General features: G+C 59.3%; 49 protein-coding genes (1 of these 49 only partly in view). 25 read left to right on the plus strand and 24 right to left on the minus strand.

Annotated features, from left to right (window positions below; genetic code table 11):
• Positions 1-24 precede the first annotated feature (24 nt).
• Both AB4Y71_RS14860 and AB4Y71_RS14865 read left to right on the plus strand, forming a co-directional pair.
• A complete protein-coding gene (locus AB4Y71_RS14860; protein WP_441721478.1) occupies positions 25-1,482 on the plus strand; it encodes an aldehyde dehydrogenase family protein in 1,458 nt (485 codons plus the stop codon).
• A 37-nt stretch (positions 1,483-1,519) separates the two neighbouring features.
• Positions 1,520-2,377 carry a 3-hydroxyacyl-CoA dehydrogenase family protein gene (locus AB4Y71_RS14865; protein WP_441721481.1) on the plus strand — a complete coding sequence of 286 codons (858 nt, stop codon included), beginning with the start codon at positions 1,520-1,522 and terminating at the stop codon, positions 2,375-2,377.
• An 88-nt stretch (positions 2,378-2,465) separates the two neighbouring features.
• Here the strand turns inward: AB4Y71_RS14865 and AB4Y71_RS14870 are convergent, their stop codons facing one another.
• Positions 2,466-2,900, minus strand: coding sequence for a pyridoxamine 5'-phosphate oxidase family protein (locus AB4Y71_RS14870; protein ID WP_102598469.1), 435 nt, complete (start codon positions 2,898-2,900; stop codon positions 2,466-2,468).
• 97 nt (positions 2,901-2,997) lie between these two features.
• On the opposite strand from AB4Y71_RS14870, the gene AB4Y71_RS14875 reads away from it, so the two are divergent.
• From AB4Y71_RS14875 to AB4Y71_RS14885, 3 genes are all read left to right on the plus strand, one after another.
• Positions 2,998-4,083: an App1 family protein gene (locus AB4Y71_RS14875; protein ID WP_013347972.1), complete on the plus strand. Its 1,086-nt coding sequence runs from the start codon at positions 2,998-3,000 to the stop codon at positions 4,081-4,083.
• Between the two features lie 2 nt (positions 4,084-4,085).
• Positions 4,086-4,553: an acyl-CoA thioesterase gene (locus AB4Y71_RS14880; RefSeq protein WP_441721484.1), complete on the plus strand. Its 468-nt coding sequence runs from the start codon at positions 4,086-4,088 to the stop codon at positions 4,551-4,553.
• A 63-nt stretch (positions 4,554-4,616) separates the two neighbouring features.
• On the plus strand, positions 4,617-5,471 hold the full coding sequence (locus tag AB4Y71_RS14885; RefSeq protein ID WP_441721485.1) for a siderophore-interacting protein: 855 nt from the start codon (positions 4,617-4,619) through the stop codon (positions 5,469-5,471).
• Positions 5,472-5,801: 330 nt separating this feature from the next.
• On the opposite strand, the gene AB4Y71_RS14890 is transcribed toward AB4Y71_RS14885, so the two are convergent.
• Together AB4Y71_RS14890 and AB4Y71_RS14895 are read right to left on the minus strand one after the other, a co-directional pair.
• Positions 5,802-6,644 carry a DNA-3-methyladenine glycosylase family protein gene (locus AB4Y71_RS14890; protein ID WP_441721488.1) on the minus strand — a complete coding sequence of 281 codons (843 nt, stop codon included), beginning with the start codon at positions 6,642-6,644 and terminating at the stop codon, positions 5,802-5,804.
• Between the two features lies 1 nt (position 6,645).
• Positions 6,646-7,239, minus strand: coding sequence for a DNA-3-methyladenine glycosylase I (locus AB4Y71_RS14895; RefSeq protein WP_417366671.1), 594 nt, complete (start codon positions 7,237-7,239; stop codon positions 6,646-6,648).
• A gap of 81 nt (positions 7,240-7,320) precedes the next feature.
• On the opposite strand from AB4Y71_RS14895, the gene AB4Y71_RS14900 reads away from it, so the two are divergent.
• The 5 genes from AB4Y71_RS14900 to AB4Y71_RS14920 all read left to right on the plus strand — a co-directional run bounded on the left by AB4Y71_RS14900 (position 7,321) and on the right by AB4Y71_RS14920 (position 12,429).
• Positions 7,321-7,692, plus strand: coding sequence for an ArsR/SmtB family transcription factor (locus AB4Y71_RS14900; RefSeq protein WP_441721491.1), 372 nt, complete (start codon positions 7,321-7,323; stop codon positions 7,690-7,692).
• Between the two features lie 2 nt (positions 7,693-7,694).
• Positions 7,695-8,621: a cation diffusion facilitator family transporter gene (locus tag AB4Y71_RS14905; protein ID WP_441721493.1), complete on the plus strand. Its 927-nt coding sequence runs from the start codon at positions 7,695-7,697 to the stop codon at positions 8,619-8,621.
• Positions 8,622-8,741: 120 nt separating this feature from the next.
• Positions 8,742-9,491, plus strand: coding sequence for an ABC transporter ATP-binding protein (locus AB4Y71_RS14910; RefSeq protein WP_441721496.1), 750 nt, complete (start codon positions 8,742-8,744; stop codon positions 9,489-9,491).
• Positions 9,492-9,494: 3 nt separating this feature from the next.
• Positions 9,495-11,990, plus strand: a complete 2,496-nt coding sequence (locus AB4Y71_RS14915) for an ABC transporter permease (protein WP_441721499.1) — start codon at positions 9,495-9,497, stop codon at positions 11,988-11,990.
• Between the two features lie 94 nt (positions 11,991-12,084).
• On the plus strand, positions 12,085-12,429 hold the full coding sequence (locus AB4Y71_RS14920; RefSeq protein WP_441721501.1) for a DUF6176 family protein: 345 nt from the start codon (positions 12,085-12,087) through the stop codon (positions 12,427-12,429).
• Between the two features lie 75 nt (positions 12,430-12,504).
• Here AB4Y71_RS14920 and AB4Y71_RS14925 read toward each other — a convergent pair whose 3' ends face one another.
• The 3 genes from AB4Y71_RS14925 to AB4Y71_RS14935 are packed head-to-tail and all read right to left on the minus strand — an operon-like array spanning position 12,505 to position 17,978.
• Positions 12,505-15,831: an ATP-binding protein gene (locus tag AB4Y71_RS14925; RefSeq protein WP_134780683.1), complete on the minus strand. Its 3,327-nt coding sequence runs from the start codon at positions 15,829-15,831 to the stop codon at positions 12,505-12,507.
• A 3-nt stretch (positions 15,832-15,834) separates the two neighbouring features.
• Positions 15,835-16,521, minus strand: coding sequence for a DUF4194 domain-containing protein (locus AB4Y71_RS14930; protein ID WP_441721504.1), 687 nt, complete (start codon positions 16,519-16,521; stop codon positions 15,835-15,837).
• Positions 16,518-17,978: a DUF3375 domain-containing protein gene (locus AB4Y71_RS14935; protein WP_441721506.1), complete on the minus strand. Its 1,461-nt coding sequence runs from the start codon at positions 17,976-17,978 to the stop codon at positions 16,518-16,520. Before AB4Y71_RS14935 ends, AB4Y71_RS14930 begins: the two co-directional genes overlap by 4 nt.
• Before the next feature lie 226 nt (positions 17,979-18,204).
• On the opposite strand from AB4Y71_RS14935, the gene AB4Y71_RS14940 reads away from it, so the two are divergent.
• Positions 18,205-19,461: a polysaccharide deacetylase gene (locus AB4Y71_RS14940; RefSeq protein ID WP_441721509.1), complete on the plus strand. Its 1,257-nt coding sequence runs from the start codon at positions 18,205-18,207 to the stop codon at positions 19,459-19,461.
• Positions 19,462-19,482: 21 nt separating this feature from the next.
• Here the strand turns inward: AB4Y71_RS14940 and AB4Y71_RS14945 are convergent, their stop codons facing one another.
• Both AB4Y71_RS14945 and AB4Y71_RS14950 read right to left on the minus strand, forming a co-directional pair.
• On the minus strand, positions 19,483-22,938 hold the full coding sequence (locus AB4Y71_RS14945; RefSeq protein WP_441721511.1) for a TM0106 family RecB-like putative nuclease: 3,456 nt from the start codon (positions 22,936-22,938) through the stop codon (positions 19,483-19,485).
• 77 nt (positions 22,939-23,015) lie between these two features.
• Positions 23,016-23,336 carry a hypothetical protein gene (locus tag AB4Y71_RS14950; protein WP_417366654.1) on the minus strand — a complete coding sequence of 107 codons (321 nt, stop codon included), beginning with the start codon at positions 23,334-23,336 and terminating at the stop codon, positions 23,016-23,018.
• Between the two features lie 158 nt (positions 23,337-23,494).
• Between AB4Y71_RS14950 and AB4Y71_RS14955 the strand changes: the two genes are divergently transcribed.
• The gene (locus AB4Y71_RS14955; protein ID WP_134780687.1) at positions 23,495-24,214 is read left to right on the plus strand and encodes a M50 family metallopeptidase; all 720 of its coding nucleotides are present in this window, start codon (positions 23,495-23,497) and stop codon (positions 24,212-24,214) included.
• Here the strand turns inward: AB4Y71_RS14955 and AB4Y71_RS14960 are convergent.
• The gene (locus tag AB4Y71_RS14960) at positions 24,197-25,486 is read right to left on the minus strand and encodes a YihY/virulence factor BrkB family protein (protein WP_441721514.1); all 1,290 of its coding nucleotides are present in this window, start codon (positions 25,484-25,486) and stop codon (positions 24,197-24,199) included. The genes AB4Y71_RS14955 and AB4Y71_RS14960 overlap by 18 nt on opposite strands.
• A gap of 512 nt (positions 25,487-25,998) precedes the next feature.
• Here AB4Y71_RS14960 and AB4Y71_RS14965 point away from each other — a divergent pair.
• Entirely contained in the window at positions 25,999-26,715 is a 717-nt protein-coding gene (locus AB4Y71_RS14965) for a transglycosylase family protein (protein ID WP_441721516.1), read from the plus strand.
• Between the two features lie 112 nt (positions 26,716-26,827).
• Complete coding sequence (locus tag AB4Y71_RS14970) at positions 26,828-28,198, plus strand: CoA transferase (protein ID WP_441721518.1); 1,371 nt, start codon at positions 26,828-26,830, stop codon at positions 28,196-28,198.
• Here AB4Y71_RS14970 and AB4Y71_RS14975 read toward each other — a convergent pair.
• Positions 28,195-29,034 (minus strand): PaaX family transcriptional regulator, encoded by an 840-nt coding sequence (locus AB4Y71_RS14975; RefSeq protein WP_441721521.1) that lies wholly within the window; start codon positions 29,032-29,034, stop codon positions 28,195-28,197. The genes AB4Y71_RS14970 and AB4Y71_RS14975 overlap by 4 nt on opposite strands.
• Complete coding sequence (gene kynA / locus AB4Y71_RS14980; RefSeq protein ID WP_013347993.1) at positions 29,024-29,890, minus strand: tryptophan 2,3-dioxygenase; 867 nt, start codon at positions 29,888-29,890, stop codon at positions 29,024-29,026. The genes AB4Y71_RS14975 and kynA overlap by 11 nt, the downstream gene beginning before the upstream one ends.
• 151 nt (positions 29,891-30,041) lie before the next feature.
• On the opposite strand from kynA, the gene AB4Y71_RS14985 reads away from it, so the two are divergent.
• From AB4Y71_RS14985 to AB4Y71_RS15000, 4 genes are all read left to right on the plus strand, one after another.
• Positions 30,042-30,725, plus strand: a complete 684-nt coding sequence (locus AB4Y71_RS14985) for a CE1759 family FMN reductase (protein ID WP_441721524.1) — start codon at positions 30,042-30,044, stop codon at positions 30,723-30,725.
• A gap of 240 nt (positions 30,726-30,965) precedes the next feature.
• Positions 30,966-31,751, plus strand: coding sequence for a 2-oxo-hept-4-ene-1,7-dioate hydratase (gene hpaH / locus AB4Y71_RS14990; protein ID WP_013347995.1), 786 nt, complete (start codon positions 30,966-30,968; stop codon positions 31,749-31,751).
• On the plus strand, positions 31,736-32,545 hold the full coding sequence (locus AB4Y71_RS14995) for an aldolase/citrate lyase family protein (protein ID WP_441721527.1): 810 nt from the start codon (positions 31,736-31,738) through the stop codon (positions 32,543-32,545). Before hpaH ends, AB4Y71_RS14995 begins: the two co-directional genes overlap by 16 nt.
• A gap of 105 nt (positions 32,546-32,650) precedes the next feature.
• A complete protein-coding gene (locus AB4Y71_RS15000) occupies positions 32,651-33,940 on the plus strand; it encodes a cell division protein PerM (RefSeq protein WP_441721530.1) in 1,290 nt (429 codons plus the stop codon).
• An 18-nt stretch (positions 33,941-33,958) separates the two neighbouring features.
• On the opposite strand, the gene AB4Y71_RS15005 is transcribed toward AB4Y71_RS15000, so the two are convergent.
• Positions 33,959-34,597, minus strand: coding sequence for a hypothetical protein (locus tag AB4Y71_RS15005; RefSeq protein ID WP_441721533.1), 639 nt, complete (start codon positions 34,595-34,597; stop codon positions 33,959-33,961).
• Between the two features lie 104 nt (positions 34,598-34,701).
• Complete coding sequence (locus tag AB4Y71_RS15010) at positions 34,702-35,232, minus strand: DinB family protein (RefSeq protein ID WP_441721535.1); 531 nt, start codon at positions 35,230-35,232, stop codon at positions 34,702-34,704.
• A gap of 150 nt (positions 35,233-35,382) precedes the next feature.
• On the opposite strand from AB4Y71_RS15010, the gene purN reads away from it, so the two are divergent.
• Together purN and AB4Y71_RS15020 are read left to right on the plus strand one after the other, a co-directional pair.
• Positions 35,383-35,952, plus strand: coding sequence for a phosphoribosylglycinamide formyltransferase (gene purN / locus AB4Y71_RS15015; RefSeq protein ID WP_134780697.1), 570 nt, complete (start codon positions 35,383-35,385; stop codon positions 35,950-35,952).
• A gap of 32 nt (positions 35,953-35,984) precedes the next feature.
• Positions 35,985-37,499: an SDR family NAD(P)-dependent oxidoreductase gene (locus AB4Y71_RS15020; protein WP_013348001.1), complete on the plus strand. Its 1,515-nt coding sequence runs from the start codon at positions 35,985-35,987 to the stop codon at positions 37,497-37,499.
• Positions 37,500-37,666: 167 nt separating this feature from the next.
• Here AB4Y71_RS15020 and AB4Y71_RS15025 read toward each other — a convergent pair whose 3' ends face one another.
• Together AB4Y71_RS15025 and AB4Y71_RS15030 are read right to left on the minus strand one after the other, a co-directional pair.
• The gene (locus tag AB4Y71_RS15025; protein ID WP_441721538.1) at positions 37,667-40,687 is read right to left on the minus strand and encodes an alpha-mannosidase; all 3,021 of its coding nucleotides are present in this window, start codon (positions 40,685-40,687) and stop codon (positions 37,667-37,669) included.
• A gap of 108 nt (positions 40,688-40,795) precedes the next feature.
• Entirely contained in the window at positions 40,796-41,464 is a 669-nt protein-coding gene (locus AB4Y71_RS15030; RefSeq protein ID WP_441693600.1) for a histidine phosphatase family protein, read from the minus strand.
• Positions 41,465-41,673: 209 nt separating this feature from the next.
• Here AB4Y71_RS15030 and AB4Y71_RS15035 point away from each other — a divergent pair, with 209 nt between their 5' ends.
• Positions 41,674-42,243 carry a TetR/AcrR family transcriptional regulator gene (locus tag AB4Y71_RS15035; RefSeq protein WP_013348004.1) on the plus strand — a complete coding sequence of 190 codons (570 nt, stop codon included), beginning with the start codon at positions 41,674-41,676 and terminating at the stop codon, positions 42,241-42,243.
• Positions 42,244-42,247: 4 nt separating this feature from the next.
• Here AB4Y71_RS15035 and AB4Y71_RS15040 read toward each other — a convergent pair whose 3' ends face one another.
• The gene (locus AB4Y71_RS15040; RefSeq protein WP_441721541.1) at positions 42,248-43,585 is read right to left on the minus strand and encodes an MFS transporter; all 1,338 of its coding nucleotides are present in this window, start codon (positions 43,583-43,585) and stop codon (positions 42,248-42,250) included.
• Between the two features lie 187 nt (positions 43,586-43,772).
• Here AB4Y71_RS15040 and AB4Y71_RS15045 point away from each other — a divergent pair, with 187 nt between their 5' ends.
• From AB4Y71_RS15045 to AB4Y71_RS15060, 4 genes are all read left to right on the plus strand, one after another.
• Positions 43,773-44,510, plus strand: coding sequence for a hypothetical protein (locus AB4Y71_RS15045; RefSeq protein WP_441721544.1), 738 nt, complete (start codon positions 43,773-43,775; stop codon positions 44,508-44,510).
• 97 nt (positions 44,511-44,607) lie between these two features.
• Positions 44,608-46,278, plus strand: a complete 1,671-nt coding sequence (purH, locus tag AB4Y71_RS15050) for a bifunctional phosphoribosylaminoimidazolecarboxamide formyltransferase/IMP cyclohydrolase (protein WP_441721547.1) — start codon at positions 44,608-44,610, stop codon at positions 46,276-46,278.
• 348 nt (positions 46,279-46,626) lie between these two features.
• Complete coding sequence (locus AB4Y71_RS15055; RefSeq protein WP_441687422.1) at positions 46,627-47,844, plus strand: NRAMP family divalent metal transporter; 1,218 nt, start codon at positions 46,627-46,629, stop codon at positions 47,842-47,844.
• 13 nt (positions 47,845-47,857) lie between these two features.
• A complete protein-coding gene (locus AB4Y71_RS15060; protein ID WP_441721550.1) occupies positions 47,858-48,667 on the plus strand; it encodes a putative hydro-lyase in 810 nt (269 codons plus the stop codon).
• Between the two features lie 67 nt (positions 48,668-48,734).
• On the opposite strand, the gene AB4Y71_RS15065 is transcribed toward AB4Y71_RS15060, so the two are convergent.
• From AB4Y71_RS15065 to AB4Y71_RS15100, 8 genes are all read right to left on the minus strand, one after another.
• On the minus strand, positions 48,735-49,727 hold the full coding sequence (locus tag AB4Y71_RS15065) for an adenosine deaminase (protein WP_441721553.1): 993 nt from the start codon (positions 49,725-49,727) through the stop codon (positions 48,735-48,737).
• 378 nt (positions 49,728-50,105) lie between these two features.
• Positions 50,106-50,783 (minus strand): GntR family transcriptional regulator, encoded by a 678-nt coding sequence (locus tag AB4Y71_RS15070; protein ID WP_013348016.1) that lies wholly within the window; start codon positions 50,781-50,783, stop codon positions 50,106-50,108.
• Between the two features lie 52 nt (positions 50,784-50,835).
• Entirely contained in the window at positions 50,836-52,575 is a 1,740-nt protein-coding gene (locus AB4Y71_RS15075; RefSeq protein WP_441721556.1) for an acetyl/propionyl/methylcrotonyl-CoA carboxylase subunit alpha, read from the minus strand.
• An 8-nt stretch (positions 52,576-52,583) separates the two neighbouring features.
• Positions 52,584-54,188, minus strand: a complete 1,605-nt coding sequence (locus AB4Y71_RS15080; RefSeq protein ID WP_441721559.1) for a carboxyltransferase domain-containing protein — start codon at positions 54,186-54,188, stop codon at positions 52,584-52,586.
• Positions 54,185-54,943, minus strand: a complete 759-nt coding sequence (locus AB4Y71_RS15085; RefSeq protein WP_431494132.1) for a LamB/YcsF family protein — start codon at positions 54,941-54,943, stop codon at positions 54,185-54,187. The genes AB4Y71_RS15080 and AB4Y71_RS15085 overlap by 4 nt, the downstream gene beginning before the upstream one ends.
• Before the next feature lie 207 nt (positions 54,944-55,150).
• The gene (locus tag AB4Y71_RS15090) at positions 55,151-55,297 is read right to left on the minus strand and encodes a hypothetical protein (RefSeq protein ID WP_013348020.1); all 147 of its coding nucleotides are present in this window, start codon (positions 55,295-55,297) and stop codon (positions 55,151-55,153) included.
• Between the two features lie 161 nt (positions 55,298-55,458).
• Positions 55,459-57,141, minus strand: a complete 1,683-nt coding sequence (locus AB4Y71_RS15095) for a formate--tetrahydrofolate ligase (RefSeq protein ID WP_441721563.1) — start codon at positions 57,139-57,141, stop codon at positions 55,459-55,461.
• A gap of 335 nt (positions 57,142-57,476) precedes the next feature.
• On the minus strand, positions 57,477-57,671 hold the 3' portion of the coding sequence (locus AB4Y71_RS15100) for an MDR family MFS transporter (RefSeq protein WP_441721565.1). Its footprint extends 1,266 nt past the window's final position; the window shows 195 of its 1,461 coding nt (coding positions 1,267-1,461); the start codon falls outside the window, past its right edge; its stop codon occupies positions 57,477-57,479.

Genomic DNA, 57,671 nt, shown 5'->3' on the forward strand with positions numbered 1-57,671 from the left:
AGCCAAGGAAGACGAGAAAAACCAATGGATTACAGCCGAACTATTGTTGCCCTGCAGCAATATCTCAATGGCAATTGGGTTCCCGGGCAGGGATCGGGCATTTCAACCCAAGCCGCCGCCGATGGCACCACTGTGCTAGCCGAGGGACTGGCAGCCAGCATCGAGCAGGTGGCTGCCGCCTTCGACGCGGCGCACCAAGCGAAAAAGTCCTGGGCATCGACCCCCATGGCTACCCGCGGAGCAATCTTGGCCAAAGCTGCCGGCTACCTCAAGGAACACAGCGAGAGCATCGGCGCAGAGCTGGCAGCAGAAGAAGGCAAGACCCGTGCAGAAGGGATAGGCGAAGTTCTGCGCGCCGCGCAGATCCTGACCTACTATTCCGGTGAAGCAGAGCGCGCGGCGGGCACCGTCTTCCAATCCCCACGCGCTGGGGAACAAATCTTGGTAACCCACAAGCCACTAGGCGTAGTCGGGGTGATCACCCCGTTTAATTTCCCCATCGGAATTCCCGCATGGAAGATTGCCCCGGCCTTGGTCTTCGGCAATACCGTGGTGTTCAAGCCAGCCAGTTTGGTGCCGTTGCTGGCGCTGCGCTTCGTGCAGGCCCTGGAATATGCCGGTCTGCCTGCCGGGGTGCTGAACCTGATTATCGGTCCAGGCGCACTGGGCGATGCGATTATTGCAAACGAACACTTGAACGGACTGACATTCACCGGTTCCACCGGGGTAGGGCGCAAGCTCTGCGCCGCAGGGGCCGCGCGGGGCATCCCGGTGCAGGCAGAAATGGGCGGCAAGAATGCCTCGGTGGTGCTCGCTGATGCCGACCTTGATCTGGCAAGCGAGCAGGTGCTCTTCGGGGCGTTCCGTTCCACCGGCCAGAAGTGCACGGCCACGAGCCGGCTGATCCTCGACGAAACGATTGCCGACGAATTCTTGGACAAGCTCACCGTCCGCTTAGACCAGTGGGTGACCGGCGATCCGCTGGATCCATCGGTGCATATGGGGCCGCTGGTTGATGCCAAGTCGGCAAAATCTGCAGCACTGGGGGTTGCCCAGGCACTGGAACAGGGCGCAACGCTTCACTATCGTGGGCAAGCCCCAGAAACTCCTAGCTTCTTGGCGCCAACTATTTTGGAACTTCCTGCAGGGGAGGATGGACGAGCCAACTGCGCTTGGCGTGATGAATTCTTCGCACCGATCTTGTCCGTGCAAAGGGTCAAGGGTCCGCAGGAAGCCTTCGAGGCTGCTGAAGATTCGGAATTCGGATTGAGCCTTGCGCTGTTCACCTCGAATCTTGCGTTGGCTCTGGAAGCGCAGCAAACTCTCGACGTGGGCATTTTGCATGTAAATTCGGAATCGGCCGGTGCCGACCCGCATGTGCCTTTTGGCGGTGCGAAGGCTTCTGGATACGGACCGAAGGAGCAAGGGGCAGCAGCTCGCGAATTCTACACGCACACCACGACGACCTACCTGCGCGGCTGAGCTACGGCAGGCAGGACGGCAAAGAAGGAAATGACCAATGACGATTGAAAATATTTTGGTGATCGGCGCTGGAACCATGGGCCGGCAGATCGCGATGAGTTGTGCGCTGGGTGGCTACACCACCGTGCTGCAGGATATTTCTGCCGAGGCGTTGAGTGCAGCACGCACCGAGCTGGAAGGGTGGGCTGCTAGTCGGCTCGCCAAGGGAAAGCTCGAGGAAGCCACGGTAGCGCAGGCGTTGGCACGCTTGAGCCAAAGCACCGATTTGGCGCAAAACGCTTCAAATGCGGATCTGGTGATCGAAGCCGCCGTGGAGCGTCTGGACATCAAGGAACAGATCTTTGCTCAACTCGGCCAGCACGCTCCCGCTCACGCGATCCTGGCCACGAACTCCTCGACTCTTCCATCCTCCAAGGTGGCAGAAGCCAGCGGCCGTCCACAGCAGGTGTGCAATATGCATTTCTTCAATCCGGCGTTGGTGATGAAATGCGTTGAAGTGGTCCGCAATGAGCAGACCAGCGACGCAACAATCGCGGCGGTAGCCGCAGTTGCCGACCAGCTGGGGAAGAACCCGGTATTGGTGAACAAGGAGATCCCGGGCTTCATCGCCAATCGCATGATGGGGGCTATCAATGCCGAGGCGCTGAACCTGGCCCACGCGGGAATTGCCAGTATTGAAGACATCGACACCACTGCCAAGACTGCCTTGGGCCATCCGATGGGTCCGTTTGAGCTGATGGACATGGTGGGCTTGGATGTTATTGATTTCATTGCCCAGGCGACGTATGCCGAGACCGGAGACGAGGCAGGCCAACCGCACCCGATGATCACCGACAAGGTGGCTGCAGGAAAGCTGGGACGCAAAAGCGGTGAAGGGTTCTACCCGTACTCATAAGCATTCGACAGCATACGGCAAAGGCCGCTTAGCTACCCCAAAATCTGGGGATAGGTAAGCGGCCTTTGCAATGCCTAACAACTTTGAACTACTCAGCGACCTCTGGCTGTTCGCCAAGTTCAAAGTGGCGTCCAGAAATGGAATCCACATTGACTCGAATCCAGAAATCCTTCTGAGTCGGGATCCAAGGCGTGACGCCGCTTTCGCGGGCCTCTTGGATATCGGCTTCGTGCTCCAGCACTTCAGCGCTGCCGTGTACGACGACCGACCAGGCTTCATCGGAGAGGATGCCATCTACTTCGAAAGCGATCTTTTCATTGATCGACATGGCAGCAAGTTTATTTCCCGGGGAGGTGCGCAAGAAGAGCTTGCCGTTGTGCACCGCGTAGTTCACCGGAACGATATCGATTAACCCTGCCGCCACAGTTGCTACGCGTCCGTGCGCGGAATGCGAGAGCAACTGCCACGATTGGTCCTCGTCCAAGACAAGAACCGGACTGTTGAGTTCGTGTTCGAATTTCATAACACTAGTTTTCTACTCTTTGTAGAAAAAGGCAAGGGGCAAAAGACACAAGTTGTCGTTTTCCCAAGTCCACCGCTTGACGTGAAAGACTGGGAGCATGAGTCATATTTCGACTGATGGCGATGTCAGGCATGTAGCTTCGCGGATAGAAGACGGAGTGCATCGATGGCGTGCACGGCGTGCCCTGGCTAGCGGCCACGAAACAGTGATCCTGCCCTACGTGGGGTATGGCTCAACGGGGCCCAATGGCAGTTGGATCCGCGTCCTTGCCCGCGTGGTCCTGGCCAGGCCGGGGGCATTTGAAGCTGGGCAGCATCAAGCCCAAGTGATTGCCGATGGAATCCGCGGCTTTCGCAACTTCATCTCTCCGATCCTGCCCGGAGGAAAAGTCCGTATCGACGTTGGCAATCAGCATTTCGAAGTCGAAGCTGACCGCGGCGGTGTCATCGATGTGAAACTGATGGTGGACCTTCCCGCCGGTTGGAATGAGATCAGGCTGCAAGCTCACGATGGTGATGATGCTCAGGCGAAGATCCTCGTGATCGATCAAGCTCAGAAGTTTGGCGTGATCAGCGACGTGGATGACACGGTTGTGGTCACTGCATTGCCCCGTCCTCTGCTGGCGGCGTGGAACTCCTTTGTGCTCTCCGAACATGCGCGCGTTGCGACTCCGGGGATGGCGGTGATGCTGCAGAAGGTGCTGCTTGAGCACCCGGGATCCCCGACTATTTATCTTTCTACGGGCGCATGGAATGTTGCACAGACCTTGCAGCGCTTCATTTCGCGCAATTTGTTCCCCAGAGGGCCGTTGCTGCTTACTGACTGGGGTCCGACGGACCGTTCTTGGTTCCGCAGCGGAATGCAGCACAAGGTTGATCAGCTGCGACGATTAGCCGAGGAATTCCCGGATATGTCGTGGGTTCTCATCGGTGATGACGGCCAGCACGACCCAGCGATCTATGCGGAATTCGCGCGCCGCTATCCGGAATTGGTGCGGGCCATCGTTATTCGCCAGCTGACGCCTTCCGAAGCGGTGCTCGCTGGTGGCCGTTCGCATGAACTGCGCCGAACCACCCCCGAGGTGCCATGGGTCTACGAGCCAGATGGTGCTCGTATCCTGAAGCAGCTGGCCAAGCTGGGGATTGTCAGCACCGAAAGCGTGAATTTGTTGAAGGACGATTAGCTATGGCTGAAGCTACCCTGCGGGTGCAGATCCCGATGCGCTGGGGTGATATGGACGCTTATGGCCATGTCAATAACGTCAATCTGATTAGGCTGATGGAAGAAGCCCGCATCGCTGGCTTCGGCGTTCCCGGTGGAACCGGCGCACCTGGGGTGACGCCTCAGGCAGCGATCTTCTCCGCGGTGCCGCAAGGAACCCAGATCCTGGTTGTCGAGCATCGCGTGCGCTATTCCCGTCCACTTGAATACCGCAACATTCCGGTGAACGTTGATCTCTGGGTTGCCAACATCAAGCCTGCCAGTTTTGATATCTGCTACGAATTCCGCGACCCGGTAGCTGACTATCTGTGTGTTAAGGCTTCCACGACCTTGGCCTACTTCGATCCGGCAACTTCTCGGGTGCAGCGTTTAAGCCCCGAGCAGCGGACCGGGCTCAGTGCATATGAAGGGGCCGGCACCTTCTCGAAGTAACCTCTTTTCCACCTGTCAATTAGGATTGATCTATCTACCCTTATTAGGACAGGAAGTGGTTTTGTGTCTAAGCCAACTGGTGGTGGCCCGCAAGCTGTAAGTCGTCCGGCGCGCCCTCAGGTCGTATTACAGGTCCTCAAGCGCGAGGAAATCGCTCCTCATCTGGTGCGACTGACTCTTGGTGGTCCGGGGATGAGCGACTTCGTTGATAAGCCGGTGACTGACCGCTACGTGAAATTCCTGTTCGCCAAGCCCGAGCTGGAACTCGAACTGCCCTATGACATGGAGGCATTGCGCGCGCAATTGGCACCAGAAGACATGCCGGTTCGCCGCACCTACACCGTGCGCCGCAGCGACCTGCAGGCAGGCACCATCGAAGTTGATTTTGTTGTGCACGGTGATGAAGGCCTAGCCGGTCCGTGGGCACGCGACGCGCAGATTGGATCCTCTATCTGCTTCTCTGGTCCCGGTGGAATGTTTGTCCCCAAGGACGAGTTCGATTTCCATTTCTTTGCGGGAGATGAAACCGCTATTCCGGCCATCGCTGCCTCTTTGGAAGCCATGTCTGCGCAGATGACCGGGCTGGTGATCATCGAAGTTGCTGATCAGGACGATGAGATGCAATTGCAAGCACCTGCCGGCGTGGAAGTCCGCTGGATTCACCGCAATGCTGCATTCACCCCTGAAACGACCATCTTGGAATCGTCTGTCCGGCAGATTCCTTGGCCGGGCGGACGGGTGCAGGTCTTCGCTCACGGTGAGCGCGAGGTCATGAAGAAATTGCGTGCCTATTTCTATGACGAGCGTGGCGTTGACCGTCGCGATATGTCGTTGTCTGCCTACTGGGCCTTTGGCCGTGCCGAAGATGCTTTCCAAGCTGAAAAACGTACCGAGGTAGGCAAAATTTTCGCTGACTAGCCTACTGGCGCCGCCTGTTCGACATGATTAGTCACACCTAATCTAAATGTCGAAAAATTACGCAATTAGCCCTTGACGTTATTAGTGGTTCTTGGGTTATGCTTATTCCAGAGCTTCTCCCGTGTGTGGTCGGGAGAAGCGTCAAGCTTGACCGATAATAATCGGCTAGTTCACCGCCTATCGAGGGTGCTCTCCTCGAAGCGGTGTATGGCGTAGCCGGCTTGAATTAGGGGAATGGGAATCTGCTGACCTGCTCAGTCGGCCGATTTATCAGAAAAGGGAACTTGCCAGGATTGCACACCTTGGTAGGTTCCCTTTTCGTTCGTTGAGCTAGCTGGCGTCAAAGGACCAAAGCAGCAATGTAGCTAAGGAACCCGTGCCAACTGGAGGCGGAGAAACGGCCTGGCCGCTATCTTGAAGCTTTCTAAGAGCACGGCGGACGACAAGATCTGATTCGAGGAAGATCTCCGAATCCCTCAGCCCCCGCAATGCGACATAGTTCCGCGTCCACGGGCCTACTCCACGTAGCCCTTGGAGCTCATCCAAGAATTCGGGGCCATTCGAAAGCAGGAGCTGGCCATGGGCTTGGAACCAGGCGGCTACCGTATGAAGCGTCGTTGCCCGCGCAAGAGGGCAACGGATGATCTCTCGCAATTCCTCGGGCGTGCAGGCGGCAGTAGCGCTGGCAGTGGGGAAGGCTCGAAGGCCTGAACTATGCAGCTGGCCCAATGCGCCGACATAGCGGCCGCCCAGGGTACGCGCCGCCGCCAAGGAAATCTGTTGTCCGATGACCGTGGTGGCTAGAGCCTCGAAGTGATCCGGGTAGCTAATCAAGCGCAAGGAAGGGAAAGCGGCAGCTAGCGATCGGTAGCAAGAAATAGCGTTCAGCGCCTTGTAGGAATCGCTGGTGTCTTGCTGCAAGCCGAACCAATAATTAATGACCTCAGAGATGTGCGGACTAAATTCCGTTGGCGCGTCGTGGGAGAGTCGAATACCTGAGGGGGTCAGCTCCAAGGTAACTTCGACGAGCCCGCCCTTCACCTGCAGTACGCGTTGGAGTCGGGCGGCAGGCTCGTCCAAGCGCTCCTGGACAGGAAGCGAATGCAGCTTCAAGACCGCCAGTGCATGGCTTACATCCAATGTCCCCGTCGCGGGCAGGTGCATATCCATCATTTCAGGCCCAAATGCCTGAAGAGCCGCGGCGGTGGGAGCCAACCAGATGGGTGTCCACCATGCCGATTGCTTCCATTAATGCGTACATGGTCGTTGGGCCGACAAATTTGAATCCGCGCTTTTTCAGTTCCTTGGCCAGCGCCTTGGATTCTGGGCTTTGTGTCGGCACTTCAGAAAAAGAATGCGGAGCTGGTGTCTGCTCTGGTTTGAATGACCATACGAAGTCCGGCAGCCCGCCCTCTTCCCGCAACATCAAGGTTGCTTCAGCATTGGCGATTGTGGCACGGATTTTGAGCCTGTTGCGCACAATCCCGGCATCGTTCATCAATCGCTCAAAATCATCTTCGGTGAACAATGCGACCTGCTCCGGAGCGAATCCAGCGAAGGCTTGGCGGAATGATTCTCGTTTGGAAAGGATGATGGCCCAGGACAGGCCAGACTGGAAGCATTCAAGGCTGAGGCGTTCGAACAAGCCCGCTTCGGACGTGATTGGCATGCCCCATTCTTGGTCGTAGTACGTACGGAGCATGTCATTTGATGCTGCCCAGCGTGGTCGTGCCAATCCGTCTTCGCCAACGATGAGATCTTCAGTCATATTTTCATCTTGCCATTCATCAGCAATCGCGTCAGATCATGAAGCGTTTCATTTAATGGCAATCTCACCTATGATCGTTATATGGCGATAATAGAGTCAAATGTCGATGTATTGGAAGTGCGTAGCAGTAAGCTGCAACTTGCCGCGCTCTTCCACGCCCTGGCAGACCCCACGCGGCTGCTGATCTTGGAGCATCTGCATACCGGGGAGCACAAGGTCAAAGAACTGACCGAGCACTTGGGCCTTGCCCAAAGCACCGTCAGCGCCCACCTTGCCTGCCTGAAAGACACCGGCTTGGTGAACGTCAGAAGCCAGGGGCGTTCCAGCATTTACTCGCTGGGCCAAGGCGAAGCGCTCGACGCCTTGACCGACTCTGCCATGGCACTCATTGCCAAAGACCTGGCACCTCATCATTGGCACGAAGCCCACAGCGCCGATGAAGCAGCAGGCTGAGCATGGGACATAATCATTCCCACGGGCACTCCCACGATCATTCCGCAGCGAATCGAACACGCCTGGCTTGGGCCTTTGCCATCACCGCACTGATTCTGATCGCAGAAGTCATTGGCGCAATCATCACCAATTCGCTGGCTTTGCTGGTGGACGCGGCACATATGCTCACCGATACCCTCGGGCTTTTGCTTGCGCTGACCGCCGCCAACCTGATCATGCGCAAGCCAACGACCAATCGCACCTGGGGATTCCGCCGTGCAGAAGTCCTTTCTGCCACCTTCCAGTCAGCATTGCTGCTGGCAGTGGGCGTCTACGCGGCAATTGATGCAGTGCGCAGGCTCTTCACCCCAGCAGAAGTCCAACCCGCCGGATTGCTGCTCTTTGGCATCATCGGGCTGCTGGGCAACGTTATTTCCATGTGGATCATTTCCGCAGGAAGAGACAGCAACCTGAACATGCGTGCGGCCTTCCTTGAAGTCGTCAATGACGCCTTGGGATCGGTGGCCGTGATCATCGCTGCGGTAGTTATTTCTTTCATCGGCTGGATGCGCGCAGATTCCATCGCGGCTCTGGTGATCAGTGCCCTGATTGTTCCACGCGCAGTGAAGCTGCTGGGCGAAACAACGCATATCCTGCTCGAATCCACGCCAAGGGGATTGGATCTGCTTGCAGTTCGCGAGCACTTGGAAGCCTTGCCGGGAGTGATCGCGGTACATGACTTGCATGCCAGCCAGATCGCCTCCAACCTGCCGGTGCTCACGGCCCATGTGGTGGTTGAAGACTCCATGTTCTCCGCCGGGGTAGCAGGTGGACTTCTACGGGATTTGCAGCAGTGCGTGGCAAGCCATTTCACGGTGAGCATTGAGCACTCGACCTTCCAGATTGAGCCGGCATCTCACCGCAGTACCGAGCATGAACACGGCTGCTAAGCGCGTCTCTGAAGGTGGAGCTCAACTTCCGGCTAGCTCATACCTTGGTATGACGTACCCCGGCTAAGTACGTCCTGCTGGTGGATGCACGGTTGGCTAGGGATTTCATAGTCTTTTACTATGACTTCTGAAACTCTGTCGAAAACTGAATATGCGGTCGCAGCACGCGGCCTGACCAAGATCTACGGACATGGCACCACCCGAGTTGAGGCCCTTCGAGACGTCAACGTCTCCTTTGAACGATCACGCTTTACCGCCATCATGGGCCCGTCGGGGTCTGGCAAATCCACGCTGATGCACTGCTTAGCGGGTCTAGACAGCGCAGACTCCGGCGAAATTATCATCGGCGGCAAGAACCTGCTGGATTTGAGCGATGACCAGCTGACCGAAATGCGTCGCGAACAGATTGGCTTTGTCTTCCAATCCTTCAACCTCGTACCAACCATCAGCGCCAAGGACAACATCTTGCTGCCGATGTCGCTTGCCGGCAAGAAGCACGACCGCAACTGGTTCAACACCGTCATTGACGCGTTGGGGTTGGGCGATAGGCTGAACCACAAGCCGCATGAGCTCTCCGGCGGCCAGCAGCAACGCGTTGCCGTGGCCCGAGCCCTGCTGACACGACCAGAAGTTGTCTTCGGTGATGAGCCAACCGGCAACCTCGACTCGCGCACCGGTGCAGAAGTGCTCTCCTTGATGCGTACTTCCACCCGTGAGATGGGACAGACCATCATCATGGTGACCCACGATCCGGTGGCCGCGTCTTATGCAGACACTGTGCTGTTGATGAAAGACGGCATTATTGTCGGATCCATCCAGGAGCCAACCGTGGCTACCGTGACCGAGGCGCTCGCCTCCCTGGCGGAGTAATCAATGCTGCATGTAGCCCTTTCGAACATCAAGACCTATGCGCGGCGCTATATTGCCGTCATCCTGGCCGTAGCCATTGGCACCGCATTCCTAGCCGCTACCCTGTCGGTGAATTCCTCTACCCAAGCAACCTTGAAGAATTCGCTGGGCGACGCCTATAAGAATGCGGATCTGGTGGCCTATCCCGATTGGGACTTGGCTTCCGACGGGCAAGATCTCACCGCCTTGAGCCTGAAAGATGTCAAAGAAGTCCAGAACCTGTCCGCGGTAACCACAGCCTACGGGCTGGGGTATGTCGATGGACTGCTGCGCACCGCAGATGACAGCTATGGCGTTTCAATGCAGCCGGTGGACCCTGATCAAGGGCTGGGCGGCATGGAATTGCTCGAAGGCCGTGCACCACAGGGATCAAACGAGATCATCATCGATGCTGCCCACGCCAAGGACATGGGAACGTCCATCGGTGATGTTGTGGCCCTGGAAAATGGCGCCGCCTCAGCAGAGAACTACACCATCGTCGGCATCCAGCGTTCAACCACCAACCCGCGGACTTCAGCCTATGCTTTGGCCGGCATGAGCGAACAAGCGTGGAAGCACTTTGCCGGAGAACAACCGCTAATCTCGGAAATCGTCGTCAACACCGATGGCGCTGAAGCGGCTTTGCAAGAACAACTGGAAAAGCTGTTTGCCGACAAGGAAATGACTGACATTGCAGTGATGAGCGCCGATGAAAAGGTGCTGAACGAGGTTGCCCAGCTCACCGGCGGTACCGATCAGCTCAGCGTGATCCTGCTGGTCTTCGCGCTGATTGCGCTGGTAGTCACCGGGCTGGTCGTAGTCAACACCTTCGCCGTGGTGATTGCCCAGCGCACACGCGAGCTGGCACTGCTGCGCATCTTGGGTGCCAAACGCAAGCAGATCCGAAGCTCCGTACTCATCGAAGCCCTGGTCATCGGCATTCTCGCATCCATTCTCGGCGTGTTGCTGGCCGTCGTCCTGATGTTTGGACTGATCCAGCTGCTGCACGTGCTGGTGCCAGAAATGTCCTATGCGACATTGGCCCTGACTCCGCAGGGACTGGCCATTCCAATTCTCGTCGGTGTGCTGATGACCGTCATCGCAGCGAGCCTTCCGGCCCGACGGGCCATGAAGCTTGCGCCGCTGGCCGCCTTGCGTCCCTTCGATGCTGCCAGCGTGAAGAACCGTGCAGGCAAGGCCCGAATCATTTTCGGCATACTGTTCCTGCTGGCTGGTGCAAGCTTGCTGGCATATGGCGCATTCAACGGGGATCTGATCATTGCTTTCCTGGGCGGTCTGGTTTCCTTCCCAGGGATCTTGATGCTGGCCTCCCTCTTCGTCCCGAGCAGCGTGTCCGGGATTGGCAAGGCAGTGGCGGGCAAGTCAACTGCCGGAAAGCTTGCGGCCCTGAATGCGGTGCGCAACCCGGGGCGAACCACCGCGACAGCAACTGCACTGCTTATTGGCGTCACTTTGGTGTCCATGATCATGGTCGGCGGCCAGACCGCCAAAGCCAGCTTGAATAACGCAGTGGCCGCAGAATTTCCGGTGGACATGATGGTCTCCTTCTATGACCGGAAGGTTTCGGATTCCGAGATCAAGAGCATGCTCGAAAAGATCGGTGAAGTCGAAGGGATCACCGCTGGCTCCAGCTTCACCTCCGCATACGCAGACGTGGATACGGGAACCGGAGAAATGTACAACTCAGAGATCATGTCCGTTGATCCTGAAGGTTTCGCCGAAGTAGCGCTGGACCCGGACATCGTGCCGGCTGACGGAGAAATCGTTTATGTGCTAAGCAATCCGGAAAATCCGACGGTGAAAATTGGTGATCAAACGCTGAAGGTGAAGAAGACCGAGGCGATGCTCTCAGGCAATATCGTCACCGAGCAGACATTCGACAAGCTGGAAGTTGAAGAAGCTAACCAGTACACGGGGATTTTGCTCAAGGTGGATTCCGACGTCCGCGCCTCGGCAGTCAACGACTTGGTCACGAAGATTTCTGCGATCACCGGCGTTGAGTCCTCGATGATCAACGGTGGCCTGGTCATGAAATCGATGTTCTCCCAGATCATCGACGTGCTGCTGATGATTGTCTCGGCTCTGCTGGCGGTAGCTGTACTCATTGCCCTGATCGGTGTGGCCAACACCTTGAGCCTGTCGATCCTGGAACGCACTCGGGAGAACTCCCTGCTGCGTGCCTTGGGGCTCAAGAAGAAGCAACTGCGCGGCATGCTGGCAACAGAAGCCGTACTGATAGGTGGGGTTGCGGCCTTGCTCGGCCTGGCCCTTGGTGTTGTCTACGGATTGCTGGGCGCCCGCTCGGCGCTTGCATCCATGGGAGAGATGACTTACGAGATCCCATGGTTGCAGCTCGCGCTGGTCCTGCTGATCAGCATCGTGGCCGCACTACTGGCTTCGGTAACTCCCGGCCGGCGTGCAGCGAAGCTGTCACCGGTTGAGGGATTGGCTGTTGAATAGCCCGTAGCCGGCGCATGGGAATGGTTCTGAAGCCTAGGGTTTCAGGACCATTCCCATTTTCGATGGTTATAGCAATACGCAATAGGCTATTGATATGAAAATTGAACTCACTCGATTCAGGGTACTGCCTGGCAAAATCTCGGTGGTCAACGAATGGCTGGATTTCTTGAACAGCAACATGCCTGCGGTACTTGAAACCTTGGAAGGCGAAAAGATGTATGTCGAGACGATCTTCAGTGAAACTTTGGATGGTGTCGATTACCTGTATTGGTACAGCATCCAAGGTGAAGGCGGCATCGCCGTACAGGGCTCTGCACATGAAATCGACAAGGTGCATTTGCAGTACTGGAAGCAGTGCATTGATCCGGATTTCGCACCGCAAGAACGCGCCCCACGAGTCGTGATGATCCCAGAGCGCGTTCAGCACAGCATGGCGTAGTAGCGAACAGTCAAAAGCAAGAGGTCCAGAACTCGCCGAAGCGAGTTCTGGACCTCTTGCATCTGTTCTGGGGAACTAGCTGCGCAGGGTAATCGTCGTAGCCATCGCGGGGGAGCGACCAGTGGTCACGAAGCCCGAAATGTTTGAACCGGGGTGCTTGATGATGTCCGTGATGGATCCCAGATGGCGGCTCAGATCGATCTTGTCTTCTGGGGCAGCGAGCACCAGATGGAAACCGAACTCCTGCAACGCACGTATGCCTGCTGCGGCATATTCTGAGTTGGCCTGGATGAACGCTTCATCAATCATCACGGTGCCGTAGGAAGTGAACCCGGCCGAAGCAAAGCCCAGCTGGTAAGCCAAAGCAGCACCCATGATGAAGGACGTGAAGCGCTGGCCTTCACCGCCGGAGAGCGTTCCTGGCTCCAAACCAGTCTCGACCTCGCCATTGGATTTGTGCTCATTGCAGCTAATCATTACATGCTGGCGGACATCGAGTACGGTCGATCGCCAAGAGGCCATCGCCGGGTCGCTAAGCGCGGTGACCAGAGATTCCAAAGCTTGGTACGAACTGGCCAACGTGGACTCGTCCTTGGTGGTGTAAGCCTCCTGCAGGGCATCCTTCAATTCCTTGCGGAAGGTACCTGCCTCAACAGGAATTGAATGAGTCGCTTCCAAGCGGAGAACTGATCCATGCTCAAAAGTCACCTCGGACAGAATCTGGTTCAACGGCTTGATGCGTTCGGAAATCATCCGGCGCTCTTCATCCAGCAACTGCAAGAGATCGCTGAAGCGTTCATAAGACCGGTTCGCGAAGTATTCACGGAACTGCGCCTCATGATGCGGAAGGCCGTCAGCCACAATCTGGTCATGCAGCTGTGCATAGTGCCCAGCAGCTTCAGCGGTGGTGCCGTGCGTCTGGGCATGAGAGGTGCCGAATTCACGGGCAAAGCGACGGAAAGTGTCGCTCAGCGTGCCGCCAATTTCCTGACGCTGCGACTGCAGCGAGTTGACTTGGCTTCCCAACTGGAGCTTGACCTCAGCGAAGGCTTCGCTGATCTCTTCACTTGCAGGGCAGTTTCCGGACACAACTTGCTGCAGAACCGGTCCAAGAAGCTGATGCTGGCGCAACGCATTTGGAATGTTCTCTTCCCAGCCGGACGCCAAATCATCGCTGTTGGACAGGACTTGCTGGGCACGCTGGACCTGTAGCTCCAGATCCGAAATGCGTGAACGAACCAAAGCAAGCTCGCCTACCAGCGTTTCAGCCTCAGCCTTGGCCGCTTCAATCTGCTGGCGCACCCTGGACGAATCTCCGGAGAGCGCCAACGCATCGCCGAGCTTCTGTTCGCTGCGACGCAAAGCTTCCAACGCTTTGGAAGCATCGAGCTGGGCAAAAGTCCGCTCATCAGAAATGAGCGCCTGCAAGAGCTGGGCTTTGGCAACGATCTTATTCTTCGCAGCACTGCGCTCATCGGCGGCTTGCTGGGCCTGCACGATCTTTTCGTCCAACCGGGTGGCCTTGGACTGCAGCTCGGCAATCTTGGACTCATTGGTGAAGCCCAAAAGGTACTCTGAGGCAGGCAGCGTGCGGGTATCGCGCTCAAAGCTTCCAGCACCGGTCTTGATGGTACCGGCCGGGGTGATGGCTTTGGGATGCACATGCATGGCCGCATCGTTTTCCACACAGGCCAGCGGGTAATCTGCGGTGATCTTCGCTTTCAACCAGCTACCGGCTTCGCCGGGTGCAAAATCAAGTTTGGTCACCAGATCTGCTGGGCCTGCTTCGGCATCGCGTGGTTTCTGGGAAATGTCGCTCCACCGTACCCGGCCCAAGCCATCGAGCTGATCAATGGCATGGGTGACTTGAGCGAGGAATTCTCCGGGAACCAGCAAAGTGCGGGCCAAGGAGTGCAAAGCTTTTTCGGCGGCCAGACGCCACATGCCAGCTTCGGCAGATACATCCATGAGCTCACCAGCGAATGGAAGTTGGTCTTCTTTCAACGCGCAGGCAGATGCGATGGCGCGGCGGGCAGCGATTGACCGATCATCGATATTGCTTGCACGTCGCTGGTATGAGCGGATCTGCTCAGCCAAGGTTTCTGCACGCTTGCGCAAATTGACCAGCGAAGCCATTGCCTCATACTCAACGGTCTGTGCGTCATGAGTGATTGAACTGAGCTGTTGCAGGGTGCGGGCCGCGTTGGCCCGCAGTTCATCGAGTCCGGTGGCCGAGAAGTCAAAGGCCAATCCAGCATCCGTCGCCTGCTGCTGCAGGGTGCGGATGATATTTTCCTTTTCGCTCAAGGACTTGCGCGCCACATCGGCTTCGCGTTCCAGCAGCATCAACGATGCAGAACCGGCGGAGTCATGAGCCGCTTCCAGGGACTGGAGCTGATCATCGAGCTCGTCTTTGCGCTGGCGCAGTGAGGCCTCGTCAGCTTTGAACTTGGCGAGGTCAGATTCGTGGGAGTCCAGATCATTACGCAGAACGAGCTGGCGCACCTGAGCTTCAAGGGTGTGGACTTCGCTTTCCAGCAACTGCTGCACCGAGTTGATCTGTTCAGCTAGCGAACGGTAGGCCTGATCCTGCTGCGGCACTTGAGCCAATACGTCTCGTTGCGCGCGGGCGGTATCCAACTGCCGGTAGATGCCACGCAGGTGGGCGAAGTCTTCCACAGCCGCAGCAGCGGCTTTCAATGTCGCTGGTTCTTCCAAAACTTCGTAGCGGAAGAATTGGTTGACTCCCTTGGCCAGGCCCTTGCCATTTTGCAGGGTGCGCAGCAGCGCGAAAGCCTTGTCGCTTTCCACCCCTAGCCGGCGGCGCAAGCGTTCGATAAACGCCTTATGGGTATCGAATGCTTCACTGGGGGCCAGCGCTTTGGACAACGAAGTCACGGTGAAACGACGTGGTCCGTGGTTTTCAAGCTCCGAAATATCGATCTTTCCCTCGCACAGCAGATAGTGCTTGGAAACCTGTCCTTCCAGACCAGCATCGGGCAGATCGAAGACCGCACCTGCGGTCACAGTATTGCCCATGCCGTCGTCGTAGCTGAGCACGATTGCGCTCCAGGTCGCGCCCGGACGCTGGTATACGGTTCCGGTGCTGGTCTTGAACTTGCGCCCGCGCATATAGGAGAACGTCGTGCGGCGGTCCTCACGCGTTGCCGCATCATTGGCTGACTCATTCAGGCGCGGGGTCGCGAAGAAGAGGTGGCCCATGGCATCAAAAAGAGTGGATTTGCCAACGCCGGGATGACCTGTGACCAAAGTGCCAGCACGGTCTACGGCCAGATCATGCAATCCGTGAAAGGTACCCCAATTTACAATCTGCACTCGGCTCAAGCGATGCTGGCCTGGGTTCAGGGCTCCACCCAGTGGGAGAGTCATTTCAATGCTCATCGGTTACTCCTGCACCAACTCGGGGGTCTGCTCTGCCAGGCCTTCAGCGTCATCACCTGACAGATTGAAGGCCGGGTCATTAGCATCGATTGCCGCAATATAGCGCGGAATGTCTTGGATATTGGTGATCGGCAATGCCATCGCCAGGGCTGGGGAAATACGGAACTCATTTTCCAGCTCGGTCCCAGTGAGCAAACGCAAGGCTTGCAGACGGGTAATCGCAGCATCGCAGGACTCGGCGAAACGCTTGTCATCGCGGTCGGTAGCTTGGCGGTGTTCTGCCAAGACCTCGTGCATACCTGCACGCGAGATCACGGCGTCACTTCCACTGCCCGAATGCTGTTCGAGCAGCAGACGCAGCCGCAAAGCCAGCAGTGTTTCATCACGCTTCAGCGGGCGCCGCGGAGCGATAGGAGAGGTATGGACCTGTTCGATCTGCACCGGGGTGAGCATGGCGATTTTGCGGTCCATATCAAGGCTCAATGCCAAGAAAATTTCAGCGAAGTAATCGCTGATGCTCTGTTGCTGATCCAGCAATAGCTGCCATGCAGCGGCATCTACAGAACCATCAAGGTAGGGGCCGCGCAGCAACTTGACCAGCAGCTGGCGAAGCGGCAACGTGAATGTTCCGGTGTCGCCGTCAAACAGTGGTTCGGTGATCGGTGCGGCATATGAATCGCTCTTGGTCATAGCGGCTCCTTCGTAAAGCTTAATGCGGGCAGTATGGCGGTTCGCATGGAACCATCGAGTTGTTGGAAATCGATGTTCAGCAGTTCGCTTTCGTTCAACGATTCGCCGTTGGTGCGCCCGATTTCCACCAGAGCGCGAATGGTATTCAAATGCCGGTGCTCGGCATCCAGAGTTTCAAAGACGACATCCAACCTAATCGCACCGGAGCCGGAGCTATTCAGGTTCCGAGTGATGGATTCACGCAGCAACGGCAGATCTGCCTGGGGAGTGGACGGATTACGTACGATATCCGCTTCGCTGAATTCCGGGGCTTGCGCCAGGGGTGGGGGAGCCACGTGCTCTGAGGGGTCGTAAATGCCCAGACCGGCAAGGGTGACAAACTGCGGGGCGAAAAGCTCCATAGGGGTTAATCCGCTTCGTGGCTTGAGGCTAGCGGACTTGCTGATCGCCAGTTCAGCTTCACGTACTGCTTGCCGCAGCAGCTCTGCTTGCTTGTAATCCTCGGACTGTACGAATGCGTGTAATGATTCGGAGAGCTTGCCATACGAAGCATGGACTTCAGCTGCCTGGCGCCGCAGTTCACGCAACAGATTCGTGAGGATTTGGCGTTCTGGAGTCTCCAGATCATCTACGAAGTCGCGTTCGAGAACTTCGGCCAATGCGGCACGGAAACGCTGCTGCGCGTCGGGAGAATTCAGGAATTCAGTAAATCCGCTGAAGGTTTCACCTTCGGCGGTGGAACGCAATTGACGATCTGCTTCAAGAACTTGGCCCACAGCTACGCCTTTGGCGGTGGAAGCGTCCAGAATGCCTTCTCGCAAAGAGTGGAGCATATCTTGGACGCCATCGCGCATGCGGCGGAAATCCGCCGGCAAGCTGGACGCCAGATCCAGTACGGAGCGGGTCGCCGATAAGGCTGTGGTGCGTGAAAGCACAGCAGGATCATCCCCGCTGCGGAGCTGATCGATTTGGGCCTGGCGCAATGCGATTTGGGATTCGAGGGCGCGAATACGTGCTTCGGGGTCCGGGTCTGTCTCGTGCGCGAGGGACTCTAGCGAAGAGAGCAAAGTGTTCAGGCGCGATGAGTTCAGGTGCGAATCATCGGTGGAAAAATCGGCGAGGAAACGCAGGGTGCGCAAAGTTTGCGCGCTCGGTTCATAGATGAACCGGCCATCGATCAGCGGGCGCGCCAGGATTCCTTGTTTTACCCATGTCTCGGCGAAGTCCTGCGCCGAGTATGAGGACGGAATCTGGTCATCGCTTTTACGTGCTTGCTTTAAGAAAGAATCCAACGAGGCATGGAACAGTTCCAATGCGATTCGGGAACGATCTGCGGTGAATTCTGCACGAATGAATGCCAACGCCCATGGTTGTGCGGTCAGAAGCCGATACGCTGCCGAGCTTTTGAACTGCTGGGACTGAAGCCACAAACTATTCGCGCGGTGCGAGGGCTGCATGTACTTCCTTGATCTTTGAGACGCGTAACCAATCAATTCTAAATCATTGGGCTCTGTTCAAAATGTGAGCTCCCTAAACGTTGAATGTAAGACGCAGCTCCCGCCAGAGAAGTCATCGCTAAGGCTGTTGCCCGAAGCACTTCCTGTGTAGTGTCGAAATTACTAGATGACAACACGTTTTCCACCGGATTAGATAGTTCCGTGGAAGTCACGGAGGTCGAGGGTAATGAGGAATCTACGACTAGCCATTGCTCTCGGGTTGACGCTCAGCGTTGCTGGATGCAGCGCTGCAGAAGATTCATCGAACCCGGCGCCGGATCCTGCTGCCGTCCAAAAGGCCGAGCAAGAAAAAGCGCGCGTAGAGAACGTGAAAGCTGAGATTAATCGGCTAGCAGACGGATATGACTACGACGGCGCAATCAAACTTGCGAAGAAGGATAGCTCCAAAGCACTGAACCAGATGGTCGGCGGTCTCGAAGATGAGAAAGAGCAAGTTTCAGCGTGGGAGGATCCAGATCAGATACCCCATCTGTTCTTCCACTCGCTCGTAGTTGATCCCGAAAGAGCTTTTGACGACGGAAGCAGTTCCCAGGGATACGCAAACTATATGGTGACTCAAAAGGAATTTACCGCCATTCTGGAGTCGTTGTATGCGCGTGACTATGTGCTGGTCAATCCGGAAGATTTTGCCTCCGTTGATGACGGCGGGAAGATGGAATATCGAGACATCATGCTTCCCAAGGACAAGAAGCCGTTGGTCCTGTCCGTCGATGACCTGAGCTATTACGAATACATGGAAAATGATGGATTCGCGAGCAAACTAGTGCTGGATGGCGATGGGACGGTCCGCAACGAATACCTGGATGCCCAGGGTGAAACGCAGATCGGTGCTTTTGATGTCACCACGATGGTCGATGACTTCATTGCCGAACATCCAGATTTCACCTATCGCGATGCCCGTGGCCTTATTGCAATGACTGGTTATAACGGTGTGTTTGGCTACCGTACTTCCGCTAGCCAATACCCGGAGAGTAAAACTCTGAAAGCTGACCAAAAGGATGCCAAGGAAATTGCCGAAGCAATGAAGGACAGCGGTTGGGTATTCGCATCTCATTCGTGGGGTCATATCGCCACCGGTACAGTCAGCATGGGCCGGCTAGAACGGGATACGAAGCTGTGGAAGGACGAAGTGCAGCCACTCGTGGAAAAAACAATGCACTACATCTATCCTTTCGGCTCGGACATTGCGCAGACCCAGAGCTACTCCGGGGCCCGCTATGAGTTTTTCAAAGACCAGGGATTCAAGTACTTCTACGGCATCGATGGGACCATTCGCTCATGGATGCAGCAAGGCGATAACTACCAGCGGCAGATGCGAATCAATGTTGACGGATTGCAGATGGCCAAAGAACAACGCGGTGACCGTCCCGTCCTTGAAACCTTCTTCAACGTCCAGGACGTGATTGATCCAGCCAGAAAATGACTGGACCAACCGGCCTGCAAATCACAATGCCATGAATGCACCTAGCTGTGAGAGTGTCGATGGGTTCGAAGGCAGGTAGTCGGTAAGCGCCTCACTGCGCACAATGATGGCTTTCCATTGGCCTCGCGAAATTGCGACGTTAACGCGATTGCGGTTCAGCAGGAATTCGATGCCACGCGACGCGTCGGCGGCACTGGAGCATGCCATGGTGACCAGCACGATGGGCGCCTCCTGCCCTTGGAACTTATCGACGGTTCCCACCTTGACTGAGGACAGCCCTTCGGCTTCGAGCACCTCGCGCACCAAATTCACCTGGGCGTTGTAGGCGGCTATCACCAGAATGTCGGCAACGGTTAGGGGGCGCGCGGGCTTGCCTGCGCCGGGGCTCCACATTATGCCCAAATGTTCGCGAACTAAACGGACAATAGTTTCGGCTTCTTCCGGACTGCTGACCGTATTGCCCCGATGCTCAACGAAGACCGTCTCGACCCCGGCCGGTGTACCTTCGAGCAACCGCAACCCGGCAGCATCTGCCGAGAATAGCTGATGGTCGTAGCTCAAAGCGGAAACTTTGGCACAAAGAGCTGGGTGCATTCGCCAAGAGGCTGCCAAGAAGTAGCCCAGCTCGCTGGGCAGTACCGGTTCGCCGCCGGAGAGCCAGCCCAGCGCTGATTCATCGACTGGCTGCGGATGAGTGCCCTGGGTGACTTGTGGCAATTGCTGGGGATCGCCGAGCAGGAGCAAATTGCGGGCTGCTCGCGAAACGGCCAGTGTATTGGCCAATGAGAACTGCCCGGCCTCATCAATGACCAATAAATCAAGGCTGCCTTCGGGAACCTTCGATCCGGTGAGGGTCCATGCAGTTCCACCGATGAGCGCCCCGTCAGCAGAGCTCAGGACTTCAGACAAGGAATCCTTAGAAGTGCCAGACCACGGAACAGGGTCATCATGTTTGACTTCTTTGGCTACGACATCTGGATTGACGCCTGCCTCGACCGCCTTGCGTAAAACGTTCTCAACGACCGCGTGCGATTGGGCCACCACACCAATCTTCCAACCGTGCTCAATGAGCTCGCGGATCACATGCGAAGCGACGAAGGTCTTTCCGGTGCCCGGAGGCCCCTGAACGGCAAGATAAGAATTATCCAAGTCTTTCAACGTTTGGACCACAGCAGGATAGATCTGCGCCTGCCCATCGACAAGGGCCGGTTCAACCGGGGCCGACAGGGTTTTCAAGCGCGGCGGAATACGTCGCAGGATGTCGATTCCTGAACGTTCTGGCAGGACCGGCACGGTGGCACCGACCCGTTGGGCGATCTCCTTGAGCGCGGCATCGATGCTCATCGTCGCCAACGGCTTATCTGGTGTCAACGCACAGGGAAGCGCACCATATTCAGGGATCTTGGCACTGGATTTTTCTGCGATGGTAATCCAGCCTTCGCCCAGCTCAACGACGGTGGCGTTGAAGGCGCCGCCGCGCACCGAGTCGTCGACTTCCATGCCCTCGGGCAACGGAGCATCGAACATGGCGAACACCGAGGAGCCGGGGGAGAGCAAGGAGCCTTCGGCCAGCGTTCCATTCAACCGGGTCACGCGGGTGTAAGTACGGGCACGAGCAGTGGCCTTGTGCCAATCTTCAAGAACTTCTCCGGTGTCCACAATGAACACGCCTCGGACATCGCTCCAATCATCCATCGGCACGGACAACCGATCAAAGTGTTCCCACCAGAACTGTTTCTTTTCACGACGGTTGTAGCCGGTTGCCGCAGCAACCATGGCGATTGCGCGGTCATCGTCGCTTAGCGCCTGGCCATGGGGAAGATCCGCAAGATAGTTTTGCAGGCGAAGTTCTTCGGGTGTGGGCTCATATTCCTCGCCTGCTACGGGAGGTTCGGGCATATCCGCCAGCGTCCCGGGGGCTTCATCGCTGAGCGAAAGCAGCCAATCACGCAAGCGCAGGGTGGAAAGGCAGTCGTATTCGTTGTAATCGGCAATCGATTCAAGGATGGCCTCGGCCGCAGCAGGATCCGGTGAATTGCGGGCCTGCATGTACTGGGCGTAAGCAACCACCGAGGCCCCGGCATCGGTGACGTCGCCGGAACGAAGGTGCTCTCCCATATACAGCGGTTCGAGCTTCTTGATGGAGTAGGAACGGGTCGAAACCACCAAAGCATTGCGCACAGTCTCGTAGAGATCAACGAGCAAGTTTTCCCGCAGCCACTGGTCAACCTCGTCTTCGCCAGCAATGTGCACCTGCGAAAGCTTGCGCAAGGCAGTTTTCTCATAGGGGGCGTAGTGGTACACCTTCATATGGGGGAACCGCTGCCGGCGCTCTTCAACATAGGCGATGAAATCCAAGAACGCTTGGCGTTCTTCTGAACGGCTATGGGCCCAGAACGGTTTGAATACCGGCTCATTGGTGTCATATTCGATGACGCCGAAGAGGTACTCCAGCCCCCACGAACCGTCGGAAGGATCCTGATATAGCGGATCCCCCTCAAAGTCGAAGAAGATATCGCCTTGATCTGGACGTGGCAATGACGAGATGGGTTTTTCGTTTTTCACCCGGTAGGAGACGCCTTGGACGCTGCCATCTGTTTTGGCCAGGCCCAATTGCATTTTTGCCTGCTCGGTGACACGTTGCAGGGATGTGCCTGGTTCAGCTTCCAGCTGCGCGAGCTGATCAATGGTGTAGATGCCACGGGTCCGGAGTTTTTCGCGCTGCACCATCGACATTCCTGCGACCAGCAACAGATCACGGGTCGCCTGGGATTGCTCTTCGCAGAAATCGCAGCGACCGCATAAGCGCAGGGCATCGGAATTCCACTGGGCCGGCTGATCTCCTGCAAGGTGGTTGCGCACCATCTTCAAGAAACGCTCACGCTGGGCGCGGAAGACTGGGAGCACCTCGTCGACCCGATGCACCGAATGTGTGCCGTCGCCCAGTACAAGGGTTGCTGAAGAGGATACGGGTAGGCCTTCGGCCAGCATTTGGTCTGCGTAGGCCGCGATCTGGAGCAAAGCACTGACCCGAGCATGGCGTGCAAGCTTGGTATCCCAAACGGCCCAGGTGCCATCCTGGTCGCGGACCAAGAAGTCAGCAAAACCAAGGAATTTTCCGTCAAAGAACGTGGCCTGGAAAATGACGTCGGCACCGCTGCGAAGTACCTTCATGGTCTCTTCATGGGCGGCCCGAAGCCCAGCTTGGGACATCTTTGGGCGGTCCGTGAATTGCTTGACTCCCGTTCCGGCTATCGGATCATATTCGCCGTAGGTAGCTATCAGTCCTTTGAGGACGTTCTGCTCATGAGCATCACCGAGCGCCGCAGTGCGTTCCAGCATTTCGTCTCGTACCCCATCGGGCCGGGGGCGTCGGCCGAGTTTCACGTCCAGAAGGTAAAGCGATTGGTAATTGCAGTCAACAGAGATGGACAGGTCACTGGCAGAGAAGATGAACTTATCCTCTAAAAAGAACACGGGGCCTGAGCCTTTCGTTGACTTGATTCTTACCTAGTCAACGTAGCACCAGACCCCGACAGATTCACTGTTCCCGCTTAGGAGAGCTCCTCTTGATTTTTGTCAGAACCACCGAGCAGAAGTGAAAGGATGGCAACGCCAGCGGTCACCGAGTTCACGGCCGGCCATGCACCTATTTTCTTGGCTAGCGGATGGGACGCACCGAAGCCACCGAGGTAGGCGCTGATCAAGGCGATGGCTTTTGTCGTTCCAGCGTCTTTCTTCCATAGCAGGAAGGCACCGGTACCAGCTGCGCCGAGCACTACAGCGGCTAGCGGACGCTTCTTGGTGGCGCGACCGGTTGCGTATCCGCCCAGCAGGCCGGTGACGGCCAGAGCGGTTGAAGCGATGCGAGACATGGGACTCCTTCAGAGATATTGCGAAGTATTTCTCTTTGCAGACTATGCCCAGCACCTGTGATGTTTCCAAGAAAATCGGGACATGTACTCACCAGTCGCAGGGGAAGCAATGGAGCTTGCAAGAATGAGTACTACCGAAGGCCACTAAGGAGACAAGCATGAATCTGGATATTGCCCAGGCTTGGGAGCGGCTCTCGCAGCCGGTGAACGTGGCTTTGACACAGTGGCAGTGGTTGATCGTCGCGCTCGTGATTCTGCTGTTGGTGGTGCCGCGGCCGATGTGGCGCATTACCGGGTTGTACAGCACCCTGGTTCATGAGCTCGGCCATATCGTTGCGGCCCTGTTCACCGGAAGATACGTTGCCGGGTTGCGGTTGGGGTGGGACCATTCGGGCGAAGTGCGCAGTGTTGGCCGAGGCAAGCTCTCTGTGATCATCTCGGGGGTCTTCGGATATCCAGCGCCATTGTGGGTTTCAGCCGTGATGTTCTGGGGGATTGCTTCTGGCTATGCCGGGCGGGCACTAGGGATTTATGCGTTGCTGTTCCTCGTTGCACTGATCTTTGTGCGCAACTGGCCAGCATTTGTTGTTTGCACTATCAGCGCAGTAGTTGCGTTGTCGGTGGTTTTCTATGCACCTGTCGAGGCGTACCTCTACCTTGCTTTACTCATTGCCGGTTTCTTGCTGCTGGCCGGTCTGAAAGATTTCGTGAAGCTGCTTTCGGTGCACATCTGGCGGCGTCGGGATCTCGCGCAGTCCGACGCGTATTTGATCGCAGAGGCGACCGGAACCTTTGCTACGTTGTGGCTCTTGGCGATTAGTTCCTTGGGCGCGGGCGGTCTGCTGTGGGCAATGCTGAGCTTATTTAGACTCTTCTGAGTTCCTGCGTAGAACGCGTTTGCCGTTCAACCGACCAGCAGTCCACGCTGCCACGGCGACCAGCCCCATTGGAAGCAGTTTGGTCTTTCGCTTTGGCCCTGAAACAGGGTCCATCTCCATATCTTCGAGCGGATCCCCGCCGTGGTTGATGCGGATTTCCTGCGCTTGGACAAGATCCTTATATGCTGCCAATTCCTGCTTGGGAATCAAAGCGTCGTCGCGTAGTGGGAGCAGAACATCATCGACCGCCTGGGCACCGGTACGCAGCTGGCGCAAACGGATGAATTCAATATCGACCGATGCACCAAGGAGCAACGCGATATTACTGATCCAGCAAGCCAAAACAAGGATAATCACGCCACCGATGGTTCCATAGGTAGCCGAGTAACTGGCGAACTGTGAGACATAAATACCGAATCCAAAGACCGACAGCCCCAGGATTACCAAAGCCGTCAGGGTGCCAGGTGAAAACCAGCGGAATTTCCTAGGTTTGACGTTGGGAGTGAAGTAATACAGCAACGCTAGAACCAGCAACAGCATGATGAGCAGGATCGGTGGTTTCGCGATGTTGAGCATGAGAACGAAACCGTCACCCAAACCAAAAATGTTGCCGATTCCTCGTGCCACAGAGCCAGAAGCCAGCACGAGCACTAAGGTGACGACGGCAACGAGCATGATCAGCACGGTAATCAGGAACATCTGTGGGCGGCGCTTCCACTGCGGGCGGCCTTCGGGGGCACCATATAGCCGGTTCAGTGCGCGGCTAAATGCAGTGACGTATCCAGAAGTGCTCCACAGGGCACCGAGCGAACCAGCGAGAATTGTCCAGAACGTTCCGCCAGCTTGAGAGGCCAAGCCTTCGAGCAATTGTTCGGCAGTGTCGAGCAGCTGTTGCGAGTCGCCACCGGACGATTGTCCGCTTGCGCCAAGGCTTTGCTCGAGCAACTCCATAATCCACTTGGTGCCGCTTTCGCTGGCGCCGGCCAATGCCAGAAGCGAGATCAAAGCCAGCAAACCGGGGAACATGGCAAGAACCATGAAATAGGAAAGGGAAGCCGCTACATCTAGTCCGTCGTTGCGAAAGAATTCCCGCAATGCTCGGGGATAACAGTTCAGAGATTCCTTGAAGCGGTCTTTGGTCTTGCCGTTTTGATTTGGCATTGAGTTCCCCTGTCTGACTGATGAAATCAAACCTACAGCCCTGGCTTTATGAAACACATTACCGAAGGACAATTCAGTTGACAGGGTGTGTGAACCTTGCGGTGTGTTCATCGTCGGGAAAATTCTGGAACGGTGGTTGCGCCATGGAACTTCTCGCCCGAAAATATCGCTCAGATGCTCTGGAAAACTTTGTCTCCAAAGCGCGAACTCGGGACTTATAGGGAGCGCAAAGGCATCCTCAAAGGAGCTGAATACAGCCCGTGAGTGGATTGAAAGCTATATCACAAAGTTCTGACCATTATCCACTTTTGAAAAGTAACATTTTTGCTACTTGATGTGGGGGTGAGGGCGGATTCGGGGACTGATTTAAAAATTTTTTCCGACCGATTGACCTGTGTTTACGGGGTTTCTGGGCGTTCCCTGAGTTGCGAGGGGGCTGGGGTGGTGGGTTATGGTCTTTCATAACGTTTCGATAACACTCGCAGTGTTATGGGGAAACAGGTACTGCCGGGACTTCCAAACCGCTCACCAGGGCAGTATTTAATCAAAGTCGAAATGCGACGCTGAGCGGTGCACGAAGATGGTCTAGGAAGACTTGAGCGCGGGAAGAGCACTGGAGAATCATGATCCAGCAGAAGACCAAAAACTTGATCCGTCGCGGTGGAGCCTCGCTGGCCGCCGTTGCAGTTGCCGGCACCGCAATCGTGGCCGCTTCCGCACCAGCAAACGCTGCAAGCACCTGGGACAAACTGGCTCAGTGCGAGTCCGGTGGTAACTGGTCAATCAACACCGGCAATGGCTACTACGGTGGCCTGCAGTTCTCGCTGGCTACCTGGAAGGGCTTTGGCGGTTCGGGCATGCCACACCAGGCATCGAAGGCAGAGCAGATTCGCATTGCAACCAAGGTCCAGGCCTCTCAGGGCTGGGGCGCATGGCCAGCATGTACTGCGAAGCTGGGCATTAGCGGTTCCCCTTCGGGCTCCTCGACTCCGCAGAAGCAAGCTCCTAAGCAGCAGGCCGCTCCGCAGCAGGCAGCACCAAAGCAGGCTGCACCTAAGCAGCAGGCCGCTCCAAAGCAGCAGGCTCCTGTCCAGAAGCAGGCTCCAAAGCAGCAGGCAGCTCCTAAGCATGCTGCTCCAGCACCAAAGGCGCCAGTGTTCAACATTGACGTAACCGATTCGGGCAAGGACTACACCGTCAAGTCGGGCGATACCCTGGCCAAGATTGCTGACCAGCTTGGTGTCAAGGACTGGCGTGGCCTGTTCGTCTTGAATGATGACCAGCTGGCCAACCCAGACTTGATCATGGTTGGACAGACTCTGAACGTTCCATCGAACTAATTTCGCAGAGCGTCAGGAAACCCGCAGTGCTTCAAATTGAAGCACCGCGGGTTTCCTGCTCTTAAAAGCTGCCTATATATAGGTGAGATCTTCACGGTAGTAGGCTTGGCGCATGTTCTCAGCAGATGATGAGCGCCAGTCAGTAGAGAGCATCCTGGGAACTGGGTTCTATGATCACCAGTTGCTCGGGATGGGGGATCTCGACTCCGTATCCGGCCCACCAGTTTGGTGGGGCGGTCCGTTGAACGTGGAGAGGCTCGCCGCCGGCTCGGTGAGCTTGGTTTGCGCGGCGCTCGACGCCCTGGCTGGCGCGGAGCTAAAACTAGCTTCATCGACTCCAAGCATCGGTGCTGCCTTCGGATCCTCAAGCCACCTGCGCATTGAGGGGCAGAGGACGCAGGGCTTCGCGCAATATTCGGGATTCTATCGGTGCATGGATGGCTGGATCAGAACCCACGCCAATTATCCTCATCATGAGCGCGCACTTCTAACAGCGTTGGGCATGGCTTCAGGATCCGGGGTCGAGGATGTGCTCGGGCATCTTGGTGCCAGGGAAGCCCAGGAACGTATTGTTTCGGCCGGTGGTATCGCCGCTGTGGTCCGATCCCGTCAACAGTGGCTCAATTCAGCAGAGGGCAGTGAGTCCGGCCGTGGGCCTTGGGCGCAATTCAGCTTGCGTGAGGCAAGTTCAACGTCGTCGTGGGCATATGGACAGCGGACAGAGATGCCGCTTCAAGGACTGAAAATCTTAGACCTTACCCGAGTGATCGCAGGGCCGACTGCAAGCAGAACACTTGCCGCCTTCGGGGCGCAGGTTTTGCGCTTGGACGCACCCCAGCTTCCGGAGCTTGCTTGGCAGCATGTGGATACCGGCTTCGGCAAGCGCAGTACGCTCCTGGATTTGAAAAGCGCACCCGGGCAAGCACGGCTCCATGAGCTGCTGGGAGAAGCCGACGCGCTGATCTTGGGGTATCGGCCGGGTGCGCTGGCCCGTGCAGGGCTTGGGCTGGATGAATTGCGTGAACGGTACCCGGATTTGATCGTGGCTGAACTAAGCGCATGGGGCTTCGAAGGCCCGTGGGCACAGCGGCGCGGGTTCGACAGCATTGTGCAGGCCGCAACCGGTATTTCGCAGGCTTGCAGTGATGCCGGGCATCGCCCCGGTGCTCTTCCCGTGCAGGCGCTTGACCATGCCACTGGGTATGGGCTGGCCGCGGCGGTCATTGCCTTGGTGCGTGCACGTCGTGTCCAACGGCAAACTGGTTCGGTGCGCTTCTCTCTAGCGCGCACAGCCGATGCCCTGTTCGCCTTTGACGCTCCGCACCCGCCCGTGCAGTCCTTGGGCGAGGTGCAGCTGCGGCGGATGAGCAGTTCCTATGGCGAACTTGAATACGTCGGTCCACCGTTCAGCGTTGCTGGTCGAGCGCTGGACTTTGCCAAGCCGCCGCCGGTGTATGGACAAGATGAGCCAGTCTGGAACTAGCTGTCCAGAAGCGAACGGGCAAACGCCGATGCTGGTTCTTGCAGGGCCTCGGATAATGCCATGAAGCGCTCGCGGCTTTCCGCGCCGGGCCACTGTGACGGCAGCATGAACTCGGGCAACCCGGGATCCAGGTAGGGCAGGGCCCGCCATGAGTCGATCATGGTGACGTAGCCCCGGTAGGCGTTGGGCGGGGCGATGTCCTGGGCATCCACGGCTGCGGTATTTTCCAGGAACGCTTTATGCAGCGCGGCGAGGCGCTGGAGATCCCACCATGCTCCGGCAGCCTGTTGCGGCGTCCCCGGGAAATGCGGTTGCTGAGCGGTAAAAAGCGTCGCATGGTCCCTGGCACCCAGGGCGCTGAGCACCGCTGTTACTTCTGCTCGCAGGTACTCCGGGAAAATCCAGAGCCCGGCTGCGGCCATGCCTCCGCCCAGCTGCAAGAAATGCTTGCGTATTTGATGGCGCAGGGAACGCAAGGTCTCGGGCAGCGAATAGGCCACCAGGCACCACGGGTCGGTTCCTGACATTTGCCGCGGGGTGAATATTCTTCGGGCCCCACGCTCGAACATCTGCTGCGCTGCGTGTGGAACGTGCAAGCTGGAAGCCTGCGAGGCTTCCAGCACCTGGCGATCGATCAGCCGCGAGATCGCCGTTTGCGCGGCTGGGACCGAAACTCCGGCGGCATGAGCCAGCTCCACGATCTGGGTACGGGCCACGCCAGCTGCCTCATGTCGTACATAGAGACCGGTAATCGTGCGGATAATCGAGGTCGCACTTCCGGTGCGGGCCTCGAAATCATCGAGGCTCAGTGCCGAGAGGGAAGTATTACTTGCCAATTTCAGTACGCACCGCGAACAACTCGGGGAAGAAGGTCAGGTCCAGGGCGCGCTTGAGGAAATCGACGCCCGAAGAGCCTCCGGTGCCTCGCTTGAAGCCAATGGTGCGCTGCACAACGCGCATGTGGCGGAAACGCCAGGCCTGGAAGTTATCCTCGACGTCCACCAAGTCCTCGCAGGCCTGGTAGAAGCCCCAGCGGGTGTCCTCGGATTCGTAGATGTCCTTGAATACCGGGACCAGCGCTTCTTGGAATGCCCATGGCTTGGTCACGTCGCGGGAGAGCACTTCTTCGGGTATGGCGTAGCCGTGGCGGGCCAACGCGGCGAGGAAGACGTCGTACAGTCCTGGCTCGTGAAGCAACTTGGTCAGTACCTCGTGGGCCTTTGGGTCTGCTTCGTGGACCTTGAGCATGCCTTCGTGCTTGTTGCCCAGAATGAATTCGACGGCGCGGTACTGGAAGGACTGGAATCCGGAAGAAGAGCCGAGGAAGTCGCGGAACTGCGCATATTCGCGAGGGGTCAATGTTGCCAGTACGGACCACTGTTCGGTGAGGGTCTTTTGGATGTGCTTGACACGAGCAAGGCATTTCAGTGCCTTGCCGAAATCGTCGACCTCCAGCAGGCGGCGGGCCTCCAGGAGTTCGTGGAGCATGAGCTTCAGCCACAGTTCGCTGGTCTGGTGCTGGATGATGAACAGCATTTCATCGTGATGCTCGGGAACGCTGACCGGGTGCTGTGCTGACAGGATGCGATCCAGGTCGAGGTAACTGCCGTAGGACATGGTGTTTTTGAAATCCGTGCGGACACCGTCTTCAATGTCGCGCTGATTCTCGGTCTGTGGCTGGTGATTGCTCATAGGCAGAGAATATCAATAAAGTTGCGACCGTCATAATAGTGAAAATCTGTTCTGGGGCTCGGAATCCAGCTGAGGGCCGGTGTTGGGAATACCCTCAGTGCCACCGCTGTTGATACATGCATACGCATATAAACAGTGAAGGGTAGAAGCAATGGGCAATTCAATAGTTGTCATCAGCGGCGGCTTGGGCACTCCATCGAGTTCCTCGCTGCTGGGCTCGCGAATCGGGCAGGATATTGCTGATCAGCTTGCGTCAGCCGGGGTGCAAACTCACGTGCGCAATGTTGAACTTCGCGAGCACGCCAGCGACATTACCAACAACATGCTCACCGGATTCGCCGCACCGGGCCTGCAGGACGTCATCGATGCAGTGACAGAAGCAGACGTGCTGGTTGCCGTGACCCCGGTGTTCACGGCCTCGGTCTCCGGCCTGTTCAAGTCTTTCCTTGATGTCTTGGACCCTAAATCCCTGAGCGGCAAGCCGGTGGTGCTGGCCGCCACGGCAGGAACCCAGCGTCATCAGCTGGCTATCGACTACGCCATGCGCCCGATCTTCTCCTACCTCCGGGCGCACATCATGCCGACAACCATATTTGCCGCGTCCGAAGATTTCGGTGGCCAAGGGCTCTCCGGAACGCTCTCGGATCGCGCTCGCCGGGTTGCGCGGGAAGTTGTTCTGGCACTGTCACTGAGCGACGGGACCTCATCGACTGGCACGCAATTGAGCGATACTCGTTCCACTGCCCCCTCGGTGAGTGAATTTGCTGATCCAGACGATGAGCTCAGCTCACTGCCGTTTGAATCCCTGCTTGCAAACCTCAAATCCGGCTCCTGAGACACCCTTGTTTCGACTGCCTGATCCCACCGCCTGCAGTTCGGACCTGCCGCAGGCGGTGGGATCAGTTTTGATGCACTGTGCAAACTGGCAGCCCCTTCATAAGTAGGCGAAAATGTTAGTACGATGTGCCATCATTCTCGAAGCTCGGTACGATCAAGAACCGTGAGCCAGGTCATTTCTTCGAGATTGTGACAGCTCCAAAAGGTTTGAATTAAGAAGCGAAAGGTGTAGCCGCCGATGCTATCCGAGGAAACAATCACGGCCATTGCCGATGAGCTGGTCCAAGCTGGCCAGACGCGCACGCCCGTGCCACGTCTGACTGCCCGTTACCCAGAAATGACGGTTGAAGATTCCTATCGAGTTCAGAATCTGTGGCGCCAGCGCTCCGAAGCCGCCGGCCGTGAGTTGGTTGGCCGCAAGATCGGTCTGACCTCCCGAGCCATGCAGATGGCTACCGGAATCACCGAGCCGGACTACGGAATCATCTTCGATGACATGGTCTACGATTCCGGAGCAAAGCTGAAGTGGGAAGACTTCACCGGTGCACGAGTCGAGATGGAACTGGCATTCAAGCTCAAGAAGGACATCGAAGGTCCACGAGCGAACATCTTCGACGTACTCGAAGCTACTGAATATGTCATCCCAGCGCTGGAAATTCTTGATGCCCGGGTGGAGATGGAAGGCCGCACCATTGTGGACACCATCAGCGACAACGCAGCCATGGGCGCCATGGTGATTGGCGGCAATCCGGTCAAGCCGGAAAATATTGACCTGCGCTGGGTCTCGGGCATCTTGTTCAAGAACCAGACTGTTGAAGAAACCGGCGTCGCAGCCGGTGTGCTGAACCATCCGGCCGCAGGCGTCTACTGGCTGGCCAACAAGATTGCCCCGCACGGAGACAAGCTTAAAGCCGGAGAAATCATCTTGGCTGGCTCCTTCACCCGCCCTATGTGGGTCAACGCAGGAGACACCGTTTTTGCTGATTACGGACCGCTAGGAACTGTCACATGTCATTTCGAGTAGAACCAGATTCATCGCTGAAAGACGCGCTCAAGGACGCGGACCACTCGTTGGCCGGCGTCTGGGTGTGCTCCGCTTCGCCGCTGATTGCTGAAATCTGCGCGGGCGCGGGATTCGACTGGCTGTTCATCGACGCCGAGCATTCGCCCAACGATCTGCAAAATGTCCTGGCCCAGCTGCAAGCGGTACGCAGCTACCCAGTAGTTCCTGTGGTCCGCCCGGCGGTCAACGACCCGGTGCTCATCAAGCAGTACCTGGATCTGGGCGTGCAATCGCTGATCATCCCGATGGTCAATGACGCCCAGCAAGCCGCCGCCGCGGTAGCCGCCTGCCAGTACCCGCCTAAGGGCGTGCGCGGCGTCGGGTCGGCACTGGCTCGCTCAGCTCGTTGGAACCGCATTCCCGAGTACCTGACCCGTGCTGATGAAACCATTACCATCATGGTGCAGATCGAAGCGGATGAAGCAGTACGCAACGTTGAGGAAATCGTTGCCACGCCAGGCGTGGATGGAATCTTCATCGGGCCTTCGGACCTGGCTGCTTCCATGGGAGTCATTGGCCAGCAGAGCCACCCAGATGTGGTCGCTGCCGTGCTCAAGTCCATCAACGCTGCCAAGGCCGCTGGCAAGTATGCCGGGGTTAACGCCTTCGACCAGAATGGCGCCCGCGAATACATGGACGCCGGCGCGGACTACGTCGGCGTAGGAGCCGATGTGGCGCTGTTGGCCCGTGCCACCGAAGCACTGGCTGCAAGCTTCAGCTCCGAAGCCCAAAGCAAGGCCCCGGAGAGCTACTAGCACCGGTGTTCTAGGCAACCCTTCAGCTCATCATTGCGCGTCGATCGAGGTCGGTCGGCGCCAATGATGGCAACATTGAAGTTGATGAGCCGCGAAAAGAAACCCATGAAGACAGTGATGTTGCGCCTGCGCAACGGCTGGCCGATGCCCCTGGCGTTGCAGGGGGTCTTCGAGATCCTGCAATCAGTGGTCTTCTGCCTTGCCCTGATCGCCCTGCCATTGATTGCCGTCTACTTCAGCGGCGGGTTCCTCGAAGACTCATTTGAGACCATTTTGCAGTTCGCCGGATTCGTCTGGCTGCTCATCCACGGGGTGCCCGTGGAGATCTTGAACCTCGGCCCCGAAGCTGACCCCAGCTCGGTGACCGGATGGGCCACGCTGATCCCACTGGGACTATCGCTGTTGCCTTTCCTCTTCTGCCTGCGGGCAGGACGCCGCATCGCTCGCGCTTCCTACACCGACCAGCTGTGGCAGGGGTTGCTTGGCGCATTCGTAGCCTATGGCGCCATCGGCACCGGTATCGGGTTCTTGGCGAATAATGCTTACGCGCAGGTCAATATCCTCGCCGCGGCATTCATCCCGTTGATCATTGCCCTGGTGGGCCTGATTATCGGCGCTCGACGCGAGGCGGGGTCCTGGGCCCGGCTTTTCGGAGTCGATACCGCCGCATATATCCAGCGAGTTTCACCGCACCGCCGCTGGGCAGGCTCCTACGTGTGGCATGTAATCGTTGCCGGATTCCTCGGATATGTGGCCGCCGTGGGAATCTCCGGATTGCTGCTGACCATTAACCTCGGCGTGCATTGGACAGATGTCGCCAACGTATCGCAGGAATTGCGTCCGGGCCCCATCGGTTCCGCGACGTTGACCCTGGTGCAGCTGTCCTATGTCCCTAATGCGGTGTTCTGGGTCTTGTCATGGATCAGCGGCGGCGGTTTCAGCATTGGCACCGGCAGCACCCTATCCACCTTGGAAACCACCGTCGGCCCGCTCCCATCGATTCCAATGCTCGCTTCGCTGCCTTCAGGGGAAGTGGCGCATCAGTGGCTCTTCCTGCTGATTCCGGTGGCTGCAGGCATCGTGGCCGGCTGGTACTTCCTGCGCGTGGGCGAGAACCACCTCGAAGACTGGTTCGCCCGCCGCATTCCATTCAATTCTCTGTCGCTGGCCGCCTCGACCGCATGCTTGGCAGTGTTTACGGGCATCGTCACCGGACTGCTGAGCCTGATTGGCTCCTGGATGTCCTCTGGCTCCCTTGCCATCGGCCGACTGGTGGAGATCGGCCCTAATATGTGGGCGACCGCAGGTGCCCTGGCCCTGCAAATCGGCGTGGGCACCGCGATCGGCTACTTGATTGCACCGCTGTTCGAGACCGACCCGGTACTCGAAGGCTAGCGTCGCGCCAGCAAACTCCTAGGTCAGGCTGGCCAGAACCAGCGGATCGGCTTCGGAACGATTGATGGTGATCGTGCCAAGTTCCTTGGCCGTTGCTTCTTCCATCACCAGCAGCACCGCATCGTTCTCGGAGATTACCTGGATGTCTTCAGCCTTGATATCCGGGTGCTCAGCGCGAAGCCCGGTCATCGAGTTCTCCACGGTCACAGAACTGATGCCGCCAGGCAGCAGATAGGTGACGACCTCCAGGCTGTTCTCTCCGCCATCGACTTTAAGCGGAACACCGTTCTCCACCACGTAGTCCATGGTCGGGCAGGTGGTGCCAGCGATTTCAAAATCGCCATCTTCCTGTTCCGGTTTCGGTATGGTCACCATGCACAGCTGGCCCTCGTTGCCTACAGCAACATAGTGCTTGCCGAAATCTGAAGTGGCCAACAAGTGGCGGGTTTGCGCGTCGTAGGAGTCGGTGTCTTCAAAACCTTCTGGAAGCTTGTCGCCATCGCTCTGCGTTTGCGCCAGAAGCGGCAGGAATTCTTCAGCCGAAGGAACGGGAAGAGAAGATTCTTCGGTCTGCGGAGCGCTAGCCGAACACGCGTTCAAGGACAGGAGTCCAGTGAGAGTCAATGCCGCAATTTTTCCCAGATGTGCCTTTGGCATCACTGCCTGGCTCCTTACATAGAACTGTTGTGAACGTACGCCAAGAAGTCTAGCCAAAGGCCGGACCACCTTCCATTTAGCCAAATTGCTTGTGTCGAAGGCGATTAGCTGGTTTCTGCCGTCAGATCCCACAGGTGATGGACGATGTCATGCCAGGCATACTGATTCAACGTCTCTACGGTGAATGCGGCACCGTTTGAGCGCAGCCCGCGACGGGAATACTGCGTGGGATCGATCGCTGAGAGTTTCGCGGCGTATTGGGTGGCGCCTTCGCGCAAGCGTTCGGCGACTTCACCAGCCGTCAAAGAATTGTAATTGCCTTCATCAGCGGCCTGATCCTGATCCCAGTTGGGGAAGGTCGGGTCGTCTTGTTCCAGCATCAGGCTAAAGCGCCCCACCATGACTTGCAGCATTTCGGCTACGTGGGCAACATACTCCTGATCACTCCAACGGGCAGGGTTCGTACGGGTCTGCGCATCGGGGCGGGCCAGGACCTGGATGTAGCGGTCGACATATGCCGGCAGGTGGCCGATGACATCGGATAGGCTGATATTTCGCACGTCGTAGGCGCACTGCTGGCACACAGTTTCCAGGACAACGGTCCAGTTCTTCTGGTCAGGAACTATCTGGCTCATCAAAGACCTCCAAGTCGAATCGCCGATATGAAGCCCAGTCTATGACTGAAGCTGTGCAGCGGTGCGCGAATATGACATCTGCACTCAAAGTGCGTGCAACATTGCCACCGCGATGAAGCGCAAGCCCCGGAGAACCGTAGAATTGAACGCATGCGCATTGTGGTTTTGGTTTCAGGCACCGGTTCTAATCTCCAAGCAGTTATTGACGCAGTGGCCCAAGGGCAGCTGCAAGACGTTGAGATCGCGGCGGTCGGTGCAGATAAGCACGACACCTACGGTGTGCAGCGTTCTGCCGAAGCTGGCATTGAGACCTTTGTCGTGAACTTCAAGGACTTTGCTGACCGCGGAGATTGGAATCATGCACTGACCGAAAAGTGCCTGTCCTACGCCCCGGACTATGTTGTTTCCTCGGGCTTCATGCGCATTGTCGGTGAAGAATTCATCAACGCATTTGATGGCACCTACATCAACACCCACCCTGCGCTGCTTCCGTCCTTCCCCGGCGCCCACGGAGTGCGTGATGCCCTGGCCTATGGCGTGAAAGTTACCGGCTGTACTGTGCACATTGCCGATGCCGGTGTTGATACCGGTCCCATCCTGCGCCAGGAAGCGGTCGCCATCGAGGCAGATGACACCGAAGAGAGCCTGCACGAGCGCATCAAGATCGTTGAACGCCGCCTGCTCATCGCGACCCTGGCTGATTTGGCCCAAGGAAAATAATTCAATGCCCACGACGTAAAATTGGTGGGGAGATGACTGAGAAAACACCGTCGCCTGAACTGGCGGCTGAATCCGAACTTTTTTCCGAGGCGGAACTAGCCACGACGCTGAAGGTCCTGTCGGTGGTGCACCAGCTGGATTCCGAGGATGAACGGCATATTGCCGTACGCCGGGCGACCAGCAACATGTTCAAGGCCGCCAAGCGCTACCGCAAGTCTCAAAAGCGCGCTGAGATCAGTGCCGCTGACCGGTCCGTGATTGAACGGACCGCAACCGGTTCGCCGCAGCGGCTCGATGATGAAACGCTCGGCCTGGACCTGAGCACTTCAACCGAAGGCGAAAGCGCTGGCGAATTCCGCAAGCCCCGTGGCTGCTACATCTGCAAAAAGCGCTACACCACCGTAGATGCCTTCCACCATTACCTTTGCCCGGAGTGCGCTGCCGAGGGACGTGAACGCCGCGACGCCCGTGCAGATCTGCGTGGCAAGCGCGCATTGCTGACCGGCGGACGAGCCAAAATTGGCATGCATATCGCCCTTCGCTTGCTACGCGACGGCGCACACACCACGATCACCACTCGTTTCCCCAAGGATGCAGCCCGGCGCTTCACTGCGCTGGAAGACAGCGCCGAATGGATTCACCGACTTCGCATTGTCGGAATCGATCTGCGTGATCCTGCCCAGGTCATTGACCTAGCGGACAAAATGGCCGCAGCCGGCCCGCTGGATATCCTGATCAATAATGCGGCACAGACTGTGCGCCGCAGCGCGAACTCCTACCAGCACTTGATCGAATCCGAACAGCAACCACTGCCAGCTGAACTGTTGTCCCGCAGCGAGGGGCTGGAGCTGTGGGGAGAAGCAAACCCACCGGCTGAACACCCCAGGGCACTGGCCAGTGCCTTCCAGCTCCAAGACTCCGCGCTCCTGGCCTCACCGGCCGAAAGAAGCTATGACGCGCAGCAACTGGCTGAGCTTGCCATGACGGCTGGATCAGCCAGCATGGAACGTATTGCCCAAGGACGGGCCATCGATGCCGGAGGGCTGGTGCCGGATGTTGTTTCTGAAAATTCCTGGACCCAGAGACTCGGTGACGTCGATGCCTTGGAGATGCTGGAAGTTCAGCTGTGCAACGTGACTGCGCCATTCTTGCTGGCCTCGCGGCTGCGCCCGGCCCTGGCCGCCAGCAAGGCGCGGCGCAAGTACATCGTGAACGTCTCGGCAATGGAAGGTCAATTCTCCCGCCGCTACAAGGGCGCCGGGCATCCGCACACCAACATGGCCAAGGCTTCGCTGAATATGCTGACCCGCACCAGCGCAGAGGAAATGCTGAACAGCGACCGTATCCTGATGACTGCCGTGGACACCGGCTGGATCACCGACGAACGTCCCCATGAAGCGAAGATCCGAAAAGTCGCCGCAGGATGGCATGCCCCGCTGGATTTGATTGATGGGGCAGCCCGCGTGTACCAGCCGATCGTGGACGGGGAGCGCGGCATCGATTTGTACGGGTGCTTCCTCAAGGACTACGAACCATCACCCTGGTAGGAAGACGCATGGACTCTGCGCTGAATTCATTGCCGCAGAGCTCTTGTGCCTAGCGGCGTTGCAGCTGCAGAACAAGGCACGGATTCCTGGGAATCAATACCCTGGCCAAAAAATGGAACCGGGCCGGCGCGCGAAAAAGCGTGCCGGCCCGGTTCCCCACTTTTGAATTACTTCGCCAACGTGAAACGCAAGGTGCGCACCTCGAAAGCGCCCAGTTTCAACGGCACAGCACCGTCGTCAAGCTCAACGCTTTGCCCAGCCAGCTCATCTTCCAGCAGGCTGACGGTCGCTGCCGAGCCGAGCTGTGCATTGACCATCAGGCTGCCGTGTGCGCGGCGTCCCAAGGACTCGTAGACGCGCACCACCAGATCGCCGGAGCGGTCCGCGGCCAGCTTCACGCTGGAAATGACCAGGCCTTCACCGGAGAGCGAAACCAGCGGGTCTACACCCTGCGCGCCTTCGATGACCCGCTCGGCGCTGTTGAGCAGCGCACCGGCTTCGGTAGCCGCGGCCACGTCCGCGCCGATGACCAGGCCGTAGCGGTGGGTCTGCACCCCTTGGTCGGTTTCTGGATCCGGGAAGCGCGGGGCGCGCAGCAAAGACAGGCGCATTGTCGTGGTGACCTGTGCATCCTTGGCGTCACGGGTGACATCGAAGCCGTAGATGGAATCATTGATCAGCGCAGCGCCGAAGCCCGGTTCCTCAGCCAGTACGAACCGGTGCATCGAGGTCTCGAACTTCGCCGCTTCCCAACTGGTATTCACATGTGTCACGCGCTTGTGATAGCCGAACTGGGTTTCTGCAATCGCATGCTCAGCGCGGATATCCAGCGGGAAGGCGACCTTGAGGAACTTCTCGGTCTCATGCCAGTCGGTGCTCTGCGAGATCTGCACGGTGCGCGAGCCCGGAGACAGCGACAGTTCCTGAACCAGCGTGGAGTTCGAGAAGCTGCGGGCAATGGTGATCACCTGGCTGCCATCCTCGCGTGCGGACAGCTCCAGACTCTCGAGGCCACGCAGGTCGGTGACCTGGTTGCGGTAGTACTTGTCCACATCCCAGGCATCCCACATGTTCGGGAAGTCCTGGTGCAGCTGCAGCAGGTTTGCTTCCTGGCCTGCGGCGATGGTTTCACGGCCGGTAGCCAGGTCCACGGCGGAGGTGATCAGGCCCTGGGCATTGACCCTCACGCGGACAACCGAGTTATCCAGTACGTAGCCGCCATCGGCGGCAATCGCCTGCACTGCGGTGCCAGAAGGTGCCTGGACCGGCTTGGCCTGGCCGAAGGCCAATGCATTGCGGGTGAACGCAGCGCCATTGAAGGCAATCGGGGTGGAACCTGCACCGGCCAACTGCTGCTGGGCAGCGAGGATCAGCGCCTGCGCCTGCTCGATGATCTGGGCGTAGCGGGCCACGACTTCGCGGTGCACCCAGGCAATGGAGGTGCCCGGCAGGATGTCGTGGAACTGGTGCAACAGCACGGTTTCCCACAGCTCATCAAGCTGCTCGTACGGGTACGCTGCCCCGGCGTACACGGACGCGGTGGCAGCCCACAGCTCGGCTTCGACCAGCAGCTGCTCGGTGCGGCGGTTGCCCGCCTTGGTCTGGTGCTGGCTGGTCAAGGTGGCGCGGTGCAGCTCCAGGTAGAGCTCGCCCACCCAAACCGGCGGGTTAGGCAGTTCGGACTTGGCCCGGTCGAAGAAGTCGTTCGGGTGCTCCCAGCGGACCTTCGCGCTGCCTTCCAGATCGGCCAGGCGCTTGGCCTTGCCGGTTATCTCGCGGGTGGTGCCGCCGCCGCCATCTCCCCAGCCCACCGGGGCGATGGAGTTGTTGGTGACTCTGGCTTCGCGGAATTGGCGTGCGGCCTTGGCGACCTCTTCACCCGAGAGCTGGGAGTTGTAGGTATCCATCGACGGGAAGTGGCTGAACATGCGCGAGCCGTCGATGCCCTCCCAATCAAAGGTGTGGTGCGGGAACTTGTTCTGCTGGTTCCAGGAGATCTTCTGGGTGAAGAACCATTCGAATCCGGCACGGCGCATCAGCTGCGGCAGTGCAGGGGAGTAGCCGAAGGAATCGGGCAGCCAGACACCCTTGGAGGTGATGCCGAATTCGTCGCGGAAGAATTTCTGGCCGTATAGGAATTGGCGGACCAGGGATTCACCCGAAGGCATCACGGTGTCCGATTCCACCCACATGCCGCCCAAAGGCAGGAAGCGCTCTTCTGCGACGGCCGTCTTCACCCGGTCCCAGACCTCGGGGCGGTGGGTCTTGAGCCACTTGTACTGCTGGGCGCTGGACATGCCGTAGAGGAAGTCCTCTTCGTCGCCCAGCAGTTCCACCATGGAAGAGCAGGTGCGCGAGACCTTGCGGATGGTTTCACGCAGCGGCCACAGCCAGGCCGAGTCGATGTGCGAGTGGCCGATGGCGGAAATTTGGTGGGCGCTGTGCTCAGCCGGTGCGGCCAGCACGCCGGCCAGCTGATCGCGGGCAGCCTGTGCTGTCTCGGTAATGCGCTGCAGGTCAAGCACGTCCAAGGCATTGTCCATGGCCTGCAGGATCTGCATCTTGCGTGGGCCGGCTGGCAGCTGTTCTTGCAGATCCAGCAGGACGTCCAGATCCAGTGACAGTTCGTGGACCGCTGGCTCGAAGACGGCCAAGTCCATGCGCCGGGTGGTGTACAGGCGGCGCGAGGATGAGGTGAGGATATCGCCCTGCTCGGTGGGCAGGAACGGATGGTAGTCGAGCAGGACCGGGTTGGAAGCAGCCTCCAGATACAAGTCGATGACTTCGTCGCCGGTGGCTTCGGCGGCAATCGGCACCCACTGGTTGCGCGGGTTGATGGCCTTGATGGTGATGCCATCGGGACGGTAGACCAGGCCCTCGCATTGGAAGCCGGTCATATTCACATCGAAGCCCAGGTCGATGACCGCTTCGACGCGGCGTCCGGCCCATTGGGCGGGAACTCGACCCTGCAGATGGAACCACGTGGTGCCCCACGCAACACCCCATGCGGTGCCAACCTGCGTTGGCTGGTAGTCCAGGGCAAGGCCTTCTGCCGGAGTGATCGGTTCGCCTGGCAATTCATGCCACGACAGCTCCAATGGCATGGTTTCCGAATATATCGCTGGAAGAATACGTTCGGTCAGAACGCGGCGGACGCGTCCGATAGTCAACGAATTGTCGTCGTGCATGAAGGCCTTCCGGTTGTGCGCTCAGCAGAAATTGAGCTCCCTAGCCAGACTACCGAAATATCTCACGCTGAGTTGGTGCAACTCGCGATCCAGCGATCAATGGCGTACTCAAGATGCGCCATCTTCGCCACCGGTAACGTCCTCGGTGAGGACATCGCGCACGAAGTCGCCGCCGAGCGGTTTCGGGTTCCATCGATCCAAGCTCCATTTTCCGCCGATGCCCAGCTCCAATAATGCGCCGCCGGTGTTTTCGATGAACAGCTCTGAGGCATCGGCGGGCGCCATCTTGGTGGCCCACGCGCTGAAGACGCGAATGGCCGCACCATGGCTGAACACCGCTGCGGTGCCGGAATAGTCCTGGGCCCGGGCGATGGTTTCCAGCGCCTTGGAATAGCGTTCAATGAAGTCATAACCGCTGGGACCACCGGGCATCTTCTGCTCCCAGTCGCCGTGCATCCAGGTGTACAAGCACGTGGCGTAGGCATGGTGGGATGGCTCATCGGCAAGCATCTCCAAGGTCCCAGCGGAAATCTCTTCGAGGCCGTCAATCACCTGCAGGCGCTGGCCGGAGGATTCGCTCAGTGGCCGGGCGGTGAGCTGGGTACGGTTCAGCCTCGAAGCATAGATGGATTGCAGCTGGCCCTCGGCGAAAACCTGGGGCAGGGCCCTGGCCTGGCGATGCCCCAGGGGAGTCAGCCCTGCACCCGGATAGGCGGTATCGAGCTGCCCTGCGACATTCGAAGGGGTTTGTCCATGCCTGATGAGCTGAAAACGCATAGTAGGGTGCTTCCTTCGCCTTGAACGCTGCTGATTTCAGAAATATCACGGTTTCAAGTGATGCGGAATGAGCAGGGGCCGGAGAAGACGCAGAAACTTTTGATCTGGAATGGTAATTTCCGCTTCGTCAGGGCAGGGGCCGTCCGCTATCGTGAAGTCGTTGGGTCGCAAGACGCGCCTCGAAATATCCTTCAGAACGGAATCCGCTCATGCGTTCAGATGCTCTTCGGCGACGTGAGAACATTCTTCGAGTCGCTCGTGAATTATTTGCTGAGCATGGTGCTCAGATTGCGATGGAGACTATCGCCGAGGCCAGCGGCGTAGGCATTGGCACCCTCTACCGCAACTTCGCCGACCGGACTTCGCTGGTTGAAGAAGTCACCCTGGGCACGCTCAAGGATGTTCAAATTGCTTCCCAGCTTGCCGTTGAAGGTCTCGAAGCGGATGACACCGGAGCGTGGGATGTACTTCTTGATACGCTGATCCATCAGAATCTTGGAGCGCTGAGTGAAGCGCTGGGGCTGCAACTGCCAAAGAAAATCAGCGCTCGGGTACTGGAGGTCCAGGCCTCGGCTGCCCTATCGCTCAACGCCGCCTTGGAGCTGGCCAAGAACGCGGATCTGGTCCGCCAGGACATCTCTGGAATAGACCTGATTGCCACCATCGGTGCCATGACACGTCCGCTCTCGCGGTCTTTCAGCAAGAGTGCTCCGGGGCTGGAAGAACGAATCGTGCAGATCATGCGCGATGGGTTGCGTCCGCAAGCTGCGCAGCAATAGCGGCTCAGTCCAACCTCATGCCGCGGGTTTCCGGCGCGAAGCGGGACATGAAGAGCACGGCAAGCAGCACCAGCACGGTCGCGCCGGCAAACAGCCAGCCCAGCCCCACGACCGGCCACAGGGCGGCGAAGAGCAGTGGCCCGAAACCTGCAGCAAAGCGCGACATGGTTGAAGCCCAGCCGAAACCGCTAGCCCGCAATTCGGTGGGGTACAGCTCGGAAACATAGGCGTAGAGCACCGGGATGGCCATCTGGACCACCACGCCAAAGACCAGCACCCAGGCGATAGCAGTCGCCGGAACCTGCAGATTCTGGGCTACGACAATGAGCACGATGCCGGAGATCGGGGCGGAGATCGCAAGCAGCCATTTGCGGCCTACGCGTTCCACCAGCAAGGCGGCAATGACCACGCCCACCAGCCCCATCAGCGCCATGACCGCGGTGGCGAAGAATGAGGTGGACTGGGCCATTCCGGCCTCGGTCAAAATCGATGGCAACCAGGTCAGTGCCAAGTAGTAGACCAGCAAGATGGTCATGAACAGCAGCCAGCTGGTGGCGGTGATCTTCCACGAGTACTTCCACAGCGACGCGACCTGCTCCCACCAGCGCGGAGCCTTGGGCAGCTGAACGGGTTCAATGACGTAGTCGCGCTTGTCTGCTCCGGTGCGTTCCACGAGCTGGTCGATAACCGCCCGGGCTTCGGCATCCCGGCCCTTGGCTGCCAGGAACAGCGGGGATTCGGGCATTGAACGCCGGACCAGGTACACCATGAATGCAGGCAGGATCATGACCGCCAGGATCAAGCGCCAATTATCGGCGGTGGCCATCACCCAACCCGAAACGAAGAACGAGAGGGCCGCGCCTACCGGCCACCAGCCGTCCATGGCCGTGAGCACTCGTCCACGCAGCTTTGAAGGGGTGAATTCGCCGACCAGTGCGTAGTCCACCGGGATGCACCCGCCCAGGCCGACCCCGGCCAGGAAGCGGAAAGCGACGAAGAAGCCGAAGTTGGGGGACAATGCGCCCAGGATGGTGAACAGCGAGAACATCAGGAGTGTCAGGCTGAAAGCGTTCTTCCGCCCGTACCTGTCCGCGATCCCGCCCCAAAGGAACGCACCCAGGGCCATGCCCACCAGGTTGGAGGTGCCCAGCAACGCCGCGGTGGGACGATCAAGTCCCCACTGCTCGGCGACCAGCGGGATCAAAGCGCCGTTGAGCGTCACGTCCCAGGCATCGAACATGAACCCAAGGCCGCCAATGATGAAAATGGTGCCTTGCACCTTCCATTTGAATGGCAGCTCTTGCACGATCGAGGTGCCAGAAGGCAGGGGCGCAGAAGACACGATGGTGCACCTTTCGGTGTGCGAGCAGAAATGGTTTGTACCGCGTGAAGCATAGCCGAAAACTTTGCTGCACCAGTAGCGCTGTACGCTTCTTTGCTTCTCGCGTCAAGGCCTGTTGTTAGTGCGGACAAGGGGGTAATCTCTGGACATGGGAGTAGATTGGACCGCTCTCGAAGAGGCTATACGGGTGACTGCCCTTCGACACGCCGCGGAAGTGATAGCTGGACACCCGGACCAGGATTTCTATGCCATTGCCTTGCATGGGGTCAGTACCGAAGAAAGCGAAAGCATTGGGATGCCGTTGCTGGCGTTGAACTCCGTGCAGGCCCTGGAACGCGACCGGCTCTCCGAATCCCGCGAACAGCTGGTGGAGCGCGGCGAAGACGCCGATGAGCCTGCTGACTACGAGGATCGCCCGGATGCCGAAGGCGAGGGAGGCCTCGAACCAGAAGCCGTCACATTGGAAGCAGATTCCATGGTCATCACGGAAACCGATGACGAGGATGAAGAATCCTTTGACGATGAAAGCGCAGATGGCGAAGACCTGGACGAGGTCTTGGCGTCCTTGGAAGCGGATCTGGAAGAAGGCGACGCGGAAAGCTTCTATTCAGACAAGTGGGAACCAAGTGATTGGCACTGGTCATCCATTGATTTATGCGAGGATCCCGCGGCGACGCTGTGGTCTGAAGCGATGACCAAGCAAGCTGCCCGCGAGGGGTGGGAGCCGACCGTCAAGCGCTACTATCACACCTTGGTTGCGGTCGCGCGTTCCTTGCGCGAAGAATTGAATGAACGTACCAAAGCGGATCTGGTGGTCTACGTGGCAGATGAGGAGCATGCCGAGAAGCTGCTCCAGCTTTGCCTCACTGACAAGCAGCTGTCCACGTACTTCCCGCAGCTTTCTTCATTGCCCGAAGGGGCCTGACACGAACTGAATGTCCGGCGCCATCCTTGGTTAGAATGAAGGCGGTGGCCAATGCGCTGCCCGCCCCATTCATTCTCACCGCCGGGAGAAAAATTTCGTGAGTAAGACCGTGCTGGACAAAGTCGCTATCCGTCGCGCACTGATTTCCGTCTACGACAAGACCGGTTTGGAGGAGCTGGCCGCTGGCCTGCACGCCGCAGGCGTGCAGCTGGTATCCACCGGCTCCACAGCCAAGAAGATCGCTGCCGCTGGAATTCCCGTGACCGAGGTCGAGCAGGTGACTGGCTCCCCGGAAATGCTCGATGGCCGCGTCAAGACCCTGCACCCGCGCATCCACGGCGGAATCCTTGCAGACCGCCGCGCCACCGAGCACATGGACACCCTCTCCTCGATGGAAATCGATCAGATCGACCTGGTGGTCGTAAACCTCTACCCATTCGTGCAGACCGTTGCCTCGGGCGCATCCCAGGATGAAGTTGTGGAGCAGATCGATATCGGCGGCCCGGCCATGGTCCGCTCGGCAGCGAAGAACCACGCGGCCGTGTCCATCGTGGTTGACCCGGGTTTCTACCCGCAGGTGATTTCCGCAGCCGCCGAGGGCGGCTTCGACTTGAAGACCCGCCAGCGCCTGGCAGCCAAGGCCTATGCCCACACCGCAGCCTACGACACCGCAGTTGCTTCGTGGACCGCAAGCCAGTTCCTGGATGAGGACGGCGACGGCGTCATCGACTGGCCAGCCTACGCTGGCGTGGCCCTGCAGCGTTCCAACGTGCTGCGCTACGGCGAGAACCCGCACCAGCAGGCCGCCCTGTACGTGGATGAAGCGGCCCCGGCCGGCATCGCCCAGGCTGACCAGCTGCACGGCAAGCCAATGAGCTACAACAACTACGTGGACGCAGATGCCGCACTGCGTGCAGCATTCGATTTCGAGAAGCCAGCGGTCGCAGTGGTCAAGCATGCCAACCCTTGCGGTGTGGCAGTGGCCTCCGATGATGCTGCTGATCCGATCGCCGACGCGCACCGCAAGGCCCACGCGACCGACCCGGTGTCCGCATTCGGCGGCGTTATTGCCGCAAACCGCACGGTAACCAAGGAAATGGCCGAAACCGTCAAGGGCATCTTCACCGAGGTCGTCATCGCCCCGGACTTCGAAGACGAGGCAGTGCAGATCCTCTCGGCCAAGAAGAACATCCGCCTGCTGGCACTGCCAGAAGGCTACGGACGCAACAAGAACGAGTTCCGCCAGGTCACCGGCGGCATGCTGGTCCAGGTAGGCGACAAGATCGATGCACAGGGCGATAACCCGGCTAACTGGACCCTGGCTGCAGGCGAAGCCGCCGACGCCGCAACCTTGGCTGACCTTCAGTTCGCGTGGAGCGCGGTTCGCGCCGCGAAGTCCAACGCGATCCTGCTGGCGAAGGACGGTGCAGCAGTTGGCATCGGCATGGGCCAGGTCAACCGCATCGACTCATGCAAGCTGGCTGTAGAGCGTGCCAACACCCTCGGCGTGAAGGTCGAGTCCGGAGCGGATGCTGCCGGTGGCGCGGAGAACGCCGACTCGGCTGCTTCCGAGCAGCGCGCCCAGGGGGCAGTTGCTTCCTCAGATGCGTTCTTCCCCTTCGCTGACGGTCTGCAGATCCTGATCGATGCCGGCGTGAAGGCTGTTGTGCAGCCTGGCGGCTCGGTGCGCGATGAGGAAGTCATCGCAGCTGCGAACGAAGCTGGCATCACCATGTACTTCACCGGTGCACGCCACTTCTTCCACTAGTTCTCTGAGCTAGCCAGCGGCCGTGGTGCCAGCGTTTTTCGCTGGGACCGCGGCTGCTGCTTTTAAGCAGGAATTCGGGAATTGCCGGGGCAGCTGGCCCGGGAGGGGCATGACGAAGATTTTTCCCAAAAAATTTTTCAGATGCCCAGCCCTTGAGAAAACTGCAGGTATCGACTTGTCAGGGCGTAGCACCAAAACGAATAAATAGGTGTCCCGGTGAGCGAGGCGCACCAAGGGCAGACAAATTGTTCAACAACATCTTGCCAAGTTTGTTCAACAACCTGTAATGTCATGTGGGTTACATTGATTCTGTGACGGTTGTCACCACTATCGCATTGGAACGTCATCATGGCACTTCCTGAGTCAACATCCCAAAGCAGCAAGGCGCGGCGCACAGCGCTTCTAGGTGCCATGTTCCTGATGGCTACCAGCGCCATCGGCCCCGGCTTCATCACCCAGACTACCGAGTTCACGGTAAAGATCGGCGCGGCCTTTGCCTTCGCCATCGTGGTCTCCATCCTCGTGGACATCGCTGTCCAGCTCAACGTCTGGCGCGTCATCGGCGTCAGCGGCATGCGCGCCCAGGAACTGGGCAACAAGGTCCTGCCCGGCATCGGCTGGGTACTGGCCGCGCTCGTGTTCATTGGCGGCATGGTCTTCAATATCGGCAACATCGCCGGTACCGGCCTTGGCCTGAACGCCATGCTCGGACTGGATGCCAAGATCGGTGGCGCGCTCTCCGCCGTCGTGGCAATCCTGATCTTCCTCTCCAAGAAGGCCGGAATGGCACTGGACCGCATCGTTGTGATGCTCGGTGCCATCATGATCCTGCTGATGCTCTATGTAGCGATTGTCGCCGCGCCTCCGGTAGGAGATGCGATCCGCAACGTGGTGCTGCCAGAGAAGATCGACTTCCTGATCATCACCACCTTGATCGGCGGCACTGTCGGCGGCTACATCACCTACGCCGGCGCGCACCGCATGATCGATTCGGGCACCTCCGGCGTCGAGCACGTCAAATCGATTTCCAACATCTCCACCCTGGCGATCATCGTCACCGGTGTCATGCGAGTGCTGCTGTTCCTGGCGATCCTCGGCGTCGTCGCCGGCGGTGTCGCATTGACCAGCGACAACAAAGCCGCTGAAGCGTTCGGCCACGCTGCAGGACCAATCGGCATCCGCGCCTTCGGCGTGATCCTCTGGGCCGCTGCATTGACCAGCGTCATCGGCGCCGCCTACACCTCGGTTTCCTTCATCACCAAGCGCACCACCCCGGAGCGCACCCGCAACCTGATCACCGTGGCGTTCATCCTGGTCTGCGGCATCATCTTCATGTTCCTGGGCAAGGCCCCAGCGACCCTGCTGATCTTCGCCGGCGCGTTTAACGGCCTGATCCTTCCGGTCGGCTTCGCCGTGCTGCTCTGGGTTGCCTGGCGCCGCCGCGACCTGCTCAATGGGTACAAGTACCCGAAGGGCCTGCTGGTCATCGGCGCACTGACCTGGGTCCTGAGCGTATACCTGGGCTGGAACTCACTGTCGGGTCTGGCCGCACTCTGGAACGGCTAGGGAAAGAAGAGTCATGAAGAACTTCAAGGATATGGAATTAGCTGAGCGGGCGGCGATGTCCCCGCGCGAGGCCCGCGAGCTCTTCCGCGCCGGGCAGGTACTGCCGACCGCTGGAATCAGCGCCGGCTACGCGCAGGCGAATCTGATGATCGTTCCGCAGGAACTGGCCTTCGATGTATTGCTCTTCGCCCAGCGCAATCCCAAGTCCTGCCCCATTCTCGGCGTGCTGGAAGCCGGGCAGACCAGCAGCGAATTGCTGGCCGGGGGAGATATCCGCACGGATGTCCCCAAGTACCTGGTGTACGAAGACGGCATCAAGGTCGCTGAACCCACCGATCTGGGGGATTACTGGCGCGATGACCTGGTGACGTTCATCGTGGGCTGCTCCTTCACCTTCGAAGCGGCGCTGATGGAAAGCGGCATTTCGGTGGCGCACATCGACCAGGGCGTCAACGTCCCGATGTACAAGACCAACCGCCGCTCGGCAACCGCCGGCGCCATCTCCGGTCCCATGGTCGTGTCCATGCGTCCCATCCCCGCCTCGCAGGTCGCCGACGCGGTGCGCATCACTTCCCGGTACCCGGCGGTGCACGGCGCGCCAGTGCACATCGGCAATCCAGGGGAACTGGGCATCGAGGATCTGGCGGCCCCTGACTTCGGGGACGCCGTGCACATCCCGGAGGGGAGCATCCCGGTGTTCTGGGCGTGCGGGGTGACCCCGCAGGCAGCAGTCATGGAATCACGCCCGGCATTGGCCATCGGCCACGCTCCGGGGCATATGCTCATCACCGACATCAGGGATACCGAATACCAGGTTCCCTGATCCCGAAAGCTGAACGCGGCGGCCATCCCCCAAAAGGCCGCCGCGTTCTTTATTTAACGGCGGAGCGCTATTTTTGCTGCTCGGCCCAAGCCTGGACTTCTGCGACAAGTGCCTGCTTGGACTGCTCGTCCAGGAACGAGGATTCGAAAGAGTTCTTCGCCAAGGTGGCCAGCTGCTCGGAGCTGAAGCTGAATTGCTCCATCAAGGCATCGAAGTTGGCATCCATGTAGCCGCCGAAGTAGGCCGGGTCATCGGAGTGCACCGAGACCTTCAGGCCCTTGGCAAGCATCTGCGGCAGGGGGTGTTCAGCCATGGTGTCCACCGCACGCAAACGGATGTTGGACGGCGGGCAGACAGTCAGCGGCATCTGCTCATCGACCAGGCGCTGCACCAGCTGCGGATCATCCAAGCTCCGGATGCCGTGGTCGACGCGCTGGACCTTGAGCAGGTCCAGGGCCTGCCAGATGTACTCGGCGGGGCCTTCTTCGCCCGCATGCGCCACCACATGCAGCCCATGGGCCCGGGCGTAGTCGAAGACTTCGGTGAACAGCTCCGGCGGGAAACCGACCTCCGAGGAATCCAAGCCGATGCCATCGATGTCATGCTTCTGCTCAACCAGCACCTTCATCAGCTCCATGGCTTCAGAAGCCGGGGCATGGCGCCAGAAGCAGGCGATGAGCTTGCTGGACAACTCCCAGCGTTCCAGTCCGTCGGCCAAGCCTGCGCGGATCCCTGCGATGACTTCGCGCAGGTCCAGGGCACCGCCGATGTGGGCCTGCGGATCGAAGAAAAGCTCGACGTGGCGTACGCCTGAGTCGTGGGCCCGCTGTAGGTACGCGACGGTGATCTCGCGGAAGTCCTGCGCGGTGCGCAGCACGGCCATGTTCGCATAGAACAAGTCCAGGAAGGACTGCAGGTTGGTGAACTGGTATTGGGCACGCAGTTCTTCGATGGACGCGTAGGGCAATTCGATGGAATTCTTCTTGGCCAGGGCCATGATCATTTCCGGCTCCAGGGTTCCTTCCAAGTGGACGTGCAATTCAGCGACAGGCAATTTCACGGGCGATGGCCTTCCAAGCTGGGAACGGATGCGCCGCTTGCGAGGATAAGGCCCCGGAACCGGCAAGGTATTCGTTAAACCATACGGTGGCTATCTATGCGCCTTCTTGGAAAGTGCGCGGCGCTTAATTCTCCGATTCAGGTCGCGCTGGGGCCTTGCAGGGAAGGGATGCTGCAGGAGCCCAGGGAGCGTCGACTGCACAAAGGCGCGTCACAAAGCCGAACTGACGGGGCAGGAGAGCGCATGTTCCAGTTCGGAACCCTGCTGGCCCAAGCCGATGGGGCAAATTCCCGGCCTCGACGCACCATGCCGGTGGACATGGACGCGGTGAGATGAACATCGCAGGCCAATTAGCCTTGCTGGTGCCTTGGCTGAAGCTCAGGAAGAACGCTGGTGAATATGGCTGAGCAATTCGGCTTCAGCGGTATCGAGGTAGCTGCGCAGGGTTTCAGCAGCTTCCATCCGCTTGCCATCGCGCAATAGCGCGAGCAAGGTGGCATTGCGCTCTACATAGTGCGAATGGAAATCCGGGGCATCGCTCATGGCATGGAAGACCAAGCGCATGCGAGCCAGCACCCGACCCATGAGCTCCTGGAGAAGCGCGCTGTGCGAGGAACGCACCAGCTGCTTGTGGAAGTCCTGGTTGGCGCTGGCCATGCGCGCCACGTCGCCGGCCGCGAGCCCGGCCCGCGCCTGGGCGATGATCCGCTCCAGCGCTTCCAGGTCCAGCTCCGGGCCCCAGGCCAGGCATGCCGGCTCGATGGTCCGGCGGACCGCATAGATTTCACGCACGTCATCGGCGTCAGGGGAGGCGACAAAGACCCCGCGGTTGGGGATGCGGGTGATGATCAGTTCGCTGTTGAGCAGGGTGAAGCTTTCGCGCAGGGTATTGCGCGAAAGCCCCAGGGATTCGGCCAAGGCCTGTTCGGAGAGCTTGTCGCCAGGCAGCAGTTCGCCTTCGGCAATACGCCGGCGCAGCTCATCGGCAGCCCACACGCCGCTATGCGCGTGCGGTGCTTTAGCTGGGCGGGCGGCGGTAGTGCTTGTGGCATCCATGCTTCCAATTTATCCCATCTGCCCTGCGGTTTTATCCGCCAGGGCGGCGATGCTAATTAATTGTGCCCAAGGTATCGCCGCGACGAACTCCGGTACCCACGCTGATGCTGGCCGCAGTGAATATTCCGGCACGGTGTGCGGTAACAGGGGATTCCATCTTCATCGCTTCGATAATGGCCACGCTCTGGCCGGCTTCCACGCTTTGCCCGTCTTCCACGGTGAAGCGCACCAGGTTGCCGTCCATGCTGCTCTGCACCGCGGAGGCATCTTGTTCGCCAGCCTCTTCGCCCTGCACGGCGGCAGCCGCTCCAGCGTCCGAGGAGTTGCGCAGCGCATTGGTCATCGCCGCTGGCAGTCCCAGCTGCACGGCCTTGCCATCGAGTTCGATGGTGATCGTTTCGCGGCTGGTGTCGCGCTGGTCCAGATCCATGTCATCGCTGCCTTCCACCTCGTTGAGGAACTCGTCCTCGATCCAGGTGGTGTACACGCCCAGGCACTGGCCGGTGAACGCCTCATGATTGATGATGCTGCGGTGGAAGGGCAGTACCGTGGGGACCCCGGCGATGTTGATTTCTTCCAGTGCCAGACGGGCCCGGCGCAAGGCCTGGTCGCGGTCCGCGCCGCGCACAATCAGCTTCGCGATCATCGAATCGTAGAACGGCGGAATGATCGATCCGCTGCGCACACCGGTATCCACGCGCACCCCGGCACCGGTGGGAGCCTCGAAGCGTTCGATGGTGCCCGGTGCTGGAAGGAAGCCGCGGGCCGGATCCTCGGCATTGATGCGGAATTCGAAGGCGTGGCCGGTTGGCTTCGGGTCTTCGCTCAGCGATAGCGGCAGCCCATCGGCAATGCGGAACTGCTCGGCAACCAGATCCACGCCGGCGGTTTCCTCCGTGATCGGGTGCTCCACCTGCAGGCGGGTGTTCACTTCCAGGAAGGAGATCAGCCCGTCCTGGGCCACCAGGTACTCCACGGTACCGGCGCCCACATAGCCCGCTTCCTTGCAGATGGCGCGCGCCGATTCGTGGATGCGGGTGCGCTGCTCGTCGCTCAAGAATGGTGCAGGAGCTTCTTCGACGAGCTTCTGGTGGCGGCGCTGCAGCGAGCAGTCGCGGGTGCCGATGACCACGACGTTGCCGTGGGTGTCGGCAAGCACCTGGGCTTCGACGTGGCGCGGCTTGGACAGGAAACGCTCCACGAAGCATTCGCCGCGGCCGAAAGCCACGGTGGCTTCGCGGGTGGCGGATTCGAAGGACTCGGCGATGTCATCCATCGAGTGGGCGATCTTGATGCCGCGTCCGCCGCCGCCGAAGGCAGCCTTGATGGCCACCGGCACACCGTATTCCTCGGCGAAGGCGCGCACTTCGGCGGCATCCTTGACCGGTCCGTCGGTGCCCGGGGCCAGCGGAGCGCCGGCGCGGACCGCGATCTGGCGCGCGGTGACCTTGTTGCCCAGGGCTTCGATGGCTTCAGGCGAGGGGCCGATCCAGCTCATGCCGGCATCGATGACGGCCTGGGCGAAGCTGGCATTCTCCGAAAGGAAGCCGTAGCCCGGGTGCACCGCATCGGCGCCGGAGCGCTTGGCGATCTGGATGATCTTCTCGATGTTCAGGTAGGTCTCGGCGCCGGTGGAACCATGCAGCGGGTACGCTTCATCGGCGCGGCGCACGTGCAGCGCGTCGGCATCCGGATCCGAGTAGATGGCGACCGAGGCGATGTTCGCGTCGGTGGCTGCCCGGGCAATGCGGACCGCGATTTCGCCTCGGTTGGCGATGAGAACTTTTTTCATGACAATCCTTAGGCTTCAGCGGCCGGTTGGCCGGCAGCGGGATGGAGGAGAAATCGAATGCTGCTTCCCGGGGGAAGCTGCGCGGCTGCGCTCAAGTCTTCGGCGATGACGGTGGCGATCACCGGATAGCCGCCGGTCACCGGATGATCGGCGAGGAACAGTACCGGCAAGCCGGAGGGCGGGACCTGCAGCGAGCCTCGGGCCACGCCTTCGCTGGCCAGCTCGCCTGCGCGGATGCGCTGCAGCGGTTGCGCGCCGGTGCCCAGGCGCACGCCAACGCGGTTGGACTCGCTGGTCGCTTCCCACACCTGGCCGGTCAGCTGGGCCAGGCCTGCCGGGCCGAACCAGTCGGCGCGCGGGCCGGCCAGCACCCGCAGCGTGTACACGCCGTGGGCATCGGGGACCGGAAGCGTGCTGGGCAGGGAATTGCCGACGATGTGCCCGATGCGCGGGCGCTGCACCGGAAGCACGTCACCGGATGCCAGCGGTGCCGGGCCCACCCCGGAGAGGGTGTCGGTGGACAGCGAGCCGAGGACCGGTTCAAGCCCGATCTGCCCGCGCACCGCCAGGTAGCTGCGCAGCCCGCGGCCGCCCGAGGTGACCGTGAGGCGCTCGCCGTGCAGCAGGGCGAAGGGCGTATTGCCCGCGACCTGGCGTTCGGTGCGCACTTCATCGTCGGCGGCCGGGGTGATCCACAGGTCGGCTTCGGCGCCGGTATGGGCCAGCACCTGGTCCTGCTCGGCTTCGAGCGTGATGCGGCTGCCCAGGTTCTCGATGACTGCGTGGTTGACCGGGTTGCCCACCAGGCGGTTGGCCTGGTGGAAGGCTGCTGGGTCAGCCGCGCCGGCCACGCCGACGCCGAGATTGCCGTAGCCGATGCGCCCAGCATCCTGCAAGAGCGACTGCAGGCCGGAATCGATGATGCGCAGTGCGCTGCTTCCGTCCGCGGCGGGCTGTGCTGGCGCGGACGCGGGGGTTTCGCGCACCGCGATCTTCTGCATGGCAGGGGTGAACTTCACGGTGTCCTGCGGGCGGATCAGCGCCGGGTTCTCGCGCTCCAGGTCCCACATCTGCACGTCGGTATGCCCGATCAGCTGCCAGCCTCCGGGGGACTGGCGCGGGTAGACGGCCGAGTACTCGCCGGCGAGCGCGACAGCACCGGCTGGCACCTTGGTGCGTGGTGTTTCGCGGCGCGGCACGTTCAGCTGCTGGTTCTGGCCAAGCAGGTAGGCGAAGCCCGGGGCGAAGCCGCCGAACACCGCACGCCAGGCCTGGGTGCTGTGCGCGGTGATGACCGCATCAATGCTCAGCCCGGTCAGCTCGGCGACGGCAGCGAGGTCTTCGCCGTCGTAGTGCACGGGAACGTCAACGACCTTGCCGATGGTTTCAGCGGCCGTGCCGAAAGCCAAGGTAGGCAGCAGGGCGCGGGCACGCTGGGCTTGTTCGGCATTGGAGAATTTGAGCAGCACGGTTTGCGCCGCGGCCAGCAGGTCGCGTTGGCCCTCCAAGGGGGACGCTTCCAAGGCGGCGTTCAGTGCGAGCACCGCATCCAGCGAGTCGAGGTCGACGAGCAGGTCGTGGGAGCCGGCGTGGTGGATAGCGCGGATGCTCACGCGAAGCTCCGAATCTGCACTCCGGCGTTTTCAAGTCCGGCGCGCACGGCGCTGGCCATGGCGACGGCACCGGCGGTGTCGCCGTGCAGGCAGATGCTTTCTGCGGGCATCTTGATGGTGCTGCCGTCGACGGCAACGATGGTTCCTTCGGTCGCCAGCCGGACCATGTTCGCGGCGACCTGCTCGGGGTCATGCAGCACCGCGTTGGCTTCGCGGCGGGAGACCAAGGTGCCTTGCGGGGTGTAGTTGCGGTCGGCGAAGGCTTCAGCCACGCCGCGCAGCCCGGCGGCTTCGGCTTTCTGCAGTGCCAGGGATCCGGGCAGCAGCAGGACCGGCAGGTCGGTGCCGAAGGCCTTGATGGCGTCGATGACGGCTTGGGCGTGGACCTCATGGTGCACGATGGTGTTGTACAGGGCGCCGTGCGGCTTGACGTATTTGATCTCGCTGCCGGCGCTGCGGGCCAATGCCTGCAGGGCGCCGAGCTGGTAGAGCACGTCGTCGGCCAGTTCGGTGGCCGAGCAGTCCAGGAAGCGGCGGCCGAATCCGGCTAAGTCGCGGTATCCGACGTGGGCTCCGATGGTGACATTGGCGCTGACGGCATCGCGGCAGGTCTGGGCGATGGTGCTGGGGTCTCCGGCATGGAAGCCGCAGGCGACGTTGGCTGAGGAAACGGAGGTGAAGATGGCGGCGTCATCGCCCATCTTCCAGTTGCCGAACGACTCGCCTACGTCTGAGTTCAGGTCGATGAATGCCATTGTGATCCCCGTCTCGTGAAAATGCCTTGGTAAAAGAATGCCCTACTTTTCCCAATTGTTCAACAATCCTAGGGGAGGAAGTCTTGGCAAGCACTCTCACCCGGTGGCTAACTGCCCGGATCGGCTCAGGCAACGGCAAAGCCCGGGGCGGGAATTCACGCGGAATTCCGGCCCCGGGCCTGCGTTATGCGTCAACGGCGGCTGCTATCAGTCTTCGTTGTCGCCATCTTCTTCATGTCCAAAGGGAATCGGCGCGTTCTGCGCCTCGTCTGGATCTGGTACCTCGGTGTTCTTGCCGTGGGGATTCGGCGACTTGTCCGGACCAGTGGTTTCGTCGTGATGTTCCGCTGCCATGATTCCTTCCCTTCATCAATACTGGATTTTCTCAAGCCAGCTAATAATTGCTGCTTGCCCACAGCTTAGCGCTGATTGCATGCAAACTCCGGAGGATTCAGCGAACTATCATGTTCGCCCGCCGTGGAATCGCAATCAGCAGCCGGGCTGACACCGCGATCCTAGGACAAGCCCACGGCATGGCCCTGCTCATCGACATCCATGTGCATCGCCGCAGGCACCTTCGGAAGCCCCGGCATCGTGGTGAGCGCACCGGTGATGGCGACGATGAAGCCGGCACCGGTTTTCGGAATGATTTCCCGGATCTGCAAGGTGAATCCTTCGGCGGAGCCCAGCAGCTGCGGGTCATCTGAGAAGGAGTACTGGGTTTTGGCAATGCATACCGGAAGATCTTCCCACCCGTTGGCGTGGATCTGCTCCAGCATCCGCTTCGCTCGTGGCGAGTAGTCGACCCCGGCGCCGCCGTAGATTTCCTGGACCAGCCTCAGGATCTTCTGTTCAACGGGAAGTTCCAGTGCGTAGAGCGGGGCGAAATGATTGGGCGCTTCGATGGCGCGCAGCACCACGCGAGCCAATTCCTGGGCCCCGGCACCGCCTTGGCCCCAGACATCAGCCACGGCGCAGGCGATGCCGTTGGCCGCCGCCCACTGCGTGACCACCTGTAGCTCGGCTTCCGTATCTGCGGTGAACCGGTTGACGCCGATGACCGGTTCGACACCGAATTTGCGCACAATCCCCACGTGCCGGGCCAAATTGGCCAGGCCTGCGTTCACGGCCTCGGTGTTCTGCTGATCCAGCTGGTCCTTGGGTAAACCGCCATGCATTTTCAGGGCGCGGATCGTGGCGACCACCACCACGGTGGCAGGCGGGCATCCGGCATAGCGGGCCTTGATGTCCATGAACTTCTCGGCGCCCAGATCCGTGCCGAACCCGGCCTCGGTCACCACGACATCGGCCAGCGTGCGCGCGGTGTTCGTGGCGATGGCCGAATTGCAGCCGTGCGCGATATTGGCGAACGGGCCGCCATGGATCAGCGCGGGGGTGCCGCCAATGCTCTGCACCAGGTTGGGCTTGATGGCTTCCTTGAGCAGCAGCGCCATCGCACCCGCCGCGCCCAGGTCATCGGCGGTGACCGGCGCCTTGGCATAGGTGTAGCCCAAGGTCATGCGGCCCAGCCTGGCGCGCAGGTCCGCCAACCCGGTGGCCAGGCAGAAGACCGCCATCACTTCGGAAGCCGCCGTGATCTCGAAACCTGCATCCCGTGGCATGCCATCGGCTGGCCCGCCCAGTCCGATGACGATATTGCGCAACGAGCGGTCATTCATGTCCATCACGCGCTTGAAAGTAATGCGCCGCGGATCGATGCCCAGCGCATTGCCCTGCTGCAGGTGGTTGTCGATCAACGCCATGAGCAGGTTATTGGCGCTGGTGATCGCGTGGAAGTCCCCGGTGAAATGCAGGTTGATTTCATCCATGGGCAGTACCTGGGACTGGCCGCCTCCGGTGGCCCCGCCTTTCATCCCGAAGCTGGGCCCCACTGAGGGTTCGCGCAGTGCGATCATGGTTTTCGTCCCCGCAGCTGCCAGGGCATCGCCCAGGCCCACCACCATGGTGGATTTTCCTTCCCCGGCCGGCGTGGGGGACATGCCGCTGACCAGCACTACCTTCCCCATAGGCGCACTGGAATCCAGCAGTGCCGGGTCGATCTTGGCCTTGTACTTGCCGTAGGGCTCTACTGCTTCCTCGCAGATCCCCGCGGCGGCGGCGATCCGGGCTATTGGCTGCAGTGTTGCACGCGCTGCAATTGCTAGATCGCTCATGTCGGACTCTGGCGTCATTGCCATCCTGCGTCCCCTTATCTGGCCGGGCCGGTATCCCGGAAGAATGGGGAAGACCTGAGGTGCTGGAATTCCCCGATTGGGCTTCAAGCTACCACCTTGAAGGCGAAGCGAGAAGGATGCGCTGGGTGGAACGCGTTGGGCAGAACCTGGAATAGTGCCTTGCCGGGAACTGGCTAGGGCGGCAGCAGCATGGACCTGAAGCCCGAGCGGAGGAATTCCACTTGGAATTCCTCCGCTCGGGCTGAATGCTGTAATTATCCAGTGCGACTGCCGCTTTGACGGGCGCCAGCGCCCGGGCGAATCCGAGCTTTCAGGGCCAGCATCGCCGGAGCATTGCTTCAGTGATTAGCGTGCGAATTCTCGCCCTTGATCATGAAGGCGAAAACGATGCCGAACGTGGCCAGCACTGCGCCGACGATGAACGAGATGTGCGCGCCGGAGAACAAGGCCTGGGCCAACTCGGCCCCTGCATCCAGCTGGACCTCGGAGAGCAGCGACATCACGGTCACGAAGATCGTGGTGCCGATGGCTCC

Source organism: Glutamicibacter sp. MCAF14 (genome assembly GCF_052114325.1).
GTDB lineage: Bacteria > Actinomycetota > Actinomycetes > Actinomycetales > Micrococcaceae > Glutamicibacter > Glutamicibacter arilaitensis.

Bases quoted from the DNA above. Each gene is read 5' to 3' on its own strand.
- AB4Y71_RS14995 (WP_441721527.1), top strand. From the start codon at position 31,736: ATGTCATTTCGAGTAGAACCAGATTCATCGCTGAAAGACGCGCTCAAG.
- kynA (WP_013347993.1), bottom strand. From the start codon at position 29,890: ATGAGCAATCACCAGCCACAGACCGAGAATCAGCGCGACATTGAAGAC.
- AB4Y71_RS14920 (WP_441721501.1), top strand. From the start codon at position 12,085: ATGAAAATTGAACTCACTCGATTCAGGGTACTGCCTGGCAAAATCTCG.
- AB4Y71_RS15000 (WP_441721530.1), top strand. From the start codon at position 32,651: ATGAAGACAGTGATGTTGCGCCTGCGCAACGGCTGGCCGATGCCCCTG.
- purN (WP_134780697.1), top strand. From the start codon at position 35,383: ATGCGCATTGTGGTTTTGGTTTCAGGCACCGGTTCTAATCTCCAAGCA.
- AB4Y71_RS14950 (WP_417366654.1), bottom strand. From the start codon at position 23,336: ATGTCTCGCATCGCTTCAACCGCTCTGGCCGTCACCGGCCTGCTGGGC.
- AB4Y71_RS14965 (WP_441721516.1), top strand. From the start codon at position 25,999: ATGATCCAGCAGAAGACCAAAAACTTGATCCGTCGCGGTGGAGCCTCG.
- AB4Y71_RS15055 (WP_441687422.1), top strand. From the start codon at position 46,627: ATGGCACTTCCTGAGTCAACATCCCAAAGCAGCAAGGCGCGGCGCACA.
- AB4Y71_RS15020 (WP_013348001.1), top strand. From the start codon at position 35,985: ATGACTGAGAAAACACCGTCGCCTGAACTGGCGGCTGAATCCGAACTT.
- hpaH (WP_013347995.1), top strand. From the start codon at position 30,966: ATGCTATCCGAGGAAACAATCACGGCCATTGCCGATGAGCTGGTCCAA.
- AB4Y71_RS15060 (WP_441721550.1), top strand. From the start codon at position 47,858: ATGAAGAACTTCAAGGATATGGAATTAGCTGAGCGGGCGGCGATGTCC.
- AB4Y71_RS15070 (WP_013348016.1), bottom strand. From the start codon at position 50,783: ATGGATGCCACAAGCACTACCGCCGCCCGCCCAGCTAAAGCACCGCAC.
- AB4Y71_RS14925 (WP_134780683.1), bottom strand. From the start codon at position 15,831: ATGAGCATTGAAATGACTCTCCCACTGGGTGGAGCCCTGAACCCAGGC.
- AB4Y71_RS15025 (WP_441721538.1), bottom strand. From the start codon at position 40,687: ATGCACGACGACAATTCGTTGACTATCGGACGCGTCCGCCGCGTTCTG.
- AB4Y71_RS14865 (WP_441721481.1), top strand. From the start codon at position 1,520: ATGACGATTGAAAATATTTTGGTGATCGGCGCTGGAACCATGGGCCGG.
- AB4Y71_RS14985 (WP_441721524.1), top strand. From the start codon at position 30,042: ATGGGCAATTCAATAGTTGTCATCAGCGGCGGCTTGGGCACTCCATCG.
- AB4Y71_RS15010 (WP_441721535.1), bottom strand. From the start codon at position 35,232: ATGAGCCAGATAGTTCCTGACCAGAAGAACTGGACCGTTGTCCTGGAA.
- AB4Y71_RS14910 (WP_441721496.1), top strand. From the start codon at position 8,742: ATGACTTCTGAAACTCTGTCGAAAACTGAATATGCGGTCGCAGCACGC.
- AB4Y71_RS15005 (WP_441721533.1), bottom strand. From the start codon at position 34,597: ATGCCAAAGGCACATCTGGGAAAAATTGCGGCATTGACTCTCACTGGA.
- AB4Y71_RS14905 (WP_441721493.1), top strand. From the start codon at position 7,695: ATGGGACATAATCATTCCCACGGGCACTCCCACGATCATTCCGCAGCG.
- AB4Y71_RS14935 (WP_441721506.1), bottom strand. From the start codon at position 17,978: ATGCAGCCCTCGCACCGCGCGAATAGTTTGTGGCTTCAGTCCCAGCAG.
- AB4Y71_RS15085 (WP_431494132.1), bottom strand. From the start codon at position 54,943: ATGGCATTCATCGACCTGAACTCAGACGTAGGCGAGTCGTTCGGCAAC.
- AB4Y71_RS14960 (WP_441721514.1), bottom strand. From the start codon at position 25,486: ATGAACACACCGCAAGGTTCACACACCCTGTCAACTGAATTGTCCTTC.
- AB4Y71_RS15035 (WP_013348004.1), top strand. From the start codon at position 41,674: ATGCGTTCAGATGCTCTTCGGCGACGTGAGAACATTCTTCGAGTCGCT.
- AB4Y71_RS14915 (WP_441721499.1), top strand. From the start codon at position 9,495: ATGCTGCATGTAGCCCTTTCGAACATCAAGACCTATGCGCGGCGCTAT.
- AB4Y71_RS14970 (WP_441721518.1), top strand. From the start codon at position 26,828: ATGTTCTCAGCAGATGATGAGCGCCAGTCAGTAGAGAGCATCCTGGGA.
- AB4Y71_RS14860 (WP_441721478.1), top strand. From the start codon at position 25: ATGGATTACAGCCGAACTATTGTTGCCCTGCAGCAATATCTCAATGGC.
- AB4Y71_RS14930 (WP_441721504.1), bottom strand. From the start codon at position 16,521: ATGACCAAGAGCGATTCATATGCCGCACCGATCACCGAACCACTGTTT.
- AB4Y71_RS14895 (WP_417366671.1), bottom strand. From the start codon at position 7,239: ATGACTGAAGATCTCATCGTTGGCGAAGACGGATTGGCACGACCACGC.
- AB4Y71_RS15095 (WP_441721563.1), bottom strand. From the start codon at position 57,141: ATGGCAATGACGCCAGAGTCCGACATGAGCGATCTAGCAATTGCAGCG.
- AB4Y71_RS15075 (WP_441721556.1), bottom strand. From the start codon at position 52,575: ATGAAAAAAGTTCTCATCGCCAACCGAGGCGAAATCGCGGTCCGCATT.
- AB4Y71_RS14955 (WP_134780687.1), top strand. From the start codon at position 23,495: ATGAATCTGGATATTGCCCAGGCTTGGGAGCGGCTCTCGCAGCCGGTG.
- AB4Y71_RS14875 (WP_013347972.1), top strand. From the start codon at position 2,998: ATGAGTCATATTTCGACTGATGGCGATGTCAGGCATGTAGCTTCGCGG.
- AB4Y71_RS14890 (WP_441721488.1), bottom strand. From the start codon at position 6,644: ATGATGGATATGCACCTGCCCGCGACGGGGACATTGGATGTAAGCCAT.
- AB4Y71_RS14870 (WP_102598469.1), bottom strand. From the start codon at position 2,900: ATGAAATTCGAACACGAACTCAACAGTCCGGTTCTTGTCTTGGACGAG.
- AB4Y71_RS14940 (WP_441721509.1), top strand. From the start codon at position 18,205: ATGAGGAATCTACGACTAGCCATTGCTCTCGGGTTGACGCTCAGCGTT.
- AB4Y71_RS14880 (WP_441721484.1), top strand. From the start codon at position 4,086: ATGGCTGAAGCTACCCTGCGGGTGCAGATCCCGATGCGCTGGGGTGAT.
- AB4Y71_RS14900 (WP_441721491.1), top strand. From the start codon at position 7,321: ATGGCGATAATAGAGTCAAATGTCGATGTATTGGAAGTGCGTAGCAGT.
- AB4Y71_RS15090 (WP_013348020.1), bottom strand. From the start codon at position 55,297: ATGGCAGCGGAACATCACGACGAAACCACTGGTCCGGACAAGTCGCCG.
- AB4Y71_RS15030 (WP_441693600.1), bottom strand. From the start codon at position 41,464: ATGCGTTTTCAGCTCATCAGGCATGGACAAACCCCTTCGAATGTCGCA.